The sequence below is a fragment of the Ramlibacter alkalitolerans genome, assembly GCF_016722765.1.
GTDB lineage: Bacteria > Pseudomonadota > Gammaproteobacteria > Burkholderiales > Burkholderiaceae_C > Ramlibacter > Ramlibacter alkalitolerans.
The window spans coordinates 233,854-276,601 of the sequence record NZ_JAEQND010000010.1 but is presented as its reverse complement, the minus strand read 5'-3'; the positions used below and the strand labels follow the sequence as shown (position 1 = coordinate 276,601).

The 42,748-nt window shown below is 69.4% G+C and carries 45 protein-coding genes and 3 tRNA genes (1 of these 48 cut by a window edge); 18 read left to right on the top strand and 30 right to left on the bottom strand.

What is annotated here, in order from left to right; translation table 11 throughout:
• The 4 genes from JI746_RS19110 to JI746_RS19095 form a co-directional block, all read right to left on the bottom strand.
• The coding region (locus JI746_RS19110; RefSeq protein ID WP_236599975.1) for a GTP-binding protein at positions 1-122 on the bottom strand (122 nt) is incomplete at its 3' end.
• 74 nt (positions 123-196) lie between these two features.
• Positions 197-271: transfer RNA gene (locus JI746_RS19105), tRNA-Thr, on the bottom strand.
• A 34-nt stretch (positions 272-305) separates the two neighbouring features.
• Positions 306-379, bottom strand: a tRNA-Gly gene (locus JI746_RS19100).
• A 118-nt stretch (positions 380-497) separates the two neighbouring features.
• Positions 498-583 (bottom strand) — tRNA-Tyr (locus tag JI746_RS19095).
• A gap of 153 nt (positions 584-736) precedes the next feature.
• Between JI746_RS19095 and JI746_RS19090 the strand changes: the two genes are divergently transcribed.
• The gene (locus tag JI746_RS19090) at positions 737-1,807 is read left to right on the top strand and encodes a patatin-like phospholipase family protein (RefSeq protein ID WP_201691844.1); all 1,071 of its coding nucleotides are present in this window, start codon (positions 737-739) and stop codon (positions 1,805-1,807) included.
• A gap of 114 nt (positions 1,808-1,921) precedes the next feature.
• Here the strand turns inward: JI746_RS19090 and JI746_RS19085 are convergent, their stop codons facing one another.
• The 12 genes from JI746_RS19085 to JI746_RS28055 form a co-directional block, all read right to left on the bottom strand.
• A complete protein-coding gene (locus JI746_RS19085) occupies positions 1,922-2,683 on the bottom strand; it encodes a uracil-DNA glycosylase (RefSeq protein ID WP_408004116.1) in 762 nt (253 codons plus the stop codon).
• 2 nt (positions 2,684-2,685) lie between these two features.
• Complete coding sequence (trpC, locus tag JI746_RS19080) at positions 2,686-3,474, bottom strand: indole-3-glycerol phosphate synthase TrpC (RefSeq protein WP_201691843.1); 789 nt, start codon at positions 3,472-3,474, stop codon at positions 2,686-2,688.
• A gap of 1 nt (position 3,475) precedes the next feature.
• Positions 3,476-4,504 carry an anthranilate phosphoribosyltransferase gene (gene trpD / locus JI746_RS19075; RefSeq protein ID WP_201691842.1) on the bottom strand — a complete coding sequence of 343 codons (1,029 nt, stop codon included), beginning with the start codon at positions 4,502-4,504 and terminating at the stop codon, positions 3,476-3,478.
• Positions 4,505-4,518: 14 nt separating this feature from the next.
• Positions 4,519-5,208 carry a LysE family translocator gene (locus JI746_RS19070; RefSeq protein ID WP_201691841.1) on the bottom strand — a complete coding sequence of 230 codons (690 nt, stop codon included), beginning with the start codon at positions 5,206-5,208 and terminating at the stop codon, positions 4,519-4,521.
• Positions 5,209-5,218: 10 nt separating this feature from the next.
• Positions 5,219-6,262, bottom strand: a complete 1,044-nt coding sequence (ltaE, locus tag JI746_RS19065; RefSeq protein ID WP_201691840.1) for a low-specificity L-threonine aldolase — start codon at positions 6,260-6,262, stop codon at positions 5,219-5,221.
• A complete protein-coding gene (locus JI746_RS19060) occupies positions 6,259-6,819 on the bottom strand; it encodes an anthranilate synthase component II (protein WP_201691866.1) in 561 nt (186 codons plus the stop codon). Before JI746_RS19060 ends, ltaE begins: the two co-directional genes overlap by 4 nt.
• 106 nt (positions 6,820-6,925) lie before the next feature.
• Complete coding sequence (locus JI746_RS19055; RefSeq protein ID WP_201691839.1) at positions 6,926-7,303, bottom strand: GxxExxY protein; 378 nt, start codon at positions 7,301-7,303, stop codon at positions 6,926-6,928.
• A gap of 69 nt (positions 7,304-7,372) precedes the next feature.
• Positions 7,373-8,893: an anthranilate synthase component I gene (gene trpE, locus JI746_RS19050; protein WP_201691838.1), complete on the bottom strand. Its 1,521-nt coding sequence runs from the start codon at positions 8,891-8,893 to the stop codon at positions 7,373-7,375.
• A 233-nt stretch (positions 8,894-9,126) separates the two neighbouring features.
• Entirely contained in the window at positions 9,127-9,801 is a 675-nt protein-coding gene (gene gph, locus JI746_RS19045; RefSeq protein ID WP_201691837.1) for a phosphoglycolate phosphatase, read from the bottom strand.
• Between the two features lie 73 nt (positions 9,802-9,874).
• Positions 9,875-10,117: a hypothetical protein gene (locus JI746_RS19040; protein WP_201691836.1), complete on the bottom strand. Its 243-nt coding sequence runs from the start codon at positions 10,115-10,117 to the stop codon at positions 9,875-9,877.
• A gap of 143 nt (positions 10,118-10,260) precedes the next feature.
• Entirely contained in the window at positions 10,261-12,417 is a 2,157-nt protein-coding gene (locus JI746_RS19035) for a catalase (protein WP_201691835.1), read from the bottom strand.
• Positions 12,418-12,498: 81 nt separating this feature from the next.
• Positions 12,499-12,621 carry a hypothetical protein gene (locus tag JI746_RS28055; protein WP_269129475.1) on the bottom strand — a complete coding sequence of 41 codons (123 nt, stop codon included), beginning with the start codon at positions 12,619-12,621 and terminating at the stop codon, positions 12,499-12,501.
• A 230-nt stretch (positions 12,622-12,851) separates the two neighbouring features.
• Between JI746_RS28055 and JI746_RS19030 the strand changes: the two genes are divergently transcribed.
• On the top strand, positions 12,852-13,190 hold the full coding sequence (locus JI746_RS19030; RefSeq protein ID WP_201691834.1) for a hypothetical protein: 339 nt from the start codon (positions 12,852-12,854) through the stop codon (positions 13,188-13,190).
• Here JI746_RS19030 and rpe read toward each other — a convergent pair.
• Positions 13,187-13,873 carry a ribulose-phosphate 3-epimerase gene (gene rpe / locus JI746_RS19025; RefSeq protein WP_201691833.1) on the bottom strand — a complete coding sequence of 229 codons (687 nt, stop codon included), beginning with the start codon at positions 13,871-13,873 and terminating at the stop codon, positions 13,187-13,189. The two genes, JI746_RS19030 and rpe, sit on opposite strands and share 4 nt — an antisense overlap.
• A gap of 53 nt (positions 13,874-13,926) precedes the next feature.
• On the opposite strand from rpe, the gene apaG reads away from it, so the two are divergent.
• The 8 genes from apaG (at position 13,927) to JI746_RS27790 (ending at position 20,302) form a co-directional block, all read left to right on the top strand.
• Positions 13,927-14,310, top strand: coding sequence for a Co2+/Mg2+ efflux protein ApaG (gene apaG / locus JI746_RS19020; protein ID WP_201691832.1), 384 nt, complete (start codon positions 13,927-13,929; stop codon positions 14,308-14,310).
• 13 nt (positions 14,311-14,323) lie between these two features.
• Positions 14,324-15,577: a cation:proton antiporter gene (locus JI746_RS19015; RefSeq protein ID WP_201691831.1), complete on the top strand. Its 1,254-nt coding sequence runs from the start codon at positions 14,324-14,326 to the stop codon at positions 15,575-15,577.
• A gap of 55 nt (positions 15,578-15,632) precedes the next feature.
• Positions 15,633-16,760: a YbdK family carboxylate-amine ligase gene (locus tag JI746_RS19010; RefSeq protein WP_236599972.1), complete on the top strand. Its 1,128-nt coding sequence runs from the start codon at positions 15,633-15,635 to the stop codon at positions 16,758-16,760.
• A gap of 9 nt (positions 16,761-16,769) precedes the next feature.
• Entirely contained in the window at positions 16,770-17,738 is a 969-nt protein-coding gene (thiL, locus tag JI746_RS19005; RefSeq protein WP_201691830.1) for a thiamine-phosphate kinase, read from the top strand.
• 173 nt (positions 17,739-17,911) lie between these two features.
• Entirely contained in the window at positions 17,912-18,778 is an 867-nt protein-coding gene (locus JI746_RS19000) for a helix-turn-helix transcriptional regulator (protein ID WP_201691829.1), read from the top strand.
• Complete coding sequence (locus tag JI746_RS18995) at positions 18,775-19,257, top strand: thermonuclease family protein (protein WP_201691828.1); 483 nt, start codon at positions 18,775-18,777, stop codon at positions 19,255-19,257. Before JI746_RS19000 ends, JI746_RS18995 begins: the two co-directional genes overlap by 4 nt.
• A 23-nt stretch (positions 19,258-19,280) precedes the next feature.
• Entirely contained in the window at positions 19,281-19,817 is a 537-nt protein-coding gene (locus JI746_RS27795; RefSeq protein ID WP_236599949.1) for a phosphatidylglycerophosphatase A family protein, read from the top strand.
• Entirely contained in the window at positions 19,814-20,302 is a 489-nt protein-coding gene (locus JI746_RS27790; protein WP_408004115.1) for a CinA family protein, read from the top strand. Before JI746_RS27795 ends, JI746_RS27790 begins: the two co-directional genes overlap by 4 nt.
• 7 nt (positions 20,303-20,309) lie before the next feature.
• Here the strand turns inward: JI746_RS27790 and JI746_RS18985 are convergent, their stop codons facing one another.
• The 13 genes from JI746_RS18985 to JI746_RS18925 all read right to left on the bottom strand — a co-directional run bounded on the left by JI746_RS18985 (position 20,310) and on the right by JI746_RS18925 (position 31,680).
• Entirely contained in the window at positions 20,310-20,597 is a 288-nt protein-coding gene (locus tag JI746_RS18985) for a hypothetical protein (protein ID WP_201691826.1), read from the bottom strand.
• Between the two features lie 106 nt (positions 20,598-20,703).
• Entirely contained in the window at positions 20,704-20,913 is a 210-nt protein-coding gene (locus tag JI746_RS18980) for a hypothetical protein (protein WP_201691825.1), read from the bottom strand.
• A 116-nt stretch (positions 20,914-21,029) separates the two neighbouring features.
• Entirely contained in the window at positions 21,030-21,434 is a 405-nt protein-coding gene (locus JI746_RS18975) for a putative toxin-antitoxin system toxin component, PIN family (protein ID WP_201691824.1), read from the bottom strand.
• Positions 21,418-22,671 carry a THUMP domain-containing class I SAM-dependent RNA methyltransferase gene (locus JI746_RS18970; protein WP_330893033.1) on the bottom strand — a complete coding sequence of 418 codons (1,254 nt, stop codon included), beginning with the start codon at positions 22,669-22,671 and terminating at the stop codon, positions 21,418-21,420. The genes JI746_RS18975 and JI746_RS18970 overlap by 17 nt, the downstream gene beginning before the upstream one ends.
• Complete coding sequence (locus JI746_RS18965) at positions 22,668-24,266, bottom strand: RNA polymerase factor sigma-54 (protein ID WP_201691822.1); 1,599 nt, start codon at positions 24,264-24,266, stop codon at positions 22,668-22,670. Before JI746_RS18965 ends, JI746_RS18970 begins: the two co-directional genes overlap by 4 nt.
• A 16-nt stretch (positions 24,267-24,282) precedes the next feature.
• Positions 24,283-25,068 carry an LPS export ABC transporter ATP-binding protein gene (gene lptB, locus JI746_RS18960; protein ID WP_201691821.1) on the bottom strand — a complete coding sequence of 262 codons (786 nt, stop codon included), beginning with the start codon at positions 25,066-25,068 and terminating at the stop codon, positions 24,283-24,285.
• Positions 25,068-25,730 (bottom strand): lipopolysaccharide transport periplasmic protein LptA, encoded by a 663-nt coding sequence (lptA, locus tag JI746_RS18955; protein WP_201691820.1) that lies wholly within the window; start codon positions 25,728-25,730, stop codon positions 25,068-25,070. The genes lptB and lptA overlap by 1 nt, the downstream gene beginning before the upstream one ends.
• A 107-nt stretch (positions 25,731-25,837) precedes the next feature.
• Positions 25,838-26,488: a thiol:disulfide interchange protein DsbA/DsbL gene (locus tag JI746_RS18950; RefSeq protein ID WP_201691819.1), complete on the bottom strand. Its 651-nt coding sequence runs from the start codon at positions 26,486-26,488 to the stop codon at positions 25,838-25,840.
• Between the two features lie 71 nt (positions 26,489-26,559).
• Positions 26,560-27,219: an SPOR domain-containing protein gene (locus tag JI746_RS18945; RefSeq protein WP_201691818.1), complete on the bottom strand. Its 660-nt coding sequence runs from the start codon at positions 27,217-27,219 to the stop codon at positions 26,560-26,562.
• A gap of 2 nt (positions 27,220-27,221) precedes the next feature.
• Positions 27,222-28,895, bottom strand: a complete 1,674-nt coding sequence (gene argS, locus JI746_RS18940) for an arginine--tRNA ligase (RefSeq protein ID WP_201691817.1) — start codon at positions 28,893-28,895, stop codon at positions 27,222-27,224.
• A gap of 164 nt (positions 28,896-29,059) precedes the next feature.
• A complete protein-coding gene (locus JI746_RS18935; protein ID WP_201691816.1) occupies positions 29,060-29,515 on the bottom strand; it encodes a DUF2214 family protein in 456 nt (151 codons plus the stop codon).
• An 8-nt stretch (positions 29,516-29,523) separates the two neighbouring features.
• On the bottom strand, positions 29,524-30,447 hold the full coding sequence (locus tag JI746_RS18930) for a LysR family transcriptional regulator (RefSeq protein ID WP_201691815.1): 924 nt from the start codon (positions 30,445-30,447) through the stop codon (positions 29,524-29,526).
• Between the two features lie 45 nt (positions 30,448-30,492).
• Positions 30,493-31,680, bottom strand: a complete 1,188-nt coding sequence (locus tag JI746_RS18925; RefSeq protein ID WP_201691814.1) for a CaiB/BaiF CoA transferase family protein — start codon at positions 31,678-31,680, stop codon at positions 30,493-30,495.
• Between the two features lie 111 nt (positions 31,681-31,791).
• Here JI746_RS18925 and JI746_RS18920 point away from each other — a divergent pair, with 111 nt between their 5' ends.
• The 8 genes from JI746_RS18920 to JI746_RS18885 form a co-directional block, all read left to right on the top strand.
• The gene (locus JI746_RS18920) at positions 31,792-32,823 is read left to right on the top strand and encodes an amino acid ABC transporter substrate-binding protein (RefSeq protein WP_201691813.1); all 1,032 of its coding nucleotides are present in this window, start codon (positions 31,792-31,794) and stop codon (positions 32,821-32,823) included.
• 13 nt (positions 32,824-32,836) lie between these two features.
• Positions 32,837-33,823 (top strand): ABC transporter permease subunit, encoded by a 987-nt coding sequence (locus JI746_RS18915; RefSeq protein ID WP_201691812.1) that lies wholly within the window; start codon positions 32,837-32,839, stop codon positions 33,821-33,823.
• Positions 33,824-33,827: 4 nt separating this feature from the next.
• The gene (locus JI746_RS18910) at positions 33,828-34,940 is read left to right on the top strand and encodes an amino acid ABC transporter permease (protein ID WP_201691811.1); all 1,113 of its coding nucleotides are present in this window, start codon (positions 33,828-33,830) and stop codon (positions 34,938-34,940) included.
• Positions 34,937-35,716, top strand: a complete 780-nt coding sequence (locus JI746_RS18905; RefSeq protein WP_201691810.1) for an amino acid ABC transporter ATP-binding protein — start codon at positions 34,937-34,939, stop codon at positions 35,714-35,716. Before JI746_RS18910 ends, JI746_RS18905 begins: the two co-directional genes overlap by 4 nt.
• 23 nt (positions 35,717-35,739) lie before the next feature.
• Positions 35,740-36,720: an amidohydrolase family protein gene (locus tag JI746_RS18900; RefSeq protein WP_201691809.1), complete on the top strand. Its 981-nt coding sequence runs from the start codon at positions 35,740-35,742 to the stop codon at positions 36,718-36,720.
• 565 nt (positions 36,721-37,285) lie between these two features.
• Positions 37,286-37,966, top strand: coding sequence for a haloacid dehalogenase type II (locus tag JI746_RS18895; protein WP_201691808.1), 681 nt, complete (start codon positions 37,286-37,288; stop codon positions 37,964-37,966).
• Between the two features lie 22 nt (positions 37,967-37,988).
• Entirely contained in the window at positions 37,989-40,187 is a 2,199-nt protein-coding gene (locus JI746_RS18890) for a malate synthase G (protein ID WP_201691807.1), read from the top strand.
• 295 nt (positions 40,188-40,482) lie between these two features.
• Positions 40,483-42,748, top strand: partial view of a DUF1631 family protein gene (locus JI746_RS18885; protein ID WP_201691806.1) — the 5' portion only. It continues 284 nt past the right edge of the window; the window shows 2,266 of its 2,550 coding nt (coding positions 1-2,266); its start codon is at positions 40,483-40,485; the stop codon falls past the right edge of the window.

The following is a 42,748-nucleotide window of genomic DNA, read 5'->3' as shown; positions in this document are numbered from 1 at the left end:
CCGAACTTGGCCGACAGCACCGTCGTGATCGCCGCCGTCAGGGTCGTCTTGCCATGGTCCACGTGGCCGATCGTGCCGACGTTGACGTGCGGCTTGGTCCGCTCGAATTTGCCTTTTGCCATTTTTTTCGACTCCGAAAAAAGTAACGATCACTACCGCAAAGATGGTGCAGTCACACGACCTGCACCACCAACCGTGGTGCCCATGGCGGGAATCGGACCCGCGACCTCTCCCTTACCAAGGGAGTGCTCTACCACTGAGCCACATGGGCGAATTCTTTTTCGCGTTCACAGCCGATGCCTGCGTGGAGCGGGAGACGGGAATCGAACCCGCGTCATTAGCTTGGAAGGCTAAGGTTCTACCATTGAACTACTCCCGCGTCGGGGATGGCTCAACGGCCTCCAGGCTTTCCGACCCGGGCGCCCGTCACGAACGCCTTGCTGCCACTCACTCATCAACTGCCACATTCGCCTGGCTTTCCGACAACCTGGAAAGCCTGGTGGAGGAGGCTGGATTCGAACCAGCGTAGGCGTAAGCCAACAGATTTACAGTCTGCCCCCTTTAGCCACTCGGGCACCCCTCCGGCGAAGAACCTCGGACTATAGCACTGTTCGGACGGCGCTCCAGCGCCGGCGCCTACAGCCCGGCCCTGGCGCCTGAGAGGATGCTGACGACCCCAGGCTGCAGCCAGCTCGGCAGACACACGGCGCCCGACGGATGTTGCTAGCGTGGGGCCATGCCTCTTCTCAATCTTGCACTCCAGGGCGGCGGCTCCCATGGCGCCTTCACCTGGGGCGTTCTGGACGCCCTGCTCGCCGACGGTCGCGTGGACTTCGAAGGAATCAGCGGCACGAGCGCCGGAGCGCTCAACGCGGTCGCGCTGGCGAGCGGCTGGGCGACGGCGCAGTCCGCCGGTCGCGATCCGCGCGAAGGTGCGCGCGAAACCCTGGCGGCCGTCTGGAACCGGGTCTCCGCCTGGGGCAGCCTCGGGCGCTTGCCGCAGCAGCTGATGCGCATGCTGGGCGGCGGCATGCTGTCGCCGTACCAGAGCAATCCGCTGGGGCTCAACCCCTTGCGCGACCTGCTCGCAGCCGAGATCGATTTCGTTGCGATCGCGGCACATCCGCACCTGAAGGTGTTCGTATCCGCAACACATGTGAACACCGGGCGGGCGGTCGTCTTCACCGGGCCGCGGCTCGATGCGCGGGCCGTGCTCGCATCCGCCTGCCTGCCATTGCTGTTCCATGCCGTGGAGATCGACGGCGAGCCCTACTGGGACGGCGGCTATTCCGTCAACCCGGCGCTGTCGCCGCTGCTCGGCGACTGCGCCTGCGCGGACGTGCTGCTGGTGCAGATCAATCCGCTGCGGATTGCGGAAACGCCGCGCACCACCGCGGAGATCCAGGACCGCATCGGCGAGCTGACCTTCAACGCCAGCCTGCTGACGCAGATGCGGGCGATCGACTTCATCAACCGGCTGGTCGCCGAGGGCGGCGTGTCGCATCCGCGCTGCCGGGCCGTGCACGTGCACCGGGTGGACGGCGGTTCGGCCCTCGAGGCGTATCCCGCGTCCACCAAGGGCTCCGCGGACGCGGTGATGATCCAGCGCCTGTGCGAAGCCGGCCGCGCCGCCGCGCAGGCGTGGCTGCGGGAGCATTACGCCGCGATCGGCGAACGCAGCACGGTCGACATCGCGCGGGATTACCTCGACGACACGCGCATGGCGGTGCCGCTGCGGACGGTGGCCAAGCCGGTTCGGCCACCGCTGTTCCGGCCGTGGCTGGCGCGGTTGCTGCGGGGGTCTTGATGCTGGGGTTCGCGCGCTTCGCGGCTCACCTGCCGCTGCGCGCCAGCCTACGAGCGGCCGGCGGCGCTCGGCCGTAGGCTGGCGGTGAGCCGCGAAGCGCGCGAACCCCAGCAATCAGCCGAAAACCCCCGTGACGCCCCGCTCGGCCAACCACTCCCGCGCCTGCTTGAAACACCCGCTGCCGAGAAACGGCACCGGCGGCCGCCGCGCCGACAGCGGCGAAGGATGGTTGGTCTCCAGCACCAGGACCTCGCGGGCGTACTGCGCCGCATGCTCGCGCACCAGGCCGGCCTTCGCCTGCGCGTGCGCACCCCACAGCAGGTAGACACACGGCGATGCGGTTGCGGCGACCAGGCCCAGCAGCCGGTCGGTGAGCGATTCCCAGCCCTTCCTGGCATGGCTGGCGGGCTGGCCGTCTTCCACCGTCAGGCAGGCGTTGAGCAGCAGCACGCCGGAACGGGCCCAGCCCACCAGCGAACCGCTTTGCGGCGCCTCGCCCAGTTCCTTGAAGATGTTGCGCAGCGACGGCGGATGCTTCACGCCCGCGGCGACCGAGAACGCGAGCCCCTCCGCCTGTCCCGGGCCGTGGTACGGGTCCTGCCCGAGCACGACGGCGTGCACGCTGGACAGCGGCGTGAGTTCGAGCGCCCGCAGCGGATGCGGCGGGTAGATCACGGCGCCCGCGGCGAGCCGCTCGCGCATGAAGCGCCCCAGGCGCTCGCCCTCGGCGCTGGCGAAGAACTCGTCGACGGCGGCGCGCCAGCCTTCGGCCACCGGCCAGGCCTCGGGGGTCCAGCCTTGCAGGCACTGCGGCCGCACCCCGGGCTCGAGCTCGGCCCAGGGCAGTTCGCCTTGCCCGGTCTTGCGCTCGCCCACGGTCAGTGGAACAGCGTGGCCAGCGCCTCGCCGGGGTCGGGCGCGCGCATGAAGGCCTCGCCGACCAGGAAGGCATGGACGCCGGCAGCGCGCATCTTCTGCACGTCCTCGCGCTGCAGGATGCCCGACTCGGTCACCAGCAACTTGTCGGCGGGGACGTCCTTCAGCATGGCCAGCGTGGTGTCGAGGCTCACCTCGAAGGTGCGCAGGTTGCGGTTGTTCACGCCCACCAGGGGCGTCCTGAGCTTCAGTGCGCGCTGCAATTCCCCGGCGTCGTGCACCTCCACCAGGACCGCCATGTCGAGCCCGCGCGCCAGCGCTTCGAGTTCCGCCATCTGCGCGTCCGCCAGGCAGGCCGCGATCAGCAGGATGCAGTCGGCGCCCATGGAGCGCGCTTCGTACACCTGGTAGGGGTCAACCATGAAGTCCTTGCGCAGCACCGGCAGGTCGCAGGAGGCGCGGGACTGCTTCAGGTAGTCCGGCTGGCCCTGGAAGAACTGGCGGTCGGTCAGCACCGACAGGCAGGCCGCTCCGTTCTCGGCGTAGCTCTGGGCGATGTCGGCCGGGATGAAGTCCTCGCGCAGCACGCCCTTGCTGGGGCTCGCCTTCTTGATTTCGGCGATGACCGCGGCCTGGCCCTGGGCGATCTTCTGCCGCAGCGCCCCTTCGAAGTCGCGCGTCAGCACGCGGCTGAGCGCGTCTTCGCGCACCGCCTCCAGCGACTTCTTCTTGCGTGCGGCGGCGACCTCCTCGCGCTTGACCGCAACGATCTTCTCCAGGATGTCGCTCATCTCAACTGCCCAGGGCCTTGGACACGCGCACCAGTTCCTCCATCTTCGCGCGGGCCGCACCGCTCTCGAGCGCGGTGCGCGCCTTGGCGATGCCTTCGCGGATGCTGGTGGCGACGTTGGCCGCATAGAGCGCGGCGCCCGCATTGAGCACGACCACGTCGCGCGCGGGACCGGCCTTGTTCTCCAGCACCTCGCGCATCATCGCCAGCGATTGCTGCGGCGTCTCGACCTTGAAAGCGCGGTTGCTGGCCATCGGCACGCCGAAGTCTTCGGGATGGATCTCGTACTCGCTGATCTCGCCCTTCTTCAGTTCGCCCACCAGGGTGGCGGCGCCCAGGCTCACTTCGTCCATGCCGTCGCGGCCATAGACCACCAGCGCGTGCTCCGCGCCCAGGCGCTGCAGCGCCCGCACCTGGATGCCGACCAGGTCGGGGTGGAACACGCCCATCAGGATGTTGGGCGCGCTGGCGGGATTGGTGAGCGGGCCCAGGATGTTGAAGATGGTGCGCACGCCCAACTCCTTGCGCACCGGCGCCACGTTCTTCATCGCCGGATGGTGGTTGGGCGCGAACATGAAGCCGATGCCCGTCTCGGCGATGCACCTGGCGATCGCTTCGGGCGAAAGGTTGATGTTCAGGCCCATGGCCTCCAGCACGTCGGCGCTGCCGCTCTTGCTCGAGACGCTGCGGCCGCCGTGCTTGCTCACCTTGGCGCCCGCCGCTGCGGCCACGAACATCGAGCAGGTCGAGATGTTGAAGGTGTGCGAGCCGTCGCCGCCGGTGCCGACGATGTCGACCAGGTGCGTCTTGTCGGCGACGTTCACCTTGGTGGAGAACTCGCGCATCACCTGCGCCGCCGCGGTGATCTCGCCGATCGTTTCCTTCTTCACCCGCAGGCCGGTGACGAGGGCCGCCGTCATGACGGGCGACAGCTCGCCGCTCATGATCAGGCGCATGATCTTCAGCATCTCGTCGTGGAAGATCTCGCGGTGTTCGATGGTGCGCTGCAGCGCTTCCTGGGGCGTGATCATGGGGTGCTCCTCTCTCAATGGGTGGGATTCTCGGCCAGGGCCAGCTTCAGCCCGAAGCCCATGAACATCAGGCCGGCGACGCGGTCCAGCCAATGCAGGCTGCGCTGCGCGGCGTCGGTGCGCGCGATCCAGGCGGCGGCGAGCGCCCAGCCGCTGTTCATGACGACGGTGTTGAGGTTGAACACGATCCCCAGCGCCAGGAAGGCGAGTGCCTTGTGCTGCGCCTGCGGCGCGATGAACTGCGGCACGAAGGCGAGGAAGAAGATCGCGACCTTGGGATTCAGCGCGTTGGTCAGGAAGCCGCCGCGGAAGACGCTCCAGAGCTGGCTGGGGGCCTCCTCGTAGGCTGGCGGTGGAGCGCTGCCGAGCCCGTAGGCTGGCGGTGGAGCGCCAGCGAAACCCCAGCGCTTTGGCGCCGACTTGCCCGCCAGCAACTTCATCCCGACATACAGCAGGTAGCCCGCGCCCGCCCACTTCAGCACCGCGAACGCCGCCGCGGATGTCGCCAGCAGCGCACTCACCCCCACGGCCGCCGCCGCGATGTGCACGAAGCAGCCCGCACTCACGCCGAGCGCCGCCACGACCCCCGCCCGCGCCCCTTGGCGGATCGCGTGGCTCACGATGTAGAGCACGTCCGGCCCCGGCGTCAGGTTCAGCAGCAGGCCGGCGAGGACGAAGAGGAGCAGGTGCTGCGCGTCCGGCATCCTGCTTCCTTCAGGCGCGGAAGAAGGAGCGGATCGCCGCCACCGCGCGCTCCACGCCGGCCTCGTCGACGTCGAGGTGCGTCACGAAGCGCAGCCGGTACAGGCCCGTGGCCAGCACGCCTTCGCCCTTCAGGTACTGCAGCAACTCCGCCGAGCGTTCGCGGGCGGGCCCGATCAGGTCCACGAACAGGATGTTCGTCTCCGGCACCTCGAACGAGAGCCCCTCGATGCCCTCCAGGCCCTCGGCCAGCCGGCGGGCATTCGCGTGGTCCTGCGCCAGCCGCTCGACGTGGTGATCGAGCGCGTAGGTCGCGGCGGCGGCCAGCAGGCCGGCCTGGCGCATCGCCCCGCCCGCCATCTTGCGAACGCGGCGCGCCCTGGCGATGAAGTCCTTCGATCCGCACAGGGCCGACCCGGCCGGCGTGCCGAGCCCCTTGCTGAAGCAGACCGAGACGCTGTCGAAAATGGAGGCGATGCGATGCGCCTCCGTGCGCGCGTCGCTGCCGTTGGACCGGGCCTGCGCCACCGCCGCATTGAACAGGCGGGCGCCATCGAGATGCGTCGCCAGCCCGCGCGAGCGCGCCAGCTTGGTCGCCTTGTCCAGGTACACCTGCGAGAGCACCTGCCCGCCCAGGGTGTTCTCCAGCGCCAGCAGCTTGGTGCGGGCGAAATGCGGATCGTCCGGCTTGATCGCGGCTTCGATGTCGGTGAGGGCGAGGGAGCCATCGGGCTGGTGGTTCAGCGGCTGCGGCTGGACGCTGCCGAACACCGCGGCGCCGCCGCCTTCCCAGCGGTAGCAGTGCTGCATCTGGCCGACGATGTACTCGTCGCCGCGCTGGCAGTGCGACAGCACGCCGCACAGGTTGCTCTGGGTGCCCGTGGGCACGAACAGTGCGGCCTCGAAGCCGAGCATCGCGGCGATCTTCTCCTGCAGCGCGTTGACGCTGGGGTCGTCGCCGAACACGTCGTCGCCGAGCGGCGCCGCGAACATGGCGGCGCGCATGGCCTCGGTGGGCTGGGTGACGGTATCGCTGCGCAGGTCGATGGGCTTCACTTCGCTTGCTCCAGGAAGTTCTTCAGCAGGGCATGGCCATGTTCCGTCAGGATGGACTCCGGATGGAACTGCACGCCTTCGACGGGCAGGGTCTTGTGGCGCACGCCCATGATCTCGCCGTCGGCGGTCCACGCCGTGACCTTCAGGTCCTGCGGGCAGCTCTCGCGTTCGATGGCCAGCGAGTGGTAGCGGTTGACGGTGAACTTCTCGGGCAAGCCCGCGAAGACGCCTTCGCGCGTGGTCGTGATCTCGCTGGTCTTGCCGTGCATCAGTTGCTGCGCCCGGATGATCCTGCCCCCCAGCGCCGCGCCGATGGCCTGGTGGCCGAGGCAGACGCCGAGGATGGGCACCTTGCCGGCAAAGTGCTGGATGGCCGCAACCGAGATGCCTGCTTCCGCGGGAGAGCAGGGCCCCGGCGAAACGACGAGCCGATCGGGCCTCTTGGCCTCGATCTCGTCGATGGTGATTTCGTCGTTGCGATGCACCTCCACGTCCGCGCCCAGTTCCCCGAAGTACTGCACCAGGTTGTAGGTGAAGCTGTCGTAGTTGTCGATCATCAGCAGCTTCACGTCGCCCTCCGAACGGCCCGGCCCCGGGCACCGCAATCATTGAACGCAAAAACCGCAAAAGCTACGCAGAAGCCGCAAAAGGGGGAATGGCTTTTCACAGCCTGTTCACGACCCGATGCACGCCCTTCGACGCTACGGGGAATGCATGAAAGTTGATCAACAAGCCGAGATTGAACTTCGCCAGCCTCAGATAAGACAGCAGTTGCGCGCGGTGAATTTCGGTCACCAGGCTCAAGGCCTTCACCTCGATGATGACGGAGTTCTGCACCACGAAATCCGCCCGGTATGCAACCCCGAGCTTCCTGCCCTTGTACTCGCCAGAAAGAGCAACCTCCTGCGCGAAGTGCAGGCCCAGATCCGAAAATTCGATGGCGAGAGCGGCGCAATACGCACTCTCCAGAAGCCCGCTGCCCAGGACTCGCTGAACCTCCACCGCAGCGCCGATGATTTCCCGAGAGAAGTCGTTTTCCATATCGGCTGTTCTTTTGCGGTTTTTGCGTAACCTTCGCGGCTTCTGCGTTCGGCTGTTGGACTCTGGAGTTCATTCCAGCCCCTCCTCGACCAGCTCCGACGCTCGCAGCAGCGCTCGCGCCTTGGCCTCGGTTTCCTTCCACTCCAGCTCCGGCACCGAATCGGCCACCACGCCTGCCGCCGCCTGCACATACAGCGTCTGGTCCTTGATGATGCCGGTGCGGATCGCGATCGCCACGTCCATGTCGCCGGCGTAGCTCAGGTAGCCGCAGGCGCCGCCATAGATGCCGCGCTTGTTCGGCTCCAGGCGGTCGATCAGTTCCATCGCGTGCACCTTGGGCGCGCCGCTCAGCGTGCCGGCCGGGAAGGTCGCCTTGAGCACGTCCATGTTGGTCATCCCCTCGTACAGGATGCCTTCCACGTTGCTCACGATGTGCATCACGTGGCTGTAGCGCTCCACCACGAAGGCCTCGGTGACCTTCACCGAGCCGGTCTTCGCGATCCGGCCGATGTCGTTGCGCGCCAGGTCGATCAGCATCACGTGTTCGGCGCGCTCCTTGGCGTCCGACAGCAGCTCCCGCTCGATCGCCTTGTCGATCTCCGGCGTGCCGCCGCGCGGCCGCGTGCCCGCCAGCGGCCGGATCGTGATCTTCTCGCCCTCGGGCGTGTGCTCGTGCCGCACCAGGATCTCCGGCGACGCACCCACCACGTGGAAGTCGCCGCCCTTCTCGTCCGCGCCCGTGAAGTTGTAGTAGTACATGTACGGGCTCGGGTTCAGCGAACGCAGCGCCCGGTACAGCGACAGCGGCGACTCGGTATAGCGCTTCTTGATCCGCTGGCCCACCTGCACCTGCATGAAGTCGCCGGCGGCGATCAGTTCCTTGGCGCGGTCCACGGCCTTCAGGTAATCGGCCTTGGCGAACTCGCGCTCGGCGGGGAAGGTCTCGGTCTGGCGGATGACCGGCGCGCTGACGGAATATTTGAGCTGGTCGCGCAGCTCGCGCAGCCGGCGCTTGCCGGCGCCATAAGCCTCCGGCTTGCCGGGATCCACGTAGACGATCAGGTACAGCTTGCCCGACAGGTTGTCGATGACGGCCAGTTCCTCGCATTGCAGCAGCAGGATGTCCGGGCAGTTCATCGTGTCGGCGGGGCAGCTCGCCTCCAGCTTCTTCTCGATGTAGCGCACCGTGTCGTAGCCGAAGTAGCCGGCCAGGCCGCCGCAGAAGCGCGGCAGGCCGGGGCGCAGCGCCACCTTGAAGCGCTCCTGGTAGGCGGCGATGAACTCCAGCGGATTGCCGCGGGCAGTCTCGACCACCTGGCCGTCGGTCACGATTTCCGTCTTCGCGTCGGCGCCGAAGCCGCTGGCGCGCAGCAGCGTGCGCGCCGGCAGGCCGATGAAGCTGTAGCGCCCGAAACGCTCGCCGCCGACGACGGACTCCAGCAGGAAACTGAGCTTGCCGCCGGCCTTCGCATGGGCCAGCTTCAGGTACAGCGACAGCGGGGTTTCGAGGTCGGCGAACGCCTCCGCGATCAGCGGAATGCGGTTGTAGCCCTGCAACGCAAGGCTCTTGAATTCGAGTTCGGTGATCAAGGGTGAGCCTCCACAAGCTCGGCGGCCCAGACGCTTCGGGCCGCGGGATCCGGACGATGCCTCCCGGTGGGAAGGCGCGGGGGCACGGGCTGCCCCGTGCGAATCAGGTGCGCACTTGGACAGGCCTGCGCCAGGGCCAGGCTCCCCGGTCGCTGCAACCTGTGATGATGGTGCGGTGGATGAACATGCGGGGGCAGTGTAGCAAAGGCTCCCGGCGCGCCGTCAACGGGGAGCTACCCGCGCAGCAGCGGCGCGAGCTGCGCCAGCGAGGCTACGAAGCCGTCCGCGTCGACCTTGCGCACCGGCTCGCCGTGGTTGTAGCCGTAGGTCACCAGCACCACCGGGCAGCCGGCCGCCCGGGCGGCTGCCGCATCGTTGGCGGAGTCGCCGACCATCAACGTGGCGCCGGGGGCGCTGCCCAGGGCCTCGCAGGTCTTGCGCAGCGGCAGCGGGTCGGGCTTCTTGCGCTCGAAGGCATCGCCGCCGAACACCAGTTCGAAAGCCGGCGCCAGGCCCTTGGCCTGCAGCAACCCGCGGGCGAACTCGCCGGGCTTGTTGGTCAGGCACGCCAGCCGCAGGCCTGCGCGCTGGAGTGCCGCCAAGCCTTCCTCGACGCCGGGGTACACCTTCGCGTACCGGCCGTTGACCGACCGATAGGCGTCGAAGTAGCGGTCCAGCGCCGGCTGGAAGAGCTCGGGGGGCCCTCCGACATGCGCCAGCGTGCTGCGGATCAGGTGTCCGGTGCCCTTGCCGATGAAGCCGGCGACCGCCTCGGCGGAGATCGCGGGCAGGCGCAGCTCGGCGAGCATGTGGTTCAGAGCGGCGTGGAAGTCGCCGAGCGTATCGACCAGCGTTCCGTCGAGGTCCAGGATGGCGGCGCGCAGGGGCGCTTGCAGGGCGAACGGCATGCGGCAAGGATAGCCGGCCAGCAAAAGCAAAAGCCAGGGCGGACGGCCCTGGCTCGGCTGGAGAAAGGCGCGCTCAGCGCCAGCGGCCGCTGCTGCTGCCTTCGAAGCCCGACGCGTCGACGTCCGGCTGCAGGCGTGTCCAGCTGCGCTGGGGCGGCGCCGCCTTGGGAGCCGCCGGGCGCGCAAGCGCGGTGGTTTCGATCGGGGTCCGGGCGACGTAGCCGAGCACTTCGCCCTGCCGCTCCGGGTCCTTCGAGGCGAAGCCGCGTCCGGAACTCCAATACGGTCGGCTCGTGGCCTGATGGCTGGACGGCATGCGTTTGCTCCCTGGTCAAGAAAATGCCGGCAGCGCGCCGGCCATGACGCTATTGGGCCGTCATCGCCACGACGACACAGTCAGTGCATCTGACATTGGTACGTGGGATTTGTCCTACGGACCTCTGGGGCGGGGTCGTGCGTTCAGGCGGGCACCTGCTCGACCATCGCGCGGGACCAATGCCTGTGCCTGGCGATGGCCGCGATCAGGTCCTGGCCCAGCTGCACGCGCGTGGTCGGCTCGTTGGTGCCGATGATCACCCCGCCGGGCACGGGCGCATCGTCCAGCGCCACGCCCACCGAGCGAAGGATCTCCACCGACTCGCCGATGAGGCACAGCGGCTTGCAATGCTTGTACGCCTCGAGCACGAAGTGCACCGCCTCGCCATCCTTCATGAGCGCCTGGGCCGAAGCGGCGCCGCCGGGCACCAGCACCGCATCGAACATGACAGATGGCATGGTCTGGAAGCTGTGGTCGATCGGCACCTGTTGCCCCGACGACGAGACGATGAACCCCAGGTGCGCGGCCACCACCTTGACCGTCGCTCCGGCGTCGACGAGCGCCTGCTGGATGACCTTGAAGGCCCCCAGCTCCACGCCTGCGGCCATCAGCACGGCCACTTTCCGTGTCGCGATGGTCGTGCCATTGGTCTCCATGCTGAGCGAGGGCGCTGCCTCCAGCAGCGGCTTGGCGCGCGGCTCGCGAAACCCGGCTCGGCCGGCGGCCGAGCGCGCGTCTGGCGGCCCGATGCCCAGCGGCTCCGCAACCTTGCGCGCCAGCCGGGCATCCACATGCGCCAGGTTGTCCACGATGCGCTGCCGGATCGCCGGCGTCTCCACCCGCGAAAGCTCGAACTGGAAGGCCGCGATGATGTGCTCCTTCTCCGCGGCGCTCTGGCTGTTCCAGAACAGGGTGGCCTGGCTGAAGTGGTCGTCGAAGCTGGGGCTGCGGCGGCGGATCTTCGGCGATTCGATGGCCTCCTCCAGGCTCTGGAAGCCCTGCTCGCCGCCGTCGACGCGGAACTCCGAGCCGTTGCCCAGCGTGTTCGGCTCGTAGGCGACGCGGCCGCGCGCGATGGTCATGCGGTGCATGCCGCCGCGTTGCAGGTTGTGCATCGGGCACACGCCGCGGTTGATCGGCAGCTCGTGGAAGTTCGGCCCGCCCAGGCGCGAGATCTGCGTGTCGAGATAGGAGAACAAGCGCCCCTGCAGCAGCGGGTCGTTGCTGAAGTCGATCCCCGGCACGATGTGGCCCGGATTGAAGGCCACCTGTTCCGCCTCGGCGAAGTAGCTGTCCGGGTTGCGGTTCAGGACCAGCCTGCCGACCGGGGTGATCGGCACGATCTCCTCCGGCACCAGCTTGGTCGCATCGAGCAGGTCCACGCCGAGCTTGTCGACGCGCTCTTCCTCGATCAGCTGCACGCCCAGCTCCCATTCGGGGAAGTCGCCGCGATCGATCGCCTCCCACAGGTCGCGGCGGTGGAAGTCCGGGTCCTTGCCGGCGATCTTCTGCGCCTCGTCCCAGGCCAGCGCGTGCTTGCCCAGCTTGGGCCGCCAGTGGAACTTGACGAAGTGCGAGGCACCGCGTGCATTCACGAAGCGAAAGGTGTGGACGCCGAAGCCTTCCATCATCCGGTAGCTGCGCGGCAGCGCGCGATCCGACATCAGCCACATGAGCATGTGCGCGCTCTCGGGCATCAGCGAGATGAAATCCCAGAAGGTGTCGTGCGCGCTGGAGGCCTGCGGCATGTCGTGGTGCGGCTCCGGCTTGATCGCGTGGACCAGGTCGGGGAACTTCATCGCGTCCTGGATGAAGAACACCGGCATGTTGTTGCCCACCAGGTCGTAGTTGCCTTCGCGCGTGTAGAACTTGACGGCGAAGCCGCGCACGTCGCGCACGGTGTCCGCCGAACCGCGGGCGCCGATCACGGTGGAGAAGCGCACGAACACCGGCGTGCGGCTGCCGTGTTCCTGCAGGAAGTCGGCCTTGGTGTATTCCACCAGCGGACGGGTCAGCTCGAAGTAGCCGTGCGCCGCCGCGCCGCGCGCATACACCACGCGCTCGGGGATGCGCTCATGGTCGAAGTGGGTCAGCTTCTCCCGCAGGATGAAGTCTTCCAGCAGGCCCGGTCCGCGCACGCCCGCCTTCAGCGAGTTGTGGTTGTCCGGCAGCGGCACGCCCTGGTTCGTGGTGAGCTGGTTCTCCGGCCCCTGCGTGAACGCTTCGAGCTGCTTCTGACGGTTGGCGACGGGGTCGCCCGCTTTCGACTTGCGCGAGCCCTCCGTGCGGGAAGAGGCCATGTATCACTCCTGTCGGGCCGGGGGAGAGAGGAAACGGGGCGCCGGGCGCGGCCTGGCGCGCCTGCGATGGCGAAGGGGGGATCAGCTCGGGTCGAGATCGAACACGGCCTCGAGCCCGCGGACGACGGCGGCGATCGCCAGCACGCCCACGGTGCCCGCGGCGACCCACGTCAACCACAGCGGCACGACAGGTCCGATCTCCATCCGCGTCTCCCTTCTTGCATGTGCTTTTCGGTCCCGCATTGGACCAAGCCTCAGCTGGCGGGACCGTAGCCCTTCAGCGGGCGAGTTTGTGGGTGCGCACCGCCTCGCCCCGTAGGAGCACTCCCACAGCCGGATCAGCGGGCCGCTGGCTCCGCCGGGCAGCGCGCGGTCCCGTCCGACGGCCGCCGGCCGAGCCGCGCGTCACCATGCCTGCATTCAGGAGAGTTGCCATGAGCCGCAAGGATGAAGGCCGGGAACCGGCCGGCCGGATGGATACCGAGGAGCGCCACGAGACGCCGTCGCCGAAAGGGGGCAACACCGTCACGGCGCAAGGCGAGACGCAGCAGCCCAAGGCGCAGCTGCCGCACGAGCGTGACGAATCCGCCAACAGCCAGGCGGGCGAGAACCCGAGCGCACGCCGCATGGGCGAGATTGCGCACGACGACGTGGTCGAAGGCCAGCAGGACACGAGCAAGGCGCAGGAGCTCGACGCGACCTACCACGCCGTGCGCAAGGGCGCCGACCCGGCACCGGTGGAGAAGCCGAACCGCAGCCAGAAGGGCGGTTAGCCCTTCAGGTTCGCCCGCATCGACTCGATCACGGCGCGGTAATCGGGCTTGCCGAAGATCGCGCTGCCGGCCACGAAGGTGTCCGCGCCGGCGGCCGCGATGCGCGCGATGTTGTCCGTCTTCACGCCGCCATCGACCTCGAGCCGGATGTCGCGGCCGCTCGCGTCGATGCGCGCGCGCGCCTGCTCGATCTTGCGCAGCGCCGACTCGATGAAGCCCTGGCCGCCGAAGCCGGGGTTCACGCTCATGATCAGGACCAGGTCGATGTCTTCCAGCACCCAGTCCAGCACGTCGATGGGCGCGGCCGGATTGAACACCAGGCCCGCCTTGCAGCCCGCCGCCTTGATCGCCTGCACGCTGCGGTGCACGTGCGTGGAGGCGTCGGGGTGGAAGCTGATGTAGTCGGCACCGGCCTCGGCGAAGGCCTGCGCCAGCGCATCGACCGGCTGCACCATCAGGTGCACGTCGATCGGCACCGGTGCGCCCGCAGCCGTCTTCGCGTGCGGCTTGAGCGCCGAACAGACCATGGGACCGAAGGTGAGGTTGGGCACGTAGTGGTTGTCCATCACGTCGAAGTGGATCCAGTCGGCGCCGGCGGCGACCACGTTGCGGACCTCCTCGCCGAGGCGGGCGAAGTCGGCCGACAGGATCGACGGTGCGATGCGGAAGGTGCGCGTGCTCATGGCCCGTATTCTCGCCGAGCGGCGCGGGGCGGCAGGGGTTAGCATTGCCCCCCATGCCTCGCTACGCTTTCCGGGTCGACGTGCAGCCCCGCTTCCTGCCGGATCAGTCCGCGCCCGACCAGCACGTGTGGACCTTCGCGTACACCATCACGATCACCAACACGGGCGAAGTGCCCGCGCAGCTGATCGCCCGCCACTGGATCATCACCAACGAACTCGGCGAAACCGAGGAGGTCAAGGGCCTCGGCGTCGTCGGCCAGCAGCCGCTGCTCAAGCCGGGCGAATCCTTCGAGTACACCAGCGGCTGCCGCCTGCGCACGGCCAGCGGCAGCATGCATGGCAGCTACTTCTGCGTCGCCGAGGACGCCGGGCGCTTCGAAGTCGAGATCCCGCCCTTCGTGCTGGACGACGGCGGCAGCCAGCGCGTGCTGCACTGAGCCCGGGCCCTCCATGGACCAGGTGATGGCCATCTGGGCCGAGTGGATGAAGCCCTCGGCGGGCCTGCCCACCGTGCAGTGGTCGCTGCTGCTGGCCATTGCCGCCGCGTCGGGCCACCTGCTGCAACGCTATTCGGGCCTGCCCAAGGTGGTGGGCTACTCGATCGTGGGCACGCTCGCCGGCCTGGCCGGTTTCTCGGGCGCGGCCTGGCCGCTGCAGGGCGTGTCGCTGTTCCTGCTGGAGCTGGGCGTCGCGCTGGTCCTGTTCGAGTCGGGCGGGCGCATCGCGCTGCGCTGGTTCCGCCACAACCCGATGGTGCTGGTGCAAAGCCTGGTGGAGGCGACGCTCACCGCCGTCGCCGTCTACCACGTGCTGCGCTGGATGGAGGTGCGGGACAGCGTGGCCGAAGGCCTGGCGCTGATCTCGATGGCGGGGTCGCCCGCGGTGCTGGCGCGCATCGTGCTGGACACGCGGGCGGCGGGTGTCGTGACCGAGCGCTCGCTGGCGCTGGCGACCCTCAGCACCTTCTATGCGCTCACGCTGGTGAGCGCGCGCGCCGGCACGCTGCACCGCGAGGAGACGGTGCTGGCGGCCACGCTCTATCCGGTGGCGGTGGTGCTGGGCGTGTCCTTCGTGGTCGGCGCGCTGCTGGCGCTGGCGCTGCGTTCGGCGCTGCGCTTCATGAGCCCGAGCAGCGAGAACACGTCGATCCTCGTGATCTCGCTGATCGCCGCCGGCACCGCGCTGGCGGCCCACTTCGGCGGCTCGGCGCCGCTGGCCGCGCTGATCGGCGGGCTGATGCTCAAGCAGCTGCATCCGCGGCCCTGGACCTGGACGCGCCAGCTCGGCACCGCGGCCTCGCTGCTCACGATGATGATGTTCGTGCTGGTCTCGGTGGTCGCCGCCAAGGCCGAATGGAATCCCTCGGTGGTCGGACTGGTCGCCGCGGTCGTGTTCACCCGCTTCTTCGCCAAGGTCCTGGGCGTGGCGCTCGCCAACCCCGGCAGCGGCCTCACCTGGAAGCAGGCCGTCTGGACCGGCTGCGCCATGTGCCCGATGTCCTCCATCGCGCTGCTGCTGGTGTCGCAGTTCATGTCGACCTCGATGTCGCTCGGCTCGCGCATCGCCAGCATCGCGCTGCCGGTGATCCTGATGATGGAGATCATGGGCGCGATCATCGCCACCTTCGCCATCTACCGCGCCGGCGAGAGCCTCAAGCCCTGGGAACCGCAGGCCGGCCTGGCGGCAGGAGAGCTGCGTGGGTAAGCCCAGCGAACCCGGGCTGGCCGCGCCGGCCGCCACCGCCGCACCGGCGCCCGAACTGGAACGCTTCCAGGAATCCGCGCCGCTGTCGCTGGGCGTGGAACTCGAACTGCAGCTGGTCAACACGCACGACTACGACCTCGCGCCCTACTCCGCGGAGATGCTGCGCCTGATCGGCAAGATGTCCCTGCCCGGCGCCGTCGTGCCGGAGATGACCTCCAGCATGATCGAGTTCTCCACCGGCGTGTGCCACTCGACCAGCGAGGTGCTGGGCGAGCTCACGACCCTGCGCGACGCGCTGGTGCGCTGCGCCGACAAGCTGAACATCGCCTGCGTGGGCGGCGGCACGCATCCTTTCCAGCAGTGGCACGAGCAGCGCATCTACGACCGGCCGCGCTTCCGCCAGCTGTCGGAGCTGTACGGCTATCTCTCCAAGCAGTTCACCATCTTCGGCCAGCACGTGCACGTCGGCTGCCCCGATGCCGACAGCGCGCTGCTGATGCTGCACCGGATGTCGCGCTACATCCCGCACTTCATCGCGCTGTCGGCCAGTTCGCCCTTCGTGCAGGGGCAGGACACGCAGTTCGACTCGGCGCGGCTCAATTCGGTGTTCGCGTTCCCGATGTCGGGCCGCGCGCCCTACACGCTGCACTGGGAGGAGTTCGCGAAGTTCTTCGCCAAGACCACCCGCACCGGGGTGGTCAAGAGCATGAAGGACTTCTACTGGGACATCCGCCCCAAGCCGGAGTACGGCACGATCGAGATCCGCGTGTTCGACACGCCGCTGACCATCGAGCGCGCCGCGGCGCTGGCCGGCTTCGTGCAGTCGCTCGGGTCCTGGTTCCTGCAGGAACAGCCCTTCGTGCCCGAGGAAGACGACTACATGGTCTATACGTACAACCGCTTCCAGGCCTGCCGCTTCGGGCTGGATGCGGTGTACGTCGATCCGCCCACCGGCGAGCACCTGCCGCTGCGCGAACACATCCTGCACACGCTGCGGCAGGTGGCGCCGCACGCGCGCGCGCTGGGCGCCGGTGCCGCCATCGAGATGCTGGCCGAGTCGGCCGAAGACGGCCTCAACGACGCCCGCTGGCTGCGCGAGACGCACGCCCGCGAGCGCCTGCTCGCCGAGATGGTGCGGCAGGCGGCGGACTGCTTCCGCGGCCGGCCCGGCTCCCTCGTTTAATCTCCCGGCATGGGTGAGTTCGAGCTGATCGCGCGTTTCTTCGACCGGCCGGTGCGGCGCAATCCGCTCGGCATCGGCGACGATTGCGCGCTGCTGCAACCGGCACCGGGCATGCAGCTCGCGGTCTCCACCGACCTGCTGGTGGAAGGCCGGCACTTCCTGTCCACCGTCGATCCGCGCCGCCTGGGCCACAAGGCACTGGCCGTGAACCTGAGCGACCTGGCCGCCTGCGGCGCGCAGCCGCTCGCCTTCACGCTGTCGCTTGCGCTGCCGCAGGTCGACGCCGCCTGGCTGGGCGCGTTCGCGCAGGGCCTGTTCTCGCTGGCCGATGCGCACGGCTGCGAACTGGTGGGCGGCGATACCACCCGCGGGCCGCTGGCCATCAACATCACGGTCTTCGGCGAAGTGCCGGCCGGCCAGGCGCTGCTGCGATCGGGCGCGCGCGCCGGCGACGAGCTCTGGATCAGCGGCACGCTGGGCGATGCACGGCTGGCACTCGAAGCCTTCCGCGGGACCGTCTCGCTGCCCCAGGAAGTGTTCGAGGCGGCGCGGCAGCGCCTGGAACAACCCGAGCCGCGCGTGGCGCTGGGCTGCGCCCTGCGCGGCATTGCGAGCGCGGCCATCGACATCAGCGACGGGCTGGCGGGCGACCTCGCGCACGTGCTGCGCCGCTCGGGCGTGGGGGCGTCCGTGGCGCTGGCGCAGGCACCCCAGTTGCTGGCCGCCACCCGGGCCGGCCTGCGGCTGGATCCGCAGCAGGTGGAGGAGCTCGTCTTTGCCGGCGGCGACGATTACGAGCTGGCCTTCACCGCGCCGGCCGCACAACGCGAAGCCGTGCTCGCAGCGGCGCAGCGCACGGCGACGCCGGTCACGCCCATCGGCCGCATCGAAGCCGCAGCCGGACTGCGGCTGCTCGACGCGGCGGGCCAGCCCACGCAACGGGCGTTCGGCGGCTTCGACCATTTCGGGGCTGTTTAGGAACCCCGCGCGGGGTAATCCCGCTCCGGAATTCCCCCTGCCTCACCCTTTTGGGCGATGGCGAGCGATCTCTTTCTGACCAGACTTGCGAAGAGAAACAACTACAACGAAGTAGCGAATGGCAACTCACGCAGCCCGGTCTGATGCTGTTCGCGCCACGAAGGCGGCACTTCGTGTTCGCCGGGCCAGCGCCGACGCTCGCCTTCCTGGAGCGCCGCGACGTGATGCCTAGCCGCGACCTCTCCGCCCCGACGGATCCCCGGCTCCTGGATGTGATCCACAGCATCCACGCGGCGGCGGGAGATCCGAGCCTGTGGCCCGGCGTGCTGCACAAGGTGGCCGCCATCGTGCGCAACCAGGTCAGCCGCTCCCTCGCCGACCCTCCCGAGGCCAACCTGTTCGCCGCCGCGGGCGAAGCGCCGCTCAAGGAATTCCCGGGTGTCACGCAGGCCGCCGTGGCCGCCCTCGAACGACTGAACTATGGCGTGCTCCTGCTCGGGCCCGACGGGGAACTTCGCCACGCCAACCGGCGCGCCGAAGACATCTCGCAGCGCACCCGTGCCTACACGGCCGGCGCTTCCGGGCGGCTGCAGGCGTCCGCCGGAGCGCTCTCCACCAAGCTGCACAAGGCGGTGCAGGCAGCGGCGCAGGGCGATGGCGTGCGCGAACTGGCCGGCACCCCGCTGCGCCTGCGTGGCCTGAACGGCACCGAGGTGCATGCCTTCGTGGTGCCGGTGCCGGCCGGCACGCAGCACTTCGACAATGCAGTTGCTGCGATGATGTTCGTCGCCGATCCCGAATCGACGCTCCCCAACTTCCCCGAAAAGCTGCGCCAGATCTACCACATGAGCCCCACCGAAGCGCAGCTCGCCGAGGCGCTGGTGAACGGCCGCTCCCTCAAGCAGTTCGCGGTGGAGCGCGGCACCAGCCTCAACACCGTGCGTACCCAGCTGCGCTCGCTGGCCGCCAAGGTCGGCGCCAAGCGCCAGGTCGACGTGGTGCGCTGCATCCTCACCGGGCCCGCGGTGCTGGACCTGTGAGGGCGACGGCGCTGCTGCTGGCCGCTGCGCTGTGCGCGCCGGCGGTGCTGGCGGCGCCCGGCTACCGCGGCAGCGTCACCCACGTCACCGACGGTGACACGCTGTGGGTGCGGCCGCGCGAGGGCGGCACACCGGTGCAGGTGCGCCTGCTGGACGTCGACGCACCCGAGGGCTGCCAGGCCTTCGGCGCGCAGGCGACGCAGGCCTTGCGCGCGCGCGTCCTGCACCAGCGCGTGGGCGTGCGCACCAGAGGCGTGGACGACTACGGCCGGCAACTCGCGCACGTGCGCCATGGGCGCGAGGACATCGGCGCCTGGCTGGTGCGCAGCGGCTACGCCTGGTCCATGAGCTTCCGCGGCAAGCCCGGGCCGTATGCCGCCCTCGAGGCACAGGCCCGCAGCGAACGCCGCGGCCTGTGGGCGCTGCCCGGCGCGCTCGAGCCGCGCAGCTTCCGCAAGCGCTTCGGCCGCTGCCAGTAGGCGCAGCGACTACGATGCGGGGCATGCCCGACGCGAGCCATGCCCTCACCGATCCGCTGCCGCCCCGGCGACCGGACACCGGCTTCCTGCTGGCGCATCCGGCGCACCTCGTCGCGCTCGGCTTCGGCTCCGGACTGTCCCCCGTCGCGCCCGGCACCTGCGGCACCGTGTGGGCCTGGGGCGCCTTCCTGCTGCTGCAGAACTGGCTGGACGCCGGGCAGATGGGATGGCTGGTCGCCCTGTCGCTGCCGCTCGGCTGGTGGGCCTGCAGCGTGACGGCCCGCCACCTGCGCTCGGCGGATCCGTCCTCCATCGTCTGGGACGAGGTCGCGAGCTTCTGGACCGTGCTGTGGGTCCTGCTGCCAGCCGGCTGGGCGGCGCAGTTCGCCGCCTTCCTGGTGTTCCGCTTGTTCGACATGGCCAAGCCCGGGCCGATGGGCTGGGCGGACCGCCGCTTCAAGGGAACGGGCTGGCGGGGCGGCTTCGGCATCATGGTCGACGACCTGGTCGCGGCCTTCTGCACCTTGCTGGTCCTGGCCTTGTGGAGGCGGCTGTGGTGAACGAACCCTCGATCTCGGCCTTGTGCGAGCAGCTCGCGCAGGCGCTGCTGGCACGCGGCTGGATGCTGGCCGCGGCGGAAAGCTGCACCGGCGGGATGATCGCTGCGGCCTGCACCGACCTGGCCGGCTCGAGCCAGTGGTTCGAGCGCGGCGTCGTGAGCTACTCGAACGAGGCCAAGCAGGAGTTGCTGGGCGTCGATCCCGACCTCATTGCGCAGCACGGCGCCGTCAGCGAGGTGGTCGCGCGGGCGATGGCCTTCGGCGCGGTGCGCCATTCGCACGCCCAGGTGGGGGTGGCGGTCACGGGGATTGCGGGGCCGACTGGGGGAAATGCCCAAAAACCGGTGGGGACGGTTTGGTTCGGTTTCCAGGTGGATGGCCGCCTGTCCAGCGAGATGCGCCTCTTTCCGGGCGACCGCGCGGCGATCCGCACCGCCACGGTGCGGCGCGCGCTGCAAAGGCTGGTGGAGCTGGTGCGCAGCTGAGCGCGGCTCAGTTGCGTGAACCGGCGCGGATGGCGGCGCGGTGGTTGGTCCGCACGCGGCGCTGCTTGACCAGGCGCGGCAGCAGCACGCTGCGGCGCAGGCCCTCGGCGGCGCTGGCGGCCGTCGATTTCATGTCGTGCCCGAGGTTGGCGAGTTCCTCGTCGATTTCCTCGATCCGGTCGCTCCACCGCCCCGTTTGCATCTGGTCCATGGCAAGGACCATGCGCAGCGCGAGGAGGTTGCGCACCAGCCTGGCGTTGCGTTCATCGTTCGTGTCGGGGTGGTAGGGGGTCACGTCGTTGCTCTCTTCACCTGTTTCCAAGCATGACACGTGCCCGCAACCGCGACTGTCGGAACCGGAGCGCTGTGGCATGGGCGGGGTGCCTGCGTGGACGTAGTACTCAGCCCTGGGCCGAGCCAAGCCGGCCGCTGCCGCGGCAGTGGAGGCAGGAGAGATAGAGCAGGCCGGGCGCCGGGTCCAGCGCCGGCTCGTAGCGGTACCAGCCGCCGGTGCCGGCGCATTCCTCGCACGACTGCTCGGTGGCAGCGGCGGCGGCCACGGCCCCGGCCTGGGTGTCGGCGAACGGAGAGAACAGGGTGAGCTCGGTCATGGTGCGCCTTTGGTGTATCTGCGTTGTGCAGCACGCAAGTTACCGCCACCTGAAGGGCGGCGCCGTGGCTGACCGCCTAACGCGGGCGTAGGAAACAGGCGCTACCGTGCGTTACCTCAGGCCAGGCACGCGGCGGCCCGCACCTCGAGCCGCTCCAGGCGCTTCCTCATCCGCAGGACCTCCCGGTCCTTGGACAGCAGGGTGCACCGGTGCGCCACGGCGAGGTCGATGAACTTCTGGTCGTCGGGGTCGCCGCAGGTCACGCTGGCCTTGGGCGGCGCCTCGACCAGCCGGGCCTGGAGATCGAACCGGGCCAGCACCGCGGCCTCGCTGCCGCGGACGGACGCCAGGCGCTCCGCCAGCTTGGGGTAGCACAGCACGCGGGCCAGTTCCTCGCGCATCTCCGCCGTGGCGAGCCAGCGCAGCTCGCCCGCGCCGAGGCCTTGCGAGAGGGACTGCACCTTCGGGTCTGCGAAGACCAGCAGGTCCAGCACGATGTTGGTATCAAGGACCAGCTGCATCGCGGCTGCGGGCCGAGCCGGCCACCATGTCGAAGCGCAGCAGGCGGCATTCGATCGGGCCGTTCCACATCGGGATCCGGCGCGATTCCTTCAGCCGCATGCGGCCGGGCAGCCTGGCATCCGGCGACAGCACCCAGGCCGTCCAGCCGGCGTAGTTGCGTTTCCAGTGGCTCGCGAGCTGGGCGAAGAAGTCGCCGGCCTGCTCCATCTGGGCGCGCTCGCGGCCACCACGGCCCGGCCCGGCGATGCCGCCGGCCTCGATGCGCTCGCCATAAGGCGGATTGAGCAGCAGCATGCCGGGCGTTTCGGAAGGCGGCATGCGCTGCAGCGCGTCGCCGCCACGCAGCTGCACCACGTCGGCGACACCGGCGCGCTGGGCGTTGCGCTGCGCGAAATCGACCATGCGGAAGGCGACGTCGCTGCCGAAGATCGGTGCCGCGGGTGCCCGCCGCGCCGCCTGCGCTTCGGCCTTGAGCGCCGCCCACTGCGGGGCCGCGTGCAGCCGCAGGCGCTCGAAGCAGAAACGCCGCAGCAGGCCGGGCGCGATGTTGCAGGCCAGCTGCGCCGCCTCGATCACGATGGTGCCGCTGCCGCAGCAGGGGTCGTACAGCGGCACGCTGCCGTCCCAGCCGCTGGCTGCGAGCATCGCCGCCGCCAGCGTCTCCTTCAGCGGCGCCTCGCCCTTGTCCTCGCGCCAGCCGCGCTTGAACAGCGGCTCGCCCGAGGTGTCGATGTAGAGCGTGGCCGTCTCGGCCGCGAGGTGGCCGAAGATGCGCACGGCGGGCCGCTGCGTGTCGACGTCGGGCCGCACCCCGCCGCGATTGCGGAAGCGGTCGGCCACCGCATCCTTGATGCGCAGCGCGGCGAAGTTCAGGCTCTTGAGCGGGCTGTGCTGCGCGGTGAGTTCGATCTTGAAGCTCTCGCGGGCGGTGAACCAGTCCTCCCAGGGGACGGCCGAAGCGGCCTCGTACAGGTCCTGCTCGCCGCGATAAGGCAGGTGCGCGAGCTGCACGAGGACGCGCTGGGTGAGGCGGCTGTGGAGGTTCAGGCGCAGCACGGCGTTCCAGTCGGCCGTCAGCTGCACGCCGCCGCGGACGGCGCGCAGGTCGGAGCGCCCCCACCCCGACCCTCCCCCGGAGGGGGAGGGAGCAAGACCGAGGATGCGCGCGACTTCGGATTCGAGGTAGGCCTCGACGCCCGCGGCGCAGGGCAGGAACAGCGGGAAGGCGTCGCTCACAGGGCCTTGCGCAGGTTGGCCGGGGCGATGCGCAGCGCCTCGCGGTACTTGGCCACCGTGCGGCGGGCGCATTCGATGCCCTGCTCCTTGAGCATCTCGGAGATCTGGCTGTCCGACAGCGGCTTCTTCGCGTTCTCCGACGAGACGAACTGCTTGATCAGCGCACGCACGGCGGTGCTCGAGGCATTGCCGCCGGTTTCGGTACCGAGTGCCGAGCCGAAGAAGTACTTCAGCTCGAAGGTCCCGAAGGGGGTGGACATGTACTTGGCGGTCGTCACCCGCGAGATGGTGGACTCGTGCAGGCCCAGTTCGTCGGCGATCTCGCGCAGCACCAGCGGCCGCATCGCGAGTTCGCCGTGGATGAAGAAGTTGCGCTGCCGCTCCACGATGGCGGTGGACACGCGCAGGATGGTGTCGAAGCGCTGCTGGATGTTCTTGATGAACCAGCGCGCCTCCTGCAGCCGCTGCTGCAGCGCCTGGTGGCCCTCGCCCTTGTGCGACTTGAGCGCGCCGGCATAGACGTCGTGCACGCGCAGCCGCGGCATCACGTCGGGATTGAGCTGCACGCGGAAGTTGGCGCGCGAGCCCTTGCCGACCTGCGTGACGAGCACGTCGGGAATCACCACGTTGCGCTCGACGTCGACGAAGCGCCGGCCCGGCTTGGGCTCCAGCCGCGTGATCAGGCCGATCGCCGAGCGCACGTTGGCCTCGGTTTCGCCGCAGATCTGCGCCAGCCGCTTGATGTCGCGCTTGGCCAGCAGGTCGATCGACTGCTGGCAGATCTTGATCGCGGCGGCACAGGCGGCGATGTCCTCGTCTTCCTCGTCCTGCTGCATCGCCTTGAGCTGCAGCGTCAGGCATTCGGCCAGGTTGCGCGCGCCGACACCGGCCGGGTCCAGCGTCTGCAGCAGGCGCAGGGCCACGGTGAAGCGGTGGACCAGTTCCTCCTGTTGCTCCAGGTCGTCCGGCGCCAGGCCGGCGGCCAGTTCCTGCAGCGGTTCCTCGAGGTAGCCGTCGTCGTTGAGCGATTCGATCAGGAAGCGCAGCGCCATCTGGTCTTCCTCGCCCAGGCGCAGTGAAAGCGCCTGCCGGTGCAGCCAGGACTGCAGCGATTCGTTGCCGCGCGCGAGATCCGTCGCGTCGACCTCGTCGTCGTCGCCGCCGTTGTTGCGCTTGGCGGCCGGCGCGTCGCCGCCCCATTCGCCGTCGTCGGGCACGGTCTCGGTGCTGCCGTCGCCTTCCCAGCTGGGCTCGCTCTCCACGGTGCCGCTGCCGAACTCGCCGGCTTCCGGCTCCGCCTCTGATGTCGAGGAGGAGCTGGTGGAGGTGGACGTGCCCGCGCCGTCCAGCGAGCCCACGCTGCCCTCGAAGCCGGTCTCGGGTTCATCCGCGGCCGGCTTCTGGTCGGACACCGCGATGCCGAAATCCTCGCCGGCCTCTTCGCCCTGCACGTCCAGGAAGGGGTTCTCGTCCAGCATGGTCTGGATCTCCTGCCCCAGTTCCAGCGTGGACAGCTGCAGCAGCCGGATCGACTGCTGCAGCTGCGGTGTCAGCGCCAGATGCTGCGAGACACGCAGTGCCAGTCCCTGCTTCATTTCTCCCCTGCTCCCCTCACATGCGGAAGTGTTCGCCCAGGTAGACCCGGCGCACGTCCGCGTTGTTCACGATGTCAGCCGGCGTGCCCTGGGCGAGCACCCGTCCCTCGCTGATGATGTACGCGTGATCGCAGATGCCCAGCGTTTCCCGGACGTTGTGGTCGGTGATCAGGACACCGATCCCGCGCGACTTCAGGAAACTGATGATGCGCTGGATCTCGATCACCGCGATCGGGTCGATCCCGGCAAACGGCTCGTCCAGCAGGATGAATCTCGGTTGGGTGGCCAGCGCGCGGGCGATCTCCACCCGGCGCCGCTCGCCGCCCGAGAGCGCCAGCGCCGGGGAGTCGCGCAGGTGGTCGACCCGCAGGTCCTGCAGCAACGCCGTGAGGCGCTGCTCGATCTCCGCCGAGGACAGCGACTTGCCCTCCGGGCCGCGCTGCAGTTCCAGTACCGCCCGCACGTTGTCGGCCACGTTGAGCTTGCGGAAGATGGACGCTTCCTGCGGCAGGTAGGACAGGCCCAGGCGCGAGCGGCGGTGGATCGGCATGTGCTCGACCGACTGGCCGTCGATGGAGATCTCGCCCCCGTCGGCCCGCACCAGCCCGACGATCATGTAGAAGGAAGTCGTCTTGCCGGCGCCGTTGGGGCCCAGCAGCCCCACCACCTCGCCCTTGTCCACGGCCAGCGAGACGTCCTTGACCACCGCGCGGCCGCCATAGGACTTGCGCAGGTGGCGCGCTTCCAGCCGGCTCGTGAGCGCCAGCTGCGGCTCCACGTGGACCATCTCGGCTTCGCCCATCAGCGGGTCTCCGGCGGAAGGCCGGTGGAGGGACGCAGGCGGGCCGACGCGGGCGACTGCGGCGCCGGCAGCGTCGCGCTGGCCCGGCCGCCGGCGCCGGCGCCCGCCGCCCCGGACGCGGCAGGGCGCGGCGCCAGGGTGGCACGCACCCGCCCGCCCGGATTGGAGGGCGTGCCGCCGGCGGAGGCGCCGCCTTCCACGGTGAACTGGTCGTTGGTGTTGTCGTAGGTGATCACGGAGCCGCTGGTCTCGTCGTTGACGGCGGCGCCGCGCAGGCGCCGCATCTCCGCGCGGCCGATGAACTTCACCCGGTCGGCCTTGCCGTCGTACTGGATGGTCTCGGCCTCGCCCTCGATGTACTCGTCCACGCCGTCGCGCTTCTGCTTGAAGTAGGCCTGCTGGCCCGGTTCGGCCGTGACGGTGCCGGACTGGAAGCCCTCCGGGTCCTGCTTGACCACCATCTTCGCGCCGCGGATCACGATCGTGCCCTTGGTCACCACCACCTTGCCGGTGAAGATGCTGGTCTGCTGGAGGTCGTCATAGCGCAGCGAGTCGGCCTCGATGTTCATGGGCTTGTTGCGGTCCGCGCGCTCGGCACCGGCGGGTGCGGCGGCGAGTGCGAGGAGGAGTGCAAGCGGGAAACAGGCGGTCTTGTTCTTCATAGAGGCACGAATCTTGCTGCGATTGTATCCATTGGAGACGAAAAAGCCCGCATCGGCGGGCTCTTTCGATGACCGGCAAAGCCTGGGAAGGCGGCCTTGCGTGCTTTTTACTTGGCCTTGCGGGCTTCGGCCACCAGGTAATCGACGACTTGCAGGGCGCGGTCCATGTTGCCGGCCATGTCGCCATCGGTGATGTAGCGGCCGGCGACGCCCATCGACGGAACGCCTTGCACCTCGTACAGGTCCTGCAGTTGCTTGGCGCGGCGCGACTTGGTCTGCACCGAGAAGGAGTTGTAGATCTCCTGGAATTTCGCCCGGTCGAGGCCGTTGTGCTCGGCGAAGGCCAGGATGTCGGCTTCCTTGTTGGTGGGCTGGCGCTTGTTGTGGATCTCGTCGAACACCTTGGCGTGCAGCGCATCGACCTTGCCCAGCGTCTCGAGCGTGTAGTACAGGCGCTGCTGGGGCACGAAGTCGTCGCGGAAGGCGACCGGCACCCGGTGGAAGTACACGTCGGCAGGCAGCTTCTTCGTCCAGGCGGACAGCCGGGGCTCGAAGGCGTTGCAGTGCGGGCAGCTGTACCAGAAGAACTCGATCACCTCGATCTTGCCGGCCGGCGCATCGCTGGGCACGCGCTTGTCGAGCGTGTGGTACTGCTTGCCGTCTTCCGGCTTGAACTGCGCCAGTGCCAGCCCGGGCAGGCCGAGCGCGGCGGCGCCGAGCGTCGCGCCGGCGGCGACCGTGAATTCCCGTCGATTCATTGCTTCGTGACTCCTTGAACACCTCTGAGCGGGCCGGGCGGGGCTTGGTTCCACCGCCGGGCAGCGCGCGACTACCTCTGGACGCGCACCAGCGCGGTTTCGAAGCCGCCCTGGTCGAGTCTTTCCTTCTGCCGGTCGGCGTCGTCCTTGCTGCTGAAGGGGCCCACGCGCACGCGGTACACCTGCCGGCCGGACTGTTCGCGCTCGGTCACCTTGGCTTCCACGCCCATCAGCGACAGCTTGGCGCGCTGCGCCTCGGCGTCGTCGGAGGTGCGGAAGGCGCCGGCCTGCACGAAATAGATGAAGGGGTCGCTGCCGGGGCTGGCCTTGGCAGTGGCCAGTTCGCCCAGGGGGTCGGCCGGGGCCGGCCGGCCGGCCACCGCGGGCGGCACCGGCTCCTTGTCCCTCGCCTTGTCCGCATCCCTCCCCGGCTGCGCGGGCGTCGCGGCGGCCGAGGGCGTGGACGGCGCGCCCGGCGCGGAGGCGGCCACGCCCGGGGCGGGCGGCAGCGGCTTGGCCGGGTTCTTGCCGTACAGGGGCGCGTTGGGATCCCAGTTCTGGTTCTTGCGCGATTCGGCCGCGTCCTGTTCCGCCGAGCGGCTGGGGCCCTTGTTCAGGAACGGGACGGGGACCTTGGTGACATACACGGCCACGGCCAGGGCCGCGGCGAGGCCGACGACCACGCCGATGATGATGCCGACGAACGTATTGCCGGTTTGCTTCTGTTTCATGCTCACATCTTGTGGGGGGCACTCACCCCCAGCACAGCCAGTCCATTGTGCAATACCTGCGCGACCGCAGCCACCAGCGCCAGGCGCGCGTGTTTCAGCTTGTCGTCGTCCACCAGGATCCGTTCGCTGTCGTAGTAAGAGTGGTACGCGGCCGCCAGTTCGCGCAGGTAGAAGGTGATGTCGTGCGGGGCGAAATCCGCCGCCGCCGCGGAGAGCACCTCCGGATAGCGCGCCAGCTGCAGCATCAGGTTCAACGCGGCCGGGTGTTCCAGCGACGACAGGTCGGCCCCGGGAAGCGCCGCCGCGTCGCCGCCCCAGGCCGCCAGCACCGAGGAGATGCGGGCGTGCGCATACTGGACGTAATACACGGGGTTGTCGTTGTTCTGCGCCAGCGCCAGGTCGACGTCGAACACGTATTCGGTGTCCGGCTTGCGTGACAGCAGGAAGAAGCGCACCGCGTCCTTGCTGGTCCACTCGACCAGGTCGCGCAAGGTCACGTAGCTGCCGGCGCGCTTGGAGATCTTCACCTCCTCGCCGCCGCGCATCACGCGCACCATGGTGTGCAGCACGTAGTCCGGATAGCCCTCGGGAATGCCGACGCCGGCGGCCTGCAGGCCGGCCCGCACGCGCGCGATCGTGCCGTGGTGGTCGGTGCCCTGGATGTTCACCACCTTGGTGAAGCCGCGTTCCCACTTGGTGATGTGGTACGCGACGTCCGGCACGAAATACGTGTACGTGCCGTCGCCCTTGCGCATCACGCGGTCCTTGTCGTCGCCGTACTCGGTCGACTTCAGCCACAGCGCGCCTTCGTGCTCGTAGGTCTTGCCGTTGTCCCGCAGGCGCTGCACCACCGTGTCGACCTTGCCGCTGGTGTAGAGGCTCGATTCGAGGTAGTAGTTGTCGAAGCGCACCGCGAAGGCCTGCAGGTCCAGGTCCTGCTCGTGGCGCAGGTAGGCGACGGCGAACTGCCGGATGCCGTCGAGGTCATCGGGGTCGCCGCTGGCGGTGTACTCGCGGTCGTCGGACTTCACCGTCTGCTTCGCCAGGAAGTCGTCGGCGATGTCCTGGATGTAGTCGCCGTTGTAGGCCGCTTCGGGCCATTCGGCGTCGCCGGGCTTGAAGCCCCGGGCGCGCAGCTGCACGCTGGTGGCGAGCGTCTGGATCTGCACGCCGGCGTCGTTGTAGTAGAACTCGCGGTAGACGTTCCAGCCCTGGGTGGCGTACAGGTTGCAGATCGCGTCGCCGAGCGCCGCCTGCCGGCCGTGGCCCACGTGCAGCGGCCCGGTGGGATTGGCCGAGACGAATTCGACCAGGATGCGGCGCCCATGCAACGCCTGCTGGCCGAAGCCGGCACCGGCGGCCAGCGCCTCGCGCACCACCTGCTGCTTGGCCGCGGCCTTGAGGCGGATGTTGAGGAAGCCCGGGCCGGCGATCTCGATCGCGTCGACCCACTGCCCGAAGGCGGGGGTGGCCAGCAGCGCGTCGCGCAGGGCTTCGGCCACCTGGCGCGGGTTGCGCTTGAGCGGCTTGGCCAGCTGCATCGCGGCGGTGCAGGCGAGGTCGCCGTGGGCGGCGACCTTGGGGCTTTCGAAGGCCGCCTTCTCCCCCGCACCCGGCGACAGCTGTTCCAGCCCGGCCGCCAGCGCGGCGAGCAGATCTTGTTTCGCTTGGAGCATCGGGGGATTTTACGGGGGGGCCATCCCCCGTCCTTCCCGCGCAGGCGGGAAGCCAGGGCTTCCGGGATTCACGCGCTGCGCGCGTGCTCTGGGTCCCCGCCTGCGCGGGGATGACGGCTATCGCCCCCGAACCGCCCTGCCAGGCGCAAGACCGGCCATTCTCGCTACCGCCCCCCGAACCCCCGCGCCAGGAACACCGCCGCCAGCGGGATCAGCGGCACGATGTGCGTGTTGACCATCACCATCTTGCGCACCTGCGTGACCTCCGCTTCCGCCGGCAGGGTGCCGCCGGACTGCAGCGCGCCCTGCCAGCGCCGGAAGCGCAGCGTCGGCCGCAGCGACAGCGCGATCACGACCAGGGTCGCCGTGATCTTCAGGTGCAGCAGCCAGTTGGTCCAGTACCAGCCCGCCCCCTTGATGCCCCAGACGACGCGCGCCAGCCCGGTGAGCACGATCGCGATCAGCGCGATCCAGTAGATGCGGTCGACGCGCACCAGCCGCTCCACGATGCGCGCGTTCATCCACTCCGAGCGGCACAGGGCGGCCTCGCTGGTGGAGAACACGATCAGGGCGAAGATCGCGGACAGGTGCAGGAAGGCCAGGATGGATTCGAGGATCATGGTTCGTTTCAGCCCGCCATCCAGAACCGCGGCTGGGCATAGTGGTGCTTGAGGAAGTCGATCCACAGCCGCACCCGCAGGGGCAGGTGCTTGCGCTGCGGGAAGACGGCGTAGATGCCGTTGGGCGGAGCGGCGAACGGGGCGAGCACTTCGGCCAGGCGGCCTTCGCTGATCTCCTGCTCCACCTCCCAGGTGCTGCGCCAGGCGATGCCGAAGCCCTGCAGGCACCAGTCGTGCAGCACCTGGCCGTCCGAGCAATCGAGCGGGCCTTGCGGCTTGATGTGCAGCAGCTCGCCCTCGCCGTTGCGCCCCGGCACCACGAAGGCCCAGCCGCGCGTCTGGGAGGCGTCGCTGGACAGCGTGAGGCAATCGAAGCGTGCCAGGTCGTTGGGATGTTCCGGCGTGCCGTGCTGGCGCAGGTACTGCGGCGTGGCGACGCACAGCCGCCGGTTGTCCGCCAGCCGCACGCTCACCAGCGAGGAATCCGGGAAATCGCCGACCCGCACCGCGCAGTCGTAGCCCTCGCCGGCGACATCGACCACGCGGTCGCTCAGGTTCAGCGAGATCGTCACGTCCATGTGCAGTTCGCGAAAGCGCGGCACCAGCGGCGCGACGTGGCGGCGGCCGAAGCCGGCAGGCGCCGTGACGCGCAGGTGCCCGCTGGCCTTGACGCCGCCGGCGCTCACGCTCGCCTCCGCGTTCGCCAGGTCGGCCAGCAGGCGCTGGCAGTCCTCGAGGAAGGCGCTGCCTTCGTGCGTGAGCGTGATGCGGCGCGTGGTGCGCACCAGCAGCTTCACGCCCAGGCGCTCTTCCAGCGCATCCAGCCGCCGGCCCATGATGGCCGGCGCCACGCCCTCGGCGCGCGCAGCAGCGGTGAGGCTGCCGCGGGTGGCGACGGAAACAAAGGATTCGAGCTGCTTCAGCTTGTCCATGCAGCGCGGATTATCGCGGTGCAGGTCACGAATCAGTGGACACTGCTAACGTATTCCTTCGTTCGCATTCGGCGCGAAGCGTGCGATCTCTTCCTCGCCGTAGCCGAGTTCGCGCAGCAGTGCGGGACCATGCTCGTTGAGCCTGGGCGGCTGCAGGCGCACGCCGGGCCGGTGGCCGTCGACCGTGAAGGGCAGCAGCGGGACCTTGGTCTGGCGCCCGTCCGGCAAGTCCATCGGGGCCAGGCCGCCGGTGGCGTTGAGGTGCGGATCGTCGAACAGCTCCTGCGGCCGGGTGATCGGCGCGAAGGGCAAGCCGTGTCGCTCGAACACGTCGCTCAGTTCGGCGGCGCTGTGCGAGGCGAGGCGCTCGCGCAGCACCGGGATCAGCCACTCGCGGGCGCGGACGCGGTCGTTGTTGGTCCTCAGGCGTTCGTCGGCCAGCAGGTCGGCGTAGGCCAAGGCGTGGCAGAAGGTCTTCCACTGGGTGTCGCTGACGGCCGCCAGGAAGATCTGGTCGCCGCCCCGGACGGTGAACACGTCGTACACCGCCCAGGCGGAGATGCGCGCCGGCATCGGCGCGGCGGGCTTGCCGGTGACGGCGAACTGCATCATGTGCTGCGCCACCAGGAACACGTTGTTCTCGAACAGCGCGCTCTGCACCTGCTGGCCGCGACCCGTCTGCTCGCGCTGCGCCAGTGCCGCCATCGCGCCGATGGCACCGAACATGCCGCCCATGATGTCGTTGACGCTCGTGCCGGCACGCAGCGGGTCGCCCGGCCGGCCCGTCATGTAGGCCAGGCCGCCCATCATCTGCACCACCTCGTCGAGCGCGGTGCGGTGTTCGTAGGGGCCCGGCAGGAAGCCCTTGTGGCTGACGAAGATGATGCGCGGATCGCGCTTCGCCAGGGTGGCGTAGTCGAGGCCCAGCTTCTCCATCGTGCCGGGCTTGAAGTTCTCGCTCACGATGTCGGCCGTGGCGATCAGCTTCAGCGCCGCCTCCCTGCCCTCGGCGGTCTGCAGGTCCAGCGCGATGCTCTTCTTGTTGCGGTTGAACAGCGGGAAGAAGCCGGCGCCGGAGCCGAGCAGGCGGCGCGTGTTGTCGCCCTGCGGCGGCTCCACCTTGATCACTTCCGCGCCGAGGTCCGCCAGCACCATGCCGCAGGTCGGCCCCATGACCATGTGGGTGAATTCGACGACGCGGATGCCGGCATACGGCAGCGGGGAATCAGGCATGGCGCCATTGTCGCCGCGGGCGAGCGTTGCGCCGGGGTCTGCCCCGATGCGGACGGCCGGTGCCTGCCGCTACACTGCCGCGCACAACAGAACGCATTCCCGGAGACCTGCATGAACTTTCCGATCCGCCACTGCGGCGCGGCCCCGCTGGCCTGCGCCCTCGTCACGCTCGCTGCTCTGGCGAGCCCCGCGCGTGCCGACGTCCTCGACGATGTCAAGTCGCACGGCGGGGTGAAGTGCGGGGTGACGCTGGCGGCCCCCGGCTTCTCCGCCGAGGACAACGCGGGCAAGCGCACCGGCTTCGACATCGACCTGTGCCGCGCCATCGCGGCGGCCGCGCTGGGCGACGACAGCAAGATCCAGCTGCAGCCGATGGACCTGAAGACGGCCTTCGCCAGCCTGCCCTCGGGTGCGGTGGACGTGCTGACGCACCGCTTCACCTGGACCCAGAGCCGCGACGTCGGCGGGCTGAAATTCCCGAAGGTGATGTTCTTCGACGGCCAGGGCTTTGCCGTCACCACCAAGTCGCGCGTCAACAAGATCGGCGACCTGAACAACGCCACCATCTGCACGGCGCAGGGCAGCACCTCCGAGCTGATCGTGGCGGACTACTTCCGCGCCCGCAAGCTGAAGTACAAGATCGTCACCTTCGCCTCGCAGGAACAGGCCTGGGACGCCTTCGTCGCCAAGCGCTGCGACGCGGCGATCAACGACCGCTCGGGCCTGGCGGCGCGCCTGGCCAAGCTGCCGAACCGCGACGAGTTCAAGGTGCTGGCCGAGACCGTGTCGAACGAGCCGATCGGCCCCATCGTGGCGCAGGGCCAGCCGCGCTGGGAGGCGCTGGTGCGCTTCACGCTCAATGCGCTGGTGGCGGCGGAGGAACTGGGCATCAACCAGGGCAACGTCGATGCCATGCTCAAGTCGGAGAGCCCGGACGTGCAGCGGCTGCTGGGCGTGACCGGCGACTTCGGCAGCAAGCTGGGCGTGGGCAACGACTACGCGTACAAGGCGGTCAAGGCGGTCGGCAACTACGGCGAAGTGTGGGACCGCAACGTCGGCCCCAAGACGCCGCTGCGCCTGGAGCGCGGGCGCAATGCGCTGGTGGCCAACGGCGGCCTGATGATGGCCGTGCCGGTGCGCTGACACCGCGATGAGGATGTCCCGCGCCGTTCTGCGCGAACGGCTGCCGGGCTACGTCGGCCAGGTCCTGCTGCTGGCCGCCGTGGCCTGGCTGGCCTGGGCCGGCGTGGCTAACTTCGTGCACAACCTGCGGCAGCTGCACATCGCCAGCGGCTTCGGCTTCCTGCAGGTGCAGGCCGGTTTCGAGATCGCGCAGACGCCGATCGACTTCGGGCCGGGCTCCACCTACCTGCGCGCCGTGGTGGTCGCGGCGCTGAACACGCTCATCGTGGTGGCGCTCGCCGCGGCGCTCGGCACCGCGATCGCGCTGGCGGTGGCCTTCGGCCGGCTCGCGGCGCAGCCGCTGCTGCGCGGTGCCTGCACCGCCTGGGTCGAGGTGTTCCGCAACATCCCGCTGCTGCTGCAGATCTTCTTCTGGTACTTCTCCGCGATGGCGCTGCTGCCGGCCGTGGCCGACAGCCTGCAGGTGGGCGACATCCTCCTGAACAACCGCGGCCTGTTCCTGCCGCGGCTGCACTGGGACGCGCAAGGCCTGGGCCTCGAACGCCCCGTCGCCGAAGGCCTCAACGTGAGCGGCGGCTGGGTGCTGCTGCCGGAACTGATGGCGCTGACGCTGGGACTGGCGATCTACAACAGCGCCTTCCTGGCCGAGATCTTCCGCGCCGGCATCCAGTCGGTGCCGCGCGGGCAATCGGAAGCGGCGGCGAGCGTCGGCCTCAGCGGCGCGCGCGCGGCGCTGCTGGTGGTGCTGCCGCAGGCCCTGCGGCTGGCGCTGCCGCCGGCGGCCGGCCAGTACCAGTCGCTGGCCAAGGCCTCCTCGCTGGCGGCGGCCATCGGCTATCCGGACATCATGCAGATCGTCGGCGGCACCGTCCTGAGCCAGACCAGCCAGGCGCTGGAGGCCATGACGCTGGTGCTGCTGCTGTATGCGGTGATCAACCTGCTGATCGCGTTGGCGGTGAACCTGGCCAACGGCCGGCTGCTGCGGCGGCAGGCGCGCTGACGCGATGACGCAGTTCCTGCGCGCCCTGCCCCTGGCGCCGCGGCCCGCACCGGCCCGGCTGGCCGGCGCGCGTTTGCGCTGGCGGCAGCTCTGGTTTCCTTCCCTGCCGACGGGCGTGTTCTCGCTGCTGCTGGCGGCGGCCCTGCTCGTCGCCGGCTGGCATTTCCTGCAATGGGCCGTGCTGCACGCGCATTGGCGCGGCACGAGCAGCGAAGCCTGCGTCGGCAGCGACGGTGCGTGCTGGGCCTTCGTGCTGGCGCGCTGGAAGACCTGGATCGTCGGCCCCTACCCGGACGCGCAACTGTGGCGCCCCTGGGTGGGCTTCGCGCTGTTCGCCGGCTTCTGGGCCTGGGCGGTGCGGCGGCCGGCGAGCGCGTCGCCGGGGCCGGTGCTGTGGGGGTTCGTGCTGCTGCCCTGCCTGCTCCTGCTGCTGCTCGCGGGCGGCGGACCGCTGCCGGCGGTGCCCGCCACGCAATGGGGCGGCCTGCTGCTCACGCTGGCCGCCACCCTGGTCACCTTCGTCACCGCGCTGCCGCTGGGGCTGCTGCTCGCGCTGGGCCGCCGCTCGCGGCTGCCGGTGCTGCGTTGGCTGTGCGCCGGCTTCGTCGAAGGCATGCGCAGCGTGCCGCTGCTGGCGGTGCTGTTCGTCGCCGCCACGTTGCTGCCGATGTTCCTGCCCCCGGGCTGGAACCTCGACCTGTTCACGCGCGCGCTGGTCGCCTTCGCTCTCTTCAACGCCGCGATGGCCGCCGAAGTGTTCCGTGGCGGCCTGCAGACCGTGGGGGCGGGCCAGCTCGAAGCGGCGGCCACCGTGGGCCTGGGCGACTTCGCGACGCTGCGGCTGGTGGTGCTGCCGCAGGCGGTGCGCGCGGTGGTGCCGGCGCTGGTCAACATCCTGATCGCGATCGTCAAGGAAACCACGCTGCTGTCGGTGATCGGCCTGAGCGACCTGCTGGGTGCGATCGAGAACGGCGCCAAGTCGCCCGAGTGGAGCGGCGAAGCCAACATCCTCACTTCCGGCCAGGTGTTCCTGGCGCTGGTCTACCTGGCCGTGTGCTACGGCCTGTCCCGCTACAGCCGCCGGCTCGAGACGCACGACGGCCACCCTGCCCGATGAACGCAGTCCCTTCCGCCCCCGCCCCGGCCGCCGACGCCGTCGTCCGCATGAGCGGCATCAACAAGTGGTACGGCGCCTACCACGCGCTGCGCGACATCGACCTGCAGGTCGCCGCCGGCGAGCGCATCGTGATCTGCGGCCCCTCGGGCTCGGGCAAGTCGACGCTGGTGCGCACCGTGAACCTGCTCGAACCGTTCCAGCAGGGTCGGCTGGACGTGTGCGGCATCGCCATCGGCGCCGACGCGATCACGCGGGCGGCGCGGCTGGCGGTGAACCGCCGCGTCGGCATGGTGTTCCAGCAGTTCAACCTGTTCCCGCACATGACGGCGCTGCAGAACTGCACCGTCGGCCCGATCTGGGGCGCGCGCGTCGGCCGCCGCGAGGCGCATGAACGCGCCATGCACTATCTGCAGCGCGTCGGCCTGGAACACCTGGCGCAGCGCTACCCCGCGCAGCTCTCCGGCGGCCAGCAGCAGCGCGTGGCGATCGCCCGTGCCCTGTGCACGCGGCCGCAGGTGGTGCTGTTCGACGAGCCCACGGCCTCGCTCGACCCGGAGATGGTGAACGAGGTGCTGCAGACCATGGAGAGCCTTGCCGGCGAGGGCATGACCATGATGATCGTCACCCACGAGATGGGCTTCGCGCGCCGCGTCGCCGATCGCGTCGTCTTCATGGACGAGGGCCAGGTCATCGAGATGGCCGGCCCCGCCGACTTCTTCGAGCGGCCGCGCAGCGCGCGGCTGCGCACCTTCCTGGGCCAGGTGCTGACGCACTGACCCCCTTTTCACAGGAGTACCCGATGACGGTGATCGACGTCCACACCCACATGTTCACGCACAAGTGGCTGCAGCTGCTGCAGGAAAAGAGCGGCATCTACAACGTGCAGACCCGTCCCGACGGCCAGCGCGAGGTGTTCCGCGGCAACACGCCGGTGGTGATCCCGCAGAAGGGCCACTTCGACTGGGAGCTGCGCATCCAGCACATGGACCAGGCGAAGATCGACGTCTCGGTCGTCTCGCTTACCTGTCCCAACGTGTACTGGGGCGGTGAGGAGGTCAGCGTGCTGGCCGCCCGCGAAGCCAACGACAACGTCGCCGATGCGCAATCGCGCTGGCCGGACCGCATCCGCTGGTTCGCCTCGCTGCCCTGGGAGTACCCGCAGCGCGCGGTGGAAGAACTGGAGCGCGCATGCGCGAACGGCGCCGTCGGCGTCATGGTGCTGGCCAACGTGGCGGGCAAGAGCCTCACCGACCCCATGTTCGCGCCGGTCTGGCAGGCGATCGACGACCGCAAGCTGCCGGTGCTGGTGCACCCCACCGATCCGCCCGGCGTGGACTTCATGGACATGACCAAGTTCGACCTGTCGTGGTCGGTCGGCTTCATGTTCGACACCACGCTGGCGATCACGCGCATGATCTTCGAAGGCTTCTTCGACCAGTACCCCAACCTCAAGATCATCGCCTCGCACGGCGGCGGCACGCTGCCGTACCTGGTCGGGCGCTTCGAGAAGGGCGACGAAGTGGAGCTGCCCTCGCGCCGGCAGATGAAGCGCAAGCCGACCGACTACCTGCGCCACATCTACTACGACAGCATCACCTACGACCCGCGGCCGCTGAAGTACCTGATCGAGATCGTGGGCGCCGAGCACGTGATGTTCGGCACCGACTGGCCGCACTGGGTGCACGACACGAAGGGTGCCTTCGCGAACACGGCGGCGTTGCCGGAGGCGCAGATGAAGGCGATCCGGTCGGGGAATGCGCTGAAGGTGTTCGGGTTCTGAAGTCGTGAGATGAGCCGCGGGAGTCCGACCGCCAGCGAACGGCGTTGCCCTCTCGCCGGACCAGCCCGGGCCAGTGTCCGTCTGTGCGACTGTCCCCCGGCGCGGTTGAGACGCGTGGCCCGTGCTGGCGTTGCGCCCGCGCCTCCTCCTTGATGTCGCACAGCCGGACACTGGCCCGGGCTGGCCCTATGCCGTGCGCAATTGGAGCGCAGCAGCTTCGTTGACGTCCTGAGCATGCATGCTCCGCGGGGGAAGCGACGCCCCCGTCCGCACCTGGCAGGACCGCGCCGGGAGGCAGTCCGACTCACCGAAATCAAGGAGGAGGCGCGGGCGTATCGCCAGCTTCGCGCCAGTCTCTCATCCGCGCCGGGGGACATTCGGTGAGGCGGACTGCCTCCCGGCGTGGTCCGGGTCAGAGGCAACGCTTTTGCGAGCGCAAAACTCGCTATTCACCACATTGCGAAACGCATTTTCGAATGCTGCACCGCACTCCCCATATACAAGTCACTGATTCGTAGACTTCTCCTTCATTAATGACGCGCTGAGTTCGTAATACAGTAGCGTCATGGATTACCCCAAGGTGGTGCTGTTCGATGCCTACGGCACGCTTTTCGACGTCTACAGCGTGGGCCTGCTCGCGGAACAACTGTTCCCCGGGCAGGGCCAGGCGCTTTCGATCCTCTGGCGCGACAAGCAGATCGAGTACACGCGCCTGGTCACCACCAGCGACAACGGCGCGCACTACCAGCCGTTCTGGGAGCTGACGCGCGCCGGCCTGCGCTACGCCTGCAAGCGGCTCGGGCTGGAGCTCGGCGCCGAACGCGAGCAGCAGCTCATGAACCAGTACCGGCATCTCTCCGCGTTCCCCGAGAACCGCGAGGTGCTGCAGGCGCTCAGGACGCGCGGCGTCACCACCGGCATCCTGAGCAACGGCGACCCGCAGATGCTGGGCGTGGCGGTGCGCAGCGCCGGCCTCGACGGCCTGCTCGATCACGTGATCAGCGTCGACGGCGTGCGCAAGTACAAGACGCATCCCGACGCCTATCGCCTCGGCACGCAGGCCGTCAAGCGGCCGGCCAACCAGATCCTCTTCGTCAGCTGCAACGCCTGGGACGCGCTCGCCGCCACCTGGTTCGGCTACCGCACGCTGTGGGTGAACCGCTACCGGCTGCCGTTCGAGGAGCTCGGGACGGAGCCCACGCGCACCGGCAGCAGCCTCGACGACGTCTTCGCATTCTTCGATTGATCGCAAACAGGAGCAGAGCAACATGACCAGCCGCACGACCATCCACGGCCTCCAGGTGGACACCGCGCTCAAGGACTTCATCGACCAACAGGTGCTGCCCACCGTCGACGTGGACCCGGCCAGGTTCTGGCAGGGTTTCGACGCCATCGTGAAGGACCTGTCGCCGAAGAACGCAGCGCTGCTGGCCGAGCGCGATCGCCTGCAGTCCGAGCTCGATGGCTGGCACCGCAAGAACCCCGGCCCGATCCGCGACATGGCCGGCTACCGCGGCTTCCTCGAGAAGATCGGCTACCTGGCGCCCTCGGCCAAGGGCGCCAAGGCGACCACCGCCAACGTCGACGCCGAACTCGCGCTGCAGGCCGGACCGCAACTCGTCGTGCCGATCCTGAACGCCCGCTACGCGCTCAACGCGGCCAACGCGCGCTGGGGCTCGCTGTACGACGCGCTCTATGGCACCGACGTCATCCCCGAGTCCGGCGGCGCCGACAAGGGTCCCGGCTACAACGAGGTGCGCGGCGCCAAGGTGATCGCGCGCGCCCGCCAGGTGCTGGACCAGGCTGCGCCGCTGGCCAGCGGCTCGCACGCCGACTCCACCGGCTACAAGGTCGAAGGCGGCAAGCTGGTCGTGGCGTTGAAGGGCGGATCCTCCACCGGCCTGAAGGATCCCGCGAAGTTCGTCGGCTACCAAGGCGAGGCGAACGCGCCCTCCTCCATCCTCCTCAAGAACAACGGCCTGCACCTCGATGTCATCATCGACCGCCAGCACGCGATCGGCGCCACCGATCCGGCGGGTGTGGCCGACGTGGTCGTCGAAGCCGCCCTGTCCACCATCCTCGACCTGGAAGACTCGATCGCGGCGGTGGACGCCGAGGACAAGCTGCACGCCTACCGCAACTGGCTGGGCATCCTGCAGGGCACGCTGACCGAGCAGGTCTCCAAGGGCGGCCGCACCTTCACGCGCGGGCTGAACCCCGACCGCATCTACAAGGGCCCCGACGGCGAGGGCGAGGTGCGCCTGCATGGCCGCTCGCTGCTGTTCCTGCGCAACGTCGGCCACCTCATGACCAATCCGGCGATCCTGTGGGACGGCGGCAAGGAAATCTACGAAGGCATCCTCGACGCGGTGGTGACCACCGCCATCGCGATGGTGGACCTGCAGGGCCAGGGCAAGGACGGCATCCGCAACTCGCGCACCGGCTCGATCTACATCGTGAAGCCCAAGATGCACGGGCCGGCCGAAGCGGCCTTCGCCTCCGAGCTGTTCGGCCGCGTCGAGCAGTTGCTGGGCCTGCCCGCCAACACGGTGAAGCTGGGCATCATGGACGAGGAGCGCCGCACCAGCGTCAACCTGCAGGCCTGCATCGCCGGCGCCGCGGCGCGCGTGGCCTTCATCAACACCGGCTTCCTCGATCGCACCGGCGACGAGATGCACACCGCGATGTTCGCCGGCCCGATGATCCGCAAGGGCGACATGAAGTCCAGCGCCTGGATCCAGGCCTACGAGCGCAGCAACGTGCTGGTGGGCCTGGCCTGCGGCCTGCGGGGCCGGGCGCAGATCGGCAAGGGCATGTGGGCCATGCCCGACCTGATGGCCGCGATGCTGGAACAGAAGATCGTGCACCCGAAGGCCGGCGCGAATACCGCGTGGGTGCCCTCGCCGACGGCCGCCACGCTGCACGCCCTGCACTACCACCTGGTCGACGTGTTCGCGGTGCAGCAGGAACTGGAGCAGGTCGACTACGAAGCCGAGCGCGAAAAGCTGCTCACCGGACTGCTCACCGTGCCGGTCGCGCCGGAAGTGAAATGGAGCGCCGAGGAGCGCCAGCAGGAACTGGACAACAACTGCCAGGGCATCCTGGGCTACGTGGTGCGCTGGGTGGACCAGGGCGTCGGCTGCTCCAAGGTGCCGGACATCCACAACGTCGGCCTGATGGAAGACCGTGCGACGCTGCGCATCTCCAGCCAGCACATCTGCAATTGGCTGCTGCACGGCGTCGTCACCGAGCAGCAGGTGCGCGAGACCTTCCGGCGCATGGCCGCGGTGGTCGACAAGCAGAACGCCGGCGACCCGTTCTACAAGCCGATGGCCGGCAACTGGGAGACCTCCTTCGCCTACCGCGCGGCCCTGGACCTCGTGTTCAAGGGCAAGGAGCAGCCGAGCGGCTACACCGAACCGCTGCTGCATGCTTGGCGGCAGAAGGCGAAGGCGGCGGGCTGCTGAGAGGCGCCCTGCGCGATCCGGCCTGCCCTCAACGCAAAAGCCGCAAAAGTAGCGCAAAAACCGCAAAGGGAATCCACTTTGACGGGTTCTCCTTTTGCGGCTTTTGCGTGGCTTTTGCGGCTTCTGCGTTCATGCCTCCCTGCTCCGTATCCGGCCCTCGCCGCGGCGCCGGACGCCTGAAGGTGTAGGGAATCGGCCACCATCCGGCGCGTCCAGGGGCGCGCCGGGCGGAGCGCGGTTGCCGGGGCCCTTGCGGCCGGGTCTAATGGGCTTCCAAGGGAGCCCGCCAGCCCGTATGTCCGTTGTCAACCAGACCGTCTCGCGCAGCATGGGCGAGGCCGTGAGCGCCGCCGCGCGCCTGATCGAGAAATGCGTCGACCATGCCGTCGCGGCCCTGCAGCTGGCCGAATCCGCGGCCAGCGGCGAGCATCGGCAGCGCGCCGCCGACGCCTGGCGCGAGCTGGTGGCGCGCCGCAAGGCGTGGAGCACGCGCTTTCCCCAGCTGCTCGGCTCCGCCTTCGAAGGGGAAGCGAGCGAGAAGCCACGCCTGTCCTCCTTCCAGCGCGATGAAGGCCCGACGCTCGCCCTGGTGGACGACCAAGAGATCTCCCGCAACGTCGAAACCTCGCGCCTGGCGCAGCTGCTCACCGCCACGCTGGAGCGGCCGCTGGCCGAACTCGATGCCCTCATGAGCAGCGCGCTGGGCCTGCCGGTGGTGCAGCCGGAACGCAATCCGCTGCGGCCGGCCGTGTATGCGCAGGCGCTGCGCGACATGATGGCCGAAACCCAGCCCGATCCCACCTGGCCGGGCCTGTGGCTGCGGCACATGGCCACACCCCTGGCGCAGGAGCTGGAGCAGGTCTACAAGGCGCAGACGCACTTCCTCACGCTGCAGCGGGTGAGCGCCGCCAACTACCGCCTGCGTGCGGCCGCGGCGGGCCCCTCGTCGCGCTCCGCGCCACTAGGGAGCGCCTCGCGTCCCGCCCCGCTGGGCGGGCTGTCGCGGCCGGCGCCGCTGGAGGGCCTGTCCCGCCCGGCGCCCCTCGATGGCCTGTCGCGGCCGGCGCCGCTCGGTGGCCTGTCCAGGCCGGCGCCCCTGGGAGGAATGTCGCGCCCGGCGCCGCTCGGCGGGCTGTCGCAGCCCGCGCCGCTCGGGGGGTCGTCGCAGTCCGCGGCCCTGGGCCGCAGCTCGCAGTCCGCCGCCCTGGGCGGTGCCTCGCGCTTCGGCGCCCCGAGCTCCGATCCCTTCGGCACTTCGGGCTTCTCCGGCTTTGCCGACCTGCCGGTGCGCAACGTCGACGGCGAGCGCCTGCAGCAGTTCCTGGCGCGCGGCGAGCCGCAGGCCCACCGGCCGCTCGCACCGAGCTACTACGCGCAGGTCGAGGCCGAACTGCGGGCGCTGGAAACCGGCGACGACGAGGGCGACACGTACGACGAACGCGCGGTGCAGCAGCACATGCACGTCGCGCCGGTGGACCGGCCGGCGCGGGCGGTGGACGTGCAGAGCCCGCTGCCGCAGGAATGGGGCCGCTTCAGTGCACCGCGCGAACGCGCCCTGGTGCACGGGCGCCTGAAGAAGCAGGCCCGCGAGGTCGGCCAGGTCTACGGGCTCGAGGTGGTGCGGCGGCTGGTGAACCGCGTCGCCGACGACCCGCGCCTGCTGGCGCCGGTGCGCGAGGCGATCGTCGGCCTCGAGCCTTCGCTGCTGCGGCTGGCCATGGTCGCGCCGCGTTTCTTCAGCGACGAGGACCACCCCGGGCGCTTGCTGGTCGAGAAGGTGGCCGAGCGCAGCTTCCGCCACAACGACGAATTCAGCGTCGAATTCCAGGGCTTCTTCGGACCGGTCGCGCGCAGCTTCCAGCGCCTCAACGACATCGATCCGCTGGAAAACTCGGATCCCTTCCGCGCCGCGCTGACGGACCTGCAGGCCACGTGGGCGGCCCAGGATGCGCTGGACGACGAGCCGCAGCGCAAGGTGCTCGACGCCGTGCAGTTCGCCGAGCGCCGCCAGCACGAGGCCGACCAGATCGCCGGCGAGTTCGGGCAACGCTCGGACCTCGAGGACGTGCACGAGGCGGTGCGCGATTTCGTGCTGGGCACCTGGTCGCTGGCGGTGGCGCATGCGCGCCTGACGCAGCCCGGGCGCGGCATCGATCCGGGCGGCTACGTGGCCGTCGTCACCGACCTGCTGTGGAGCGTCAAGCGCGAACTCGCGCTGCACGATCCAGCGCGCGCCTTCGAACTGATCCCGCGCCTGCTGATGAAGCTGCGCTCCGGCCTCGCCATGCTGGGCCAGCAGCCGGCGGAAAGCGAAGCCTTCTTCCTGCAGCTCGAGGCGCTGCACCGGCCGGTGCTCAAGCTGCGCGCGCGCCACCGCCATCGCGAGATCGCGCCGCACGAGCCGCCCGCCCCCACGGTTGCGGCCGCGCCGAAGCGCGCGCCCGGCGAACCGTGGATGGCGCAGCAGGAACTGCATGCGGTCGGCTTCGAGGATGCCCCGCGCAGCGAAACCATGCCCCTGCAGGCACGCGCCGTACAGTCGCCGGTGCAGCCCGAAGGCC

Bases quoted from the DNA above. Each gene is read 5' to 3' on its own strand.
- JI746_RS18925 (WP_201691814.1), bottom strand. From the start codon at position 31,680: ATGCCTGATTCCCCGCTGCCGTATGCCGGCATCCGCGTCGTCGAATTC.
- JI746_RS19030 (WP_201691834.1), top strand. From the start codon at position 12,852: ATGAGCCGCAAGGATGAAGGCCGGGAACCGGCCGGCCGGATGGATACC.
- thiL (WP_201691830.1), top strand. From the start codon at position 16,770: ATGGGTGAGTTCGAGCTGATCGCGCGTTTCTTCGACCGGCCGGTGCGG.
- JI746_RS19055 (WP_201691839.1), bottom strand. From the start codon at position 7,303: ATGGAAAACGACTTCTCTCGGGAAATCATCGGCGCTGCGGTGGAGGTT.
- JI746_RS18900 (WP_201691809.1), top strand. From the start codon at position 35,740: ATGACGGTGATCGACGTCCACACCCACATGTTCACGCACAAGTGGCTG.
- JI746_RS19040 (WP_201691836.1), bottom strand. From the start codon at position 10,117: ATGCCGTCCAGCCATCAGGCCACGAGCCGACCGTATTGGAGTTCCGGA.
- JI746_RS18920 (WP_201691813.1), top strand. From the start codon at position 31,792: ATGAACTTTCCGATCCGCCACTGCGGCGCGGCCCCGCTGGCCTGCGCC.
- JI746_RS28055 (WP_269129475.1), bottom strand. From the start codon at position 12,621: ATGGAGATCGGACCTGTCGTGCCGCTGTGGTTGACGTGGGTCGCCGCG.
- JI746_RS19060 (WP_201691866.1), bottom strand. From the start codon at position 6,819: ATGATCGACAACTACGACAGCTTCACCTACAACCTGGTGCAGTACTTC.
- JI746_RS18935 (WP_201691816.1), bottom strand. From the start codon at position 29,515: ATGATCCTCGAATCCATCCTGGCCTTCCTGCACCTGTCCGCGATCTTC.
- JI746_RS18975 (WP_201691824.1), bottom strand. From the start codon at position 21,434: ATGCAGCTGGTCCTTGATACCAACATCGTGCTGGACCTGCTGGTCTTC.
- lptB (WP_201691821.1), bottom strand. From the start codon at position 25,068: ATGGGCGAAGCCGAGATGGTCCACGTGGAGCCGCAGCTGGCGCTCACG.
- JI746_RS19015 (WP_201691831.1), top strand. From the start codon at position 14,324: ATGGACCAGGTGATGGCCATCTGGGCCGAGTGGATGAAGCCCTCGGCG.
- lptA (WP_201691820.1), bottom strand. From the start codon at position 25,730: ATGAAGAACAAGACCGCCTGTTTCCCGCTTGCACTCCTCCTCGCACTC.
- JI746_RS18890 (WP_201691807.1), top strand. From the start codon at position 37,989: ATGACCAGCCGCACGACCATCCACGGCCTCCAGGTGGACACCGCGCTC.
- JI746_RS18980 (WP_201691825.1), bottom strand. From the start codon at position 20,913: ATGACCGAGCTCACCCTGTTCTCTCCGTTCGCCGACACCCAGGCCGGG.
- JI746_RS18950 (WP_201691819.1), bottom strand. From the start codon at position 26,488: ATGAATCGACGGGAATTCACGGTCGCCGCCGGCGCGACGCTCGGCGCC.
- rpe (WP_201691833.1), bottom strand. From the start codon at position 13,873: ATGAGCACGCGCACCTTCCGCATCGCACCGTCGATCCTGTCGGCCGAC.
- JI746_RS18905 (WP_201691810.1), top strand. From the start codon at position 34,937: ATGAACGCAGTCCCTTCCGCCCCCGCCCCGGCCGCCGACGCCGTCGTC.
- JI746_RS19035 (WP_201691835.1), bottom strand. From the start codon at position 12,417: ATGGCCTCTTCCCGCACGGAGGGCTCGCGCAAGTCGAAAGCGGGCGAC.
- gph (WP_201691837.1), bottom strand. From the start codon at position 9,801: ATGCCGTTCGCCCTGCAAGCGCCCCTGCGCGCCGCCATCCTGGACCTC.
- apaG (WP_201691832.1), top strand. From the start codon at position 13,927: ATGCCTCGCTACGCTTTCCGGGTCGACGTGCAGCCCCGCTTCCTGCCG.
- trpD (WP_201691842.1), bottom strand. From the start codon at position 4,504: ATGATCACGCCCCAGGAAGCGCTGCAGCGCACCATCGAACACCGCGAG.
- JI746_RS19070 (WP_201691841.1), bottom strand. From the start codon at position 5,208: ATGCCGGACGCGCAGCACCTGCTCCTCTTCGTCCTCGCCGGCCTGCTG.
- trpC (WP_201691843.1), bottom strand. From the start codon at position 3,474: ATGAGCGACATCCTGGAGAAGATCGTTGCGGTCAAGCGCGAGGAGGTC.
- argS (WP_201691817.1), bottom strand. From the start codon at position 28,895: ATGCTCCAAGCGAAACAAGATCTGCTCGCCGCGCTGGCGGCCGGGCTG.
- JI746_RS18945 (WP_201691818.1), bottom strand. From the start codon at position 27,219: ATGAAACAGAAGCAAACCGGCAATACGTTCGTCGGCATCATCATCGGC.
- JI746_RS18930 (WP_201691815.1), bottom strand. From the start codon at position 30,447: ATGGACAAGCTGAAGCAGCTCGAATCCTTTGTTTCCGTCGCCACCCGC.
- JI746_RS19090 (WP_201691844.1), top strand. From the start codon at position 737: ATGCCTCTTCTCAATCTTGCACTCCAGGGCGGCGGCTCCCATGGCGCC.
- JI746_RS18910 (WP_201691811.1), top strand. From the start codon at position 33,828: ATGACGCAGTTCCTGCGCGCCCTGCCCCTGGCGCCGCGGCCCGCACCG.
- JI746_RS27795 (WP_236599949.1), top strand. From the start codon at position 19,281: ATGCCCGACGCGAGCCATGCCCTCACCGATCCGCTGCCGCCCCGGCGA.
- JI746_RS18965 (WP_201691822.1), bottom strand. From the start codon at position 24,266: ATGAAGCAGGGACTGGCACTGCGTGTCTCGCAGCATCTGGCGCTGACA.
- JI746_RS18915 (WP_201691812.1), top strand. From the start codon at position 32,837: ATGTCCCGCGCCGTTCTGCGCGAACGGCTGCCGGGCTACGTCGGCCAG.
- JI746_RS18895 (WP_201691808.1), top strand. From the start codon at position 37,286: ATGGATTACCCCAAGGTGGTGCTGTTCGATGCCTACGGCACGCTTTTC.